The organism is Oceanobacillus saliphilus (genome assembly GCF_023522835.1).
Lineage (GTDB): Bacteria > Bacillota > Bacilli > Bacillales > Amphibacillaceae > Oceanobacillus > Oceanobacillus saliphilus.
On sequence record NZ_JALCZU010000005.1, the window covers coordinates 115,344 to 173,014 of the forward strand.

The following is a 57,671-nucleotide window of genomic DNA, read 5'->3' on the forward strand; positions in this document are numbered from 1 at the left end:
CAAATGAAGATTCAAAAGCGGTTCAATCGTTCTTACAATTGCAAAATCAGGTAGTTTTACCGTTTCGTTATTAATTTTAATGCATTGGCTGTTATCCACAATTCCAATTGTCATTTCTTCGCGAAGGATTAATTTCAGTGCAAGCGATTGTTTGGTTGCCTCTTCTAAAAACCATTCAATATAAGAAGCATTTTGTTTGGTGTCTTCTTTACTGTAAATTAGCCATCCACTAATCATGATAGAATCTCCAAAATATAGTCCATAATATACTCGGCTGCATTAATACCAGTGCAATCGAGGAGATTTCTGATATGGGCATTCGAATTCACTTCACAAATTAACCGCGTATTATCAGGACCGAGCAATAAGTCCACCCCTCCAAAATCAGCGTTGATCGCCTTGACTGCCGCAATAGCTAAATCCGTTTCAGCTTTTGATGGGGTATAGGTTTCCATTGACCCGCCTGCCGTGACATTTGCCCGAAAGTCATCACTGTTTGTCCTTACCATAGCTGCAACGACTTTATTACCGACTACTTGAAGGCGTAAATCCTTGCCATAGCTTGAAGGAACAAATTCTTGGAAAAGATAGGGTTTTTCTTGGATATCCTGCATTTTCTCCATAATTTCTTCTTTACTTTGTAATAAATATACCTGTTCACCAAATGATCCATAGGCCTCTTTCATAATTAATGGCAATCCAAATTCTTTCATCACGCTATCCAGTAAGTCAGAATCAATCGTTCTACTGAAAAATATTTTTGGTGAGATAATTGTTTTTGGAATCGGTAATTTTTCAGCTGCCAAATACTGATAGGTGGCAATTTTATCATCGCTGATCTCGATAGCATTTGCGGAGTTAAAAACACGGATTCCCAATAGTTCAAGCTGTCTCGCCAAATAGATATCTTTATCAGCAAAAACTGCATAGTCTGGCAGTTCTTGTTCATCAAATGGTATAAGTGAAAGCTGATTCTCTGTAAGTAGACTAAGTAATTCATTGTTTTTATAAATTGTTGTTTCAACGTTTCTAGCTGTTGCTGCCTGCTGAACCATTTCTGCATAATCGAGAAATTTAGTCCCTGGCAGATTTCCATTATATATAATCCAACCTTTTATACTCATAGGATATATCCTTTCTGCTATAATTATTTTACTTAACTTTTGGAGGTGATGAGCAATGTTTACAACATTTCAGGAGGTTGAAGCTTTTTTTGACTCCAGAAAATCACTCGGTATTAAACCTGGATTGGATAGGATACATAAATTACTGCATCTTATCGATAACCCGCAAAGAAAGATTCAAGCTGTCCATGTCGCTGGTACAAATGGAAAAGGGTCAACCGTTCAATATATTAAAAATGCACTCCAGGCCAATGGTTATAAGGTTGGTGTTTTTACCTCTCCAAGTCTTACCGGGCTAACAGGGCATCTTTATCTCGGTGACAAAGAAATCAGTAAGGAAGCATTTTTAATATTATGTAATGAAATTTATCCAGCAGTTAAACAAATGGATGAACAGAATGTTGCTCCAACAGAATTTGAAATCATTACTGCCATCGGCTTTCTCTTTTTCTCGCGCTCCGGCGATATTGCTCTTATTGAAACAGGTATGGGCGGTAGGGAGGATACTACCAATTGCTTCCAGCCACTATTGTCCATTATAACAAATGTAGCAAAAGACCATACAGGATTTCTAGGAAATACGATAGCAGAAATAGCTTACCAGAAAGCCGGAATTATTAAAAGCGGCGCCCCTGTCATTCTGGGTGAGGTCGAAATGGATGCATTATCCATTATTGACAAAGAGGCAGCCAGTAGAAAGACTGCAATCTATCGGTATGGGATTGATTTCTCCTATAGGAAAGATGAAAAAGGGAAAATGATCTGGAAAAGCAATCAAAATAGAGCGGAAACCGTACTTCACATGTATGGTGCACATCAAATGCAAAATGCTTCCATTGCCTTTATGGCACTTGAAAAGTTGTCAGATGCTGGGTACACCTTATCCAGCGATATAGTGGAAGAAGCGATTGGAAATACGACCTTTGCTGGAAGGTTCGAAATAGTCAACAAGGAGCCTGTCATTATTTTAGATGGTGCCCATAATCCTGCCGGCATAGATGCTTTCATAAAAACAGCTGACGAAATCTATCCTGATGAAGAAAGGCATATTATGTTCGCAGCGTTTAAAGACAAAGATCTGGACAAGATGCTAGAACAGATTGGGAACCGTTTTATGACAATTACACTGACCAGCTTTGATCATCCTCGCGCAGCTCAAGCTGCAGAATTGGAAAGGTTACATACTGCAGAAAATAGAAAGGTCACCATTGATTGGAAAGATGCTGTTGATGAGATGCTGCAAACAAAATCAGGTATCTATTTTATAACAGGGTCACTAAATTTCATTTCACTCGTTCGAGCTTATATTTTAACGAAGTAGATTCGTGGAACAAGCAGAATTATGTAGAAATATTTTTTTCCTTTCTGTCATGATTCGTCTTACTTTTTATACTCTCTGTGCTAGAGTTTAATCATAATAATATGGGCAGAGGAGGCAAAAATGTGGGAAAAAATAAGGCAGTACTTATAGAAAAAAAAGGAAAACAATTGAAATATAGTTTAAATGATAGACCAGATAATGTTAATTCTAATGACGAATTCGCAGCTGCCCTCGACGACTCGGATGACTCCGATGACAGCATTCCTGTACTTACTGGGGTTAAACAATACAAAAAAGGATTTTATAAAAAACAACTTCACAAATCTTATCAATTGAGGCCTATTTTGTTTTCTATAGGTGCTGCAATCGTCATAGGTTCTTTACTAGGATTTGCGATGCTTCGAATTTTTGTTGGGGTGGAATCGGAAATTACTGGACATGCAGTTAATAGTTCTCCAGTAACGTCCGCAGTAACAGATTATAATGAGAATGCTGCTGTAAACTCGTTATTTGATTTTGAACCACTACAGGCGCATATTTTACAGGCGGGTATCTTTTCCGAAAAGGCAAATGCAGAAGAGTGGTCTGCAGATTATGCCGCAAAAGGGATCGAAACTTTTACGTGGGAAAGGGATCAACAGTTTTTTCTCATAGCTGGTGCCGCAACAACAATAGAGCAGGCTAAGTTTACAGCGGATGAATTGAAAATCGATGGCTCCATTGACATTTTTGTAAAAGAATGGAGTACATTAGGAGGAGAAGCAGGATTAACATCTGATGAAACGGAATGGCTGATTCAATTTCAAGACTTGTGGCATGATTCATTAAAGGAACTGAGTGAAAGTAACACATTTTCCCTGGAGAAGTGGCATGAATTAATCGATGCGAAGCCAGATAAAACAGAAAGCTTATTACCAATGATTGCATCGATAGGTGAGACAACAGGCGTTGGTGACTCCATCAAGCTTCTGCAATGGATGTACCTATATGAGCAGATAATGGAATAATAAGTTCGACCTGGCTGTCACCGTACGACTTGGTGACAGCCAAGTTTTTCTAATGAAACAGGCTAATTCTCATATTACCTGTTTTTTTATTTTGCGGTCAAAAAGTTGGTCTAAATTACTATTTTCCTCTAAGGGATTTTTAAATAATTGCTGCGAATAACCCCTTCATAATACAATTTTAGTTATTTGTTGAGCTGTTGATTTATGCGTATGATAGTGATATTAAAATGGAAAGGAGAATGACAATTGACTGTACCAACGATTACGATTAAGGATGTACCGAAGGAGGACCGTCCTCGAGAAAGGTTGATGAAGCTCGGGCCCGGTCATTTATCCAATCAGGAAATACTGGCAATTCTCATTGGCAGCGGGACGAAGGAAGAATCGGTAATGTCGGTTGCAAACCGTATATTAATGCATTTCGAAGGTTTAAAACTATTGAGAGAAGCTACCATCGAGGAGCTAATCTCGATAAAGGGAATAGGAACTGCAAAGGGATTAGTGATTTTATCTGCAATTGAACTTGGAAAACGGATGAATGAATATAAACCTAATGACAAATATGTAATCAGGTCTCCTGATGATGGTGCCGATTATATTATGGAAGAAATGAGAAATTTAACCCAGGAACACTTTGTAGTCCTGTTTTTAAACACGAAAAACCAGATTATACATCGGCAAACGATATTTATTGGTAGTCTCAACGCCTCTATTGTACACCCCAGGGAAGTCTACCGCGAAGCAATAAAGCGATCAGCTGCATCAATAATTGTTGCGCATAATCATCCCTCAGGAGATCCAGCCCCATCCCAGGAAGACATCCATGTAACCAGAAGATTGGTTGAATCAGGAAAGTTGATTGGAATTGAACTTTTGGACCATATAATAATCGGAGACAGGAAATTTGTTTCATTAAAAGAAAAAGGATACTTATAATACTATCTATTTTAGAAAATTTTTCGTATAATTATATGGAATGTAATGTAGCGCCATTTTTCTATTTACACGTGAAAGTGGCGCTTATTCTCATTCAGGTGGAATGGTTTACTTATTTAGGCGAAGATGTAATAATTAAAGCTTGTTTACGGCTTATATAATTTTGCTATAGAGTGAAACTACATATTTAATGGATATTGGGTAGGAAAGGGAGATATTATTGGGGATTTTTAATTTTTCACAGGATTTAGGGATAGATTTAGGAACTGCTAATACACTTGTCTTTGTAAAAGGGAAGGGGATTGTCGTACGTGAACCTTCCGTTGTAGCGAAGAATATCACAACTGGAGAGGTTGAAGCAGTTGGTAGTGCTGCCAGGAACATGATTGGACGAACACCCGGAAACATTTCAGTGATACGTCCCATGAAGGATGGTGTTATTGCTGATTATGAAACGACAGCTGTTATGATGAAATATTATATGAAAAAGGCGATGAAAAACCGTTCTATTTTCGCTAAAAAACCGAACGTCATGATTTGTGTGCCATCCGGGATAACAATGGTAGAAGAACGTGCAGTGATTGATGCTTCCAAGCAGGCTGGAGCCAAGGAGGCATACCCTATCGCTGAACCTTTTGCAGCCGCAATCGGGGCAGGATTGCCAGTGTGGGAGCCGACAGGAAGCATGATCGTTGATATTGGTGGGGGAACTACTGAAGTTGCGGTAATCTCATTGGGCGGAATTGTCACAAGTGAGTCCATCCGAGTTGCAGGTGATAATATGGATGAAGCTATTATTAACTATATCCGGAAAAACTACAGCCTGTTGATTGGCGAGAGGTCTGCAGAGTCCATTAAAATGGATATTGGTTCAGCAAGGGAGCAGAATTCGGACGAAGAAATGGATATTCGAGGAAGGGATCTTCTGACTGGTTTACCCAAAACAATTACAATAACAGCGAATGAAATTTCAAGTTCCCTTGACGATACAGTCGACTCTATTGTGAATGCAGTTAAAACCACACTAGAAAAAACGCCACCTGAATTGGCCGCAGATATTATGGATCGCGGTATCGTACTATCTGGTGGTGGGGCTTTGCTCAGAAACTTGGAACAAGTAATCAGTGATGAAACAAAAATCCCTGTATTTGTAGCGGAAAATCCTTTGGAGAGTGTTGCAATAGGAACAGGCAAATCATTGGAATATATCCAGCATTTTCGTTCTAGTCCTAATGTTTCATCTCGTCCTTTAAATTAAGTAGGTGTTTGTATGCAGTTTTTTCGTAATAAAAGACTTTTTATTCTACTAATCGGGTTTATCGTATTAGTAGCTTTAATAGGATATTCACTTGGAGAAAGAAATAATCTAACTACCGCTGAAAAATTCATCAACGATGCGGTAGGATGGTCACAAAATATAATCCATACACCTGTTGCATTTGTCACCGGTATCGCGACGAATGTCAGGGATTTTAAAAACACATATGAAGAAAATCAGCTTTTGAAAGAGCAACTTTCCCAATATAAAAGTCTGATATATGAAGTGCAGGAAATTGAAGATGAAAATGAAGAGCTTAGGGAATTATTAGGAATTACAGAAACAGTAAGAGATTATGTCCCCATACAAGCAACAGTCATTTCACGATCCCCAGAGCGCTGGGTGGAGCAAGTAACCATTAACAAAGGTGAACAGGATGGTGTCCGGTCCAATATGGTTGTAATTACAGCGGAAGGCATGGTCGGGAAAGTTCAAAGCACAGCGGAATTTACTTCCAATGTACAGCTGTTAACCGGGTTTGATCAGTTCAACCGAATTTCCGCAACCATTTCACGGGATGAAGAAGATGATATATTCGGTATGATTGAAGGATTCGACCAGGAAACAAATTCACTTCTTTTCAGGATAATTGAAGAATCCGATAACGATTTAGAAGAAGGGGAATTGGTTGTTTCTTCTGAACTTGGTGGGAAATTTCCAGCTGGGTTAATTATAGGTACTGTCAAAGAAGTAGTGTCTGATCAGTATGGTTTGACTCGGATCGCAATGGTTGAGCCTGCTGCTGATATATATGATATTCGTCACGTAATTGTAGTTGATCGTTCTCTTGATGAACCGGAAGAAGAGGGCAATGATGAGGAGGAAGATGAGTGATGAAACGTCTTTTATTTCCTCTCATTCTTTTTCTCTTGACGATTTTGGAAGGAGTCGCACTGGACTTATTGCCAACTGATCTTGTGATGGGCAATCTGCTTATCGTCCCACACTGGGTCTTTGCCTTTCTAATATATATGGTCATTTTCTATGATAAAGACAGTACGTACCATTCCGTTGTATATGCATTGATTTTCGGCCTGCTCATTGATGCGGTATATACTGGAATACTTGGTGTTTACATGTTCTCCTACGCCTTGGTGATTTATATTATCCATGGGTTAAAAAAAATCCTTCACGGGAATTTTTATGTGCTGATATTATTGGGAATCGTCGGTATTTTTTTAGCAGATCTACTTATATACGCGATTTATACTTCAGTAGGGTTGGTTGATATGGCATTGGAAAATTATTTTCTGCTGCGGATGTTACCTACTATATTGTCTAATCTTGTATTTTTGATCGTGATATATCCTTTTACCGCTAAGCGGCTTTCCAGATGGGGAAGGGAGCAACTAACGGGCAACAGTGCGCTTTGAGCATAGGGCTCAAAGTGCTATTACATAAACGAGTTTGGTTAATTAATGAGGTGAACTTGCAGTGCTGGACAAGAAACAGACAATTACCATAAAAGGAACAAGAGAAGGTCTTAGTTTATTTATAGAAGAATCGGCTTCCTACAATGATGCAATTAAAGAACTCAATGAAAAGATTCTAGCGAGCAAACCGAAAAACGATGAACCTGTCGTATCTGTAAGAGTCAAATTGGGCAACAGGTATTTGAACGAGGAACAGGAAAAAGAGTTAAGAAGAATTATAAGTGTGGAGAATCGGTTCCGTATAGAATCTATTGAATCAGAACTTATTAGAATAGAAGATGCTCTAAAATGGCAAGAAGATAGTGAGATTAAAGCAATCAATAGAATTGTAAGATCTGGACAGGTCCTCGACATAAAAGGAGATCTGCTCTTAATCGGAGATGTCAATCCAGGTGGCAAAGTAGTATCAACCGGTAATATATATGTAATGGGAAACTTATATGGCATAGCTCATGCCGGTTCAGAAGGTGATCGCGATGCCTTCATCGCAGCTTCTTATATGAAACCAACGCAACTTCGGATTGCGGATTATATAAGTCGTGCCCCAGATTATGAATCTGAGGGTGTATATATGGAATGTGGAATCATAGATGGGGAACAGGATAAGATCATTATCGATTCGTTAAAGGTTCTTTCACATAAACGTAAGGAAATAAGCGGATTTGAAAGGAGAATGAATAATGGGTGAAGCTATTGTTATTACTTCCGGAAAAGGTGGAGTAGGTAAAACGACAACCTCTGCAAATATTGGGACTGCTCTGGCTCTGATGGAGAAAAAAGTATGTTTAATAGATACCGATATTGGTTTAAGAAACCTCGATGTTGTCATGGGTCTGGAGAACAGAATTATCTATGATATTGTAGATGTCATTCAGGGACGCTGTAAACTTAAACAAGCACTCATTAAAGACAAGCGATTCGATTATCTGTCCTTGCTTCCTGCAGCACAAACAAGTGATAAAACTGCTGTCACAACTAATGGAATGAAAGAAATAGTTGCTGAGTTAAAACAGGAGTATGACTATATCATCATCGATTGCCCTGCCGGCATTGAACAGGGATTCCAGAATGCGATCGCAGGGGCTGATAGGGCAATTGTCGTAACCACTCCTGAGAAATCAAGTGTCCGGGATGCTGATCGTATCGTAGGACTGCTTGAAAAAGAGGATATGAAAGAATCTCCGAGATTAATTATAAATCGTATCCGTAGTCATATGATGAAGAGCGGAGATATGATTGATGTCGATGACATTGTTCAATTACTTTCCATTGACCTAATAGGAATTGTAATTGATGATGATGAAGTAATTAAAGCTTCCAATAAAGGGGAGCCGATTGCGTTAAGCCCAAACTCAAAAGCGTCTATTGCATACCGTAATATAGCCAGAAGAATATTAGGGGAAACGGTTCCTTTACAATCCCTCGAAGATGATAAAGGTGTGCTGCAACGAGTGAAAAAATTCCTTGGAATGCGTGTTTAAGTTGAAGAATGTCATTTTCCTATCACATAGGCAAAACATCAAGTATTCTTCTTTTTAGATGTAATGAAAACAACCTCATTACATCTTTTTTTGTTCATACATTATTCCTATGGTACATATAATGTACAAATGAATCTGAAGGAATGTGAGGAAAATGGACAAAGATATCAAAAGAATTCGAAAGTCTATCGAACAACGTAAGAAAAGCCGGGGTCTAAATCCGGGAACTGGCAGCAAAAGACAACTTCTTTCACCTTTTCCCGAAATAGAGGAAAAGCATGGCTATTACCCGGTAATTACTGGTAGTACCGGAGAGGAAAGAGTCAAAGGGAATGCGATTGCCGGTATCGCTGTAAAGGGGATATTGTCTGTAATGCTTTTCTTTGGAACAGCAATTGTATGGCAATCTGATTCAGATATATTACAAAAGCCAAAGCAATGGACAAGCCAAGCGCTGACGAATGAATTTCCGTTTGCAAAGGTAAATGTTTGGTACAAAGAAGCCTTTGGTAGACCATTGTCACTTTCACCGACTCCAATTGCAGATGGGGACCAGTCTCAACCAATCGCACTACCAGTCACAGGCAGTATTACGGAATCTTTCCAGGTAAATGGAACAGGCATTATGATTAGCCCAGGCGAAACAGCAACTGTATCAGCTATCCATGAAGGGGTAGTTATTTTTGCAGGAAATGACAAGGAAACAAATAAAACGGTGACTGTACAACATGCGGATGGTTCTGTATCAAACTATGGGAACTTAAGTTCGATAGATGTCCACCTTTACCAGTTCATTGCAGGTAATCAGCGAGTAGGCAGCTTTGTCCCTGATGTGGAAAATAACACAGTCTATTTCTCGATTGAAAAGGACAATGATTTTATTGATCCCGTGCAGGTGATTCCGGTTGATGAATTTCAATAAATATTTGCCAAGTATCCATATCCATCCTGTCCTGTACATTTTCATAATTATTTCCTTTCTTACTGGTACATTTTTGGAATTATTTATTATCTTCTTTCTTGTTCTGTTTCATGAACTGGGCCACTTTACCGCTGCAAAAATATTCAAATGGAGAATAAGCAATATTGTTCTGTGGGTATTTGGTGGTGTGATGGAAACAGAGGAACATGGAAACAAACCAATGAAGGAAGAGGCATTGGTAACCATTGCGGGCCCATTTCAACACCTGGTTATATATTTTCTTTGTTTCATAGCCGAAACATTTCACTTGCTACCTGTTTCTGTTCTGGAGCTGGTACTTTACTATAATACGATTTTGCTCATTTTTAATTTACTTCCTATTTGGCCTCTGGACGGTGGAAAATTACTGCTTCTACTCACATCTGCATTTTTCCCTTATAGAAAATCCTATAATTTTACTATACTATTTTCCATGGTTATCACGGTATGTTTCCTGCTAGTTCAGTTGCTGTTTCTTCCTTTTACGTTAAGTTCTTTTTTTATATGGGCATTTCTTTTTATGGAAAACAGATCAGACTGGAAACAGCGTTTCTATGTATTTATGCGTTTTCTGCTAAAAAGATATGAAGGAGAGACTTCAATCAATGGCGTTATTCCGCTAAAAGTTAATGCAGACAGTTTATTTTTGGATGTATTTTCGCGATTCAGGAGGGAAAAAAAGCATCCAATCTATATCATTTATCCTGGAAATGAACGTAAATCTGTAGATGAAAATGATTGTCTTCAGAGCTATTTTTATGAAAAAGCATATAACCATACGGTAGGTGAAACATTCCTTTATAAATAGCTGTTTATATTAGGATAGGCTTGACACGAATCATTGGAACATGGTATTATTGTTACGTTATTCATCGTAGCACCCGTGCTACAACCGCACAGAACAGGTTTTAAACTTTTCGGAGTACCTGTATGGCGAGTCTGAGTCTATTAAGGAGGTGCAAGTATGTACGCAATTATTGAAACAGGCGGTAAACAAGTGAAAGTTGTTGAAGGTCAGGAAATCTTTGTAGAAAAAGTTTCAGGAGAAGCAAATGATTCTATTACGTTTGAAAAAGTTCTTTTTGTTGGCGGAGATGATGTTAAAGTTGGTGCTCCATACGTGGAAGGTGCTACTGTAACTGCTAAAGTTGCTAAACAAGGTCGTCAGAAAAAAATTACTGTTTTCAAATTTAAAGCAAAGAAAAACTACCATCGTACACAAGGTCATCGTCAGCCTTACACAAAATTAGTGATTGAAAAAATCAATGCATAAAGGTTCCCCATTATGATTCATGTAACTGTTCATCGATCAACGAATCAAATAAAATCATTTGAGTTATCCGGACATGCCGATAGTGGTCCATATGGCTATGATCTTGTCTGTGCCGGAGTGTCGGCTGTATCTATTGGTACGGTAAATGCAGTGATGGAATTATGCCATACGGAACTGGAAATAGATCAGGGTGCAGATGGTGGTTATTTACATGTAACCCTCCCAGAAAATCTTGATTCTGCTTTGATGGAAAAAGTTCAGCTGCTTTTCGAAGGTATGCTGATTTCACTAAAGTCAATCGAACTTGAATACAGTGAATTTATAAAGATTACTAACAGATAAGGAGGTGTAATCCATGATTCGTCTAGACTTGCAATTTTTCTCAACTAAAAAAGGTGCTGGTAGCACAAAAAACGGACGTGATTCCGAGTCCAAACGTCTTGGTGCAAAACGTGCTGATGGTCAGTTTGTAACTGGTGGATCAATTTTATACCGCCAACGCGGGACTAAAATCTATCCAGGTGAAAATGTAGGCCGTGGTGGAGATGACACACTTTTTTCTAAAGTCGATGGTATTGTTAAATTTGAACGCTATGGCAGAGACCGTAAAAAAGTAAGTGTTTATCCAGTAGCTCAAGAAGCATAATTAATCTTATAAAACTCCAGCCAATTCGTTGGCTGGGGTTTTTATTTTGCAGATAAGAAATATACCCGCCTGCATAGGTGCAGGCGGAGGGTTGATTTTTCTTATAGAAGCCATTCTGGACTTGTGCCATGTTGTACATCCGTCGCTAAGCGGGCACTTCCGCTTTTAGTTGTTTTCTGCTATACTTTCTTCATAATGGGGTGGAATCGTAATGAGTGTGGAGATTATTCGGGTTTTACAACAATATCGCCATGATTTAATGAATCGGCTGCAAATTGTGCAAGGCTATATGAGTATGGGGAAAACAGAAATAGCTGAAAAGAAGCTTAATGAAGTTCTGGCATATTACAATGAAGAGCGGAGATTGATGGGGTTGAATATGCCTGCATTTATGCTCTGGATTTTGGAGTTCGACAGTAGCTTCGATAACTTCCGTTTGAAATATACTATCCATGGAGAGTATAAAAATGTACATATATCAGAATCTATACTAATAGAACGGTGTCAGGATATAATGGCTGATTGTTCCAGAGAACTTGATTTGCAGGTTCTATATGAAGTAAAGCTTGTATTGAGTAAAGTGGCAAATATGTCCGAAATCAAGGTTGAGCTTTTCATTCACAGTGATAGCGACATCGATCTTCAGGTGAAGGAACATATGATAGATAGATACGTAAATAAGGAAATTGACATAGACAAAACAGCCAATGGAATACGATTCTGTTTTACTGTACCATGTCAATGAAGAGGTGAGGTAAATGTTTGTAGATCAGGTCAGTGTATATGTTAAAGCCGGTGACGGGGGAAACGGTCTTGTTGCCTATAGAAGAGAAAAATATGTGTCAATGGGTGGTCCTGCTGGTGGAGACGGCGGTAATGGCGCAGATGTTATTTTTAAAGTTGATGAAGGACTAAACACATTAATGGATTTCCGTTATAACCGTCATTTCAAAGGGAAACGCGGAGAAAATGGAATGAGTAAAACCCAGCATGGTAAAAATGCTCAACCATTGGTCGTGGCTGTTCCACCGGGTACGACAGTAATTGATGAAGACACGGAAGAAGTAATTGCCGACCTGACGGTACATGAGCAGGAAGCTGTCATTGCAAATGGAGGTAGAGGTGGACGAGGAAACACCCGTTTTGCCACTCCAAGAAACCCGGCACCGGACATGGCAGAAAATGGTGAACCAGGACAGGAACGGAATATAAAAGTAGAATTGAAGCTGATCGCCGATGTGGGTCTGGTAGGATTTCCGAGTGTGGGTAAATCAACATTCCTATCCGTAGTCAGTGCAGCAAAACCTAAAATTGCTGATTATCACTTTACAACATTATCTCCGAATCTAGGTGTGGTTGATACAAGTGACCAACGTAGTTTTGTGATGGCTGACCTTCCGGGCTTAATTGAAGGGGCCTCAGAAGGCGTTGGACTTGGGCATCAATTTCTTCGTCACGTAGAACGTACAAGGGTAATTGTACATGTTATTGATATGGCAAGCACAGAAGGACGTGACCCATATGATGATTATGTGAAAATTAACCAAGAGCTTGAGGAATATGACGAGAAATTAATGAAGCGGCCTCAAATTATTGCTGCAAATAAAATGGACATGCCCGGAGCAAAAGAAAACTTGGAGATTTTCAAGGAACAATTAGGTGAGGACATGCCAGTATATGAAATCTCAGCTCTTACAAAAGAGGGATTACGAGATATTTTATTTGCTATTGCAGATACATTGGAAGCAATTCCGAAAATCACGACAGAAATCGATGATATAGATGAAACTGTCATATACCGTCATCAAAAAGAAGAAGCGCCATTCCAAATCACGAGAGATCCTGATGGTGCCTATGTGCTTTATGGTAATAAAATAGAAAAGCTGTTCAAGATGACCGATTTCCAACATGATGAAGCAGCACAACGCTTTGCACGTCAAATGCGTGGGATGGGTGTAGATACTGCTCTTCGGGAACGTGGAGCAAAAGACGGGGATACAATCCGTTTGCTCGATTATGAATTTGAATTTGTAGAATAGAAAAGCATGAGCTTTGGGGGAGGAAGTTTTTTGACAACGATTGGCTATTTGGGTCCGAAGGGGACATTCACAAAACTCGCAGTAGATACTGCTTTTAATCAAGAAAAAAAGATAAGCTATAACACGATACCGGAATGCATTGATGCTATAGCGAACGAAGAAATTGAAATTGGAGTCGTTCCATTGGAAAATGCGATCGAGGGAACAGTGCAGCTGACGGTTGATTACTTGATTCACCAAGTTAGACTTCCCGTCGCTGCGGAAATTGTAGTTCCTATCCAGCAGCATCTGTTAGTAAGGGAAAATTTTGATGGGGATCTTATGGACATTGTCGAAGTACATTCACATAGTCATGCTATTGCCCAGTGTCACCAGTATATCCATCAGCACTTAATAAATGCGGGTATAAAATATACGACATCTACTGGCAAAGCGGCTGAAGTTGTAAGTGAAAGCAATGATTCGATAGCTGCAATTGGAAATAAACTTGCAGCAAAGGAATATGGTCTGAAAATCCTGAAAGAAAATGTTCATGATTATCCGAATAACCATACACGTTTCCTTGTGCTAACCAAGAAAGAAGATTTAGTTAAAATTGAACATGAAATTCAGTCAGAAAAAACAACATTGATGATAACATTACCTAGCGATCAGGCCGGCGCATTGCATCAGATTCTATCAGCATTTGCATGGAGGAAGATGAACTTGTCAAAAATCGAGTCACGTCCTACCAAAACTGGCCTGGGTAATTACTTTTTCATGATTGACGTGGAACAGGCTTATGATCATGTACTATTTCCAGGTGTAAAAGCCGAATTGGAAGCACTTGGTTGTAAAGTGACTATTCTTGGTACATATCCTGTATATCATCTGAACATCTAAACCAAACCGCCCGGCGCTCAAGTGGAGCACCCGGCGGTTTTCTTTATAAATTAACTCCATTTCAATCTGGGAAAGTTGAGTAAGAAAGTGTAAATTTTGTAGCAATTAACTCGTACACATAAACAGACACGTCCAGCTCAGCTACTTAGAAACTCCCGTCATAAGCAAGGTACATTCCAAGGGAGAAACCATGTGCTTTCTGGAGCCTTAAAATTTCATGGGCAACATTTATTCTTTATGTGCATATGCTGATATAGAGTAATTAGCCCAGATTTTAATGCAAAGAAAGGAGTACGGTTCATCTTGAAAATACACATTGTTCAAAAAGGGGATACATTGTGGGAAATCTCCAAGAAGTATGGAGTAGATTTTGAAGAGTTGAAAGGATTGAACTCGCAATTATCCAGTCCAGATATGATTATGCCTGGAATGAAAATAAAAATACCGGGTACGACAAAAGCAGTAAAAAAAGAAGCAATCGTAATCAAGGAAAAAGAAAAACCCGTAACGCAGCCATATAAGGATGTTCCACCAAAACCAATAGCTACAATAAAAGAAGACGATGTAAAACTACCAAAGCCTGTAAAACCAGAAATGCCTGTTCCCGCATTACCACAAATGCCGATTTTCGAACAGGACATAAAACAATACACAACCATTAATTTCCCGCCAATGCCACAAATGAAAGCACCATACGTAAAGCCGGAAAAGAAAGAAATCAAAAAAGAGGTAAAAAAGGAAGAAGTCAAAAAGCCAAAACCAGTAGCTCCACCAAAACCCATAGCACAGCCAAAACCAATAGCACTGCCAAAGCCTATAGCGAAGCCGAAACCAGTAGCTCCACCGAAACCGATTACACAGCCAAAACCAATAATGAAGCCAGTACAGCAGCCAATCAAACAACCAGTAAAACCTATTCATCAACCTCCAGTATATCAACCTGTACATCATCAACCAATGCATCTTCATTATCCACCTATGATTCCAGTTTGCTGCCACCACTTCCAGCCTCCATGCTGTCCGCCTATGCCATATCAACACACGCCTTTCCATTATGGTGAGCAGATGGCACCAGCTTTTACCATGCCTGCACAGGCGGCACCAATAGCAGACTGTGGATGTAACGGAAGTCAAATGATGCCGCATAGTCAAATGGATCCAAACATGTTTGCAGCACCAATTTCCTATCCAGCCCAGCAGCCAGCATTCGATGGGATGTATCCGCCACATTTTGATGGCATGCAAATGCAGGACACTGGAAGTCATTATCCTCAACCGCCATCTTTTCCAGGTTTCTCTGCACTGCGTAAAGATGAGAAAGATGACAACCAAAAAGAATAGAAAGGCCTCGAGGGGCTAGACGCTTATTCTGTCGCAGCTGTTTATGTGTAAAAATTAATTGTATACTTTCTTACTCCTCAAGACGAGACGAATGCTAGTTCGTCTCTTTTTGTTGCCTTAATATATATAGAGTTTTCGCCACAATTTGCCATAAAATGACGTATTTTTTGAAAAATAGTAAATCAATGTTAAAATATAGTAAATATATAAGGAGCAAGGAGAGGTTATAATGGAAAAAGAAGTGAATGCAATTGTTGAATGGCTAAAGAATCAGGTGAAACAAGCAGGTGTAGATGGTTTACTTGTCGGAGTAAGCGGAGGACTTGATTCTGCAGTAGTTGCCAATTTAATCAAACGGGCATGTCCAGATAACTCTCTTGGTGTCATGATGCCAATTCATACTTCTGATTCAAATTTAGATCATTCAAGAGATGTGATAGAAAAATCTGGGATTGATTCCATGATGGTCGACCTTACAGAAACGCATGATGTGATGTATTCTCAGATACAAAATGGCCTGAAAGAAAAAGATGTGTTCAATGAAGAGAATGACAGATTGGCAGGAGCAAACCTTAGAGCAAGACTCAGAATGGGAACGTTATATACGATAGCAACTAACTATAATTACCTTGTTGTAGGTACGGATAATGCCGCAGAATGGTATACCGGTTACTTTACGAAATATGGTGACGGTGGAGTTGATATCCTTCCATTGGTTGAGTTTACCAAATCTGAAGTGAGAGAACTTGCCGAGTATCTCCAAGTTCCTTACAAGGTTGTTACTAAAAAGCCTAGTGCCGATTTATGGGAAGACCAGTCCGATGAGGCTGAAATGGGAGTATCCTATGACACAATTGATGCTTATCTCAAAGGACATGAGATTGCTGCTAAAGATAAGGAAATCATTGAAAATTTGCATAAACGTACGGCACATAAGCGAGAAGCACATCCGAAATTCAAGAGAAGCTGATTTTTCCTGAAATTAACTGTGTAAATAAACCTCCCCTATACAAACTATGTATAAGGGAGGTTTACTTTATGCTAATAAAAAAATTATTTTTTATCGCACTGATTTTACTTATTGGTGCTTGTGATGGGGCTGAGAATGCTTCTGAGCAAAATAATGTTGGTAATGATGGTTCTATACAGCCAATCCGCTTTGATGAGAAAAATGTAGATATTTATGATTCTCCTGGGCCTTCAATTGGAGAAATGGGAGGATATGAACAAAGTGAACAAAGAGGCGTAAATACAGCTGATTTCAGCAAGTATAGTGATGTGTTTACCAATGAGGAATCAATTCGAATATCAGAAGAATTAGCAAAACAAAAAGATATTATTCAGGCTCAGGTAGCTTCAACAGAAGATCGAATTATCGTTGCTGTTATGCTCCGAGAGCACTTCGATCACCATGTAGCACATAAAATTGAAGATGAAGTAAGAAAAATAGTACCAGACAGCGATAAGCAGATTATTGTCTATACAGATGATATACAGTGGGACCGTATGAAAAACATTGATGCCAGATTAGGGGCTAGAGAAACTGGCTATGAGTTGGGAAATATTCTAGAAGAATTTTTTCAAATAAATGACTAAGAAAGTGCTGTTTAAAGGATTTCTCTTTTCCCTTACAGTATTTTTTGGTATAGTAAGAAAAGAATTTCTAGAGAGGAGAAAGTCCAATGGCTGGTCATTCTAAGTGGAAAAACATACAAAAACGCAAAAATGCCCAGGATGCCAAAAAAGGTAAAATTTTTATGAGGCATGCTAAAGATATTTATAATGCCGCTAAACAAGGCGGAGGGGATCTCGATACAAATGCTACCTTAAGACTGGCAGTAGAAAAAGCGAAAGCTGATAATATGCCAAATGATAATATCGATAGAAACATTAAAAAGGCAACGGGTACGCTCGATGGTGCAACTTATGAGGAAATCACCTACGAAGGATATGGACCGGGTGGGGTAGCAGTTATCGTTAATGTATTAACAGATAATAAAAATAGAACCGCTGCCGATATCAGACATGCTTTCAAAAAAAATGGCGGTAATCTCGGTGAAAATGGCAGTGTATCCTTTATGTTTGACAGAAAAGGTTATATCATAATTTCAAATGAAGCGGGTTCGATTGATGAAGATTCTATCACTTTGGATGCCCTAGAGGCAGGTGCTGAAGATGTAACCGTTCAGGAAGGCGCCTATGAAATTTACACAGAACCTGAGGACTATCAGGAGGTAGTAAATCATCTTACTTCAAATGGCTATGAAATTGCTGATGGAGAGGTGACGCTCATACCTCAGAATTATAATAAATTACCAAAAGAAGACGAAGATAAAATGATGAATCTGATTGATACATTGGAAGAAAGTGAAGATGTGCAGGATATTCATCATAATTTAGAAGAATCACATTAAACTGCCGTATAAACTTCTATTTCTATGCAGGAAATAGAAGTTTATTACTTAGTTCACATCTATGTTAAAATAAGTGAAGGAATGATTGCATGATAGCATATATTAAAGGTCATCTGGCAGCGATTCAGGATGAGTCAGTAATCGTGGATGTGCATGGTGTCGGTTATGAGATTGTCTGTGCAAATCCCTTTGTCTTTCAATCCTCATTAAATAAAGAGATACTGATTGATACATATCATTATGTACGTGAAGATATACAAGTATTATACGGTTTTAAAAATAAAGATGAAAAATATTTATTTACAAAATTAATTTCGGTATCAGGAATTGGGCCAAAGGGTGCATTGGCGATTCTCGCAGGGGTTGATATAGAAGGATTCGTCTCGGCGGTCGAACGGGAAGACGACAAGTTTCTCACGAGTTTTCCCGGAGTAGGTAAAAAAACGGCCAGGCAGATTATCCTTGATCTGAAGGGTAAGTTAACGAATGTATTCTCCGTAAGTGCAAATAAAGAACATCAGGCTACTAATGATGAAAATAATTCTGTTTCATACTATGAAGCAGAAGAGGCACTAAAAGCCCTGGGTTATACGGATAGAGAACTTAAGCTTGTTATTCCGGTACTTAAAAAGGAGAACATATCCAATACAGATGAAATTATACGGAAAGCATTAGGATTGCTTGTCAGAAACTAGGGAAGGGGAGGACATTAAATGGAAGAGCGTATGGTGACAGGTGAATTACAGGATGATGATTCATCAATTGAACTGAGTCTTCGTCCCGTAAGCCTTAATCAATACATTGGTCAGGATAAAGTGAAAGATAATCTCAGTATATTTATCCAAGCTGCAAAAATGCGCGAAGAACCATTGGATCATGTATTGTTATATGGACCTCCCGGATTGGGTAAAACAACTTTAGCTGCCATCATAGCAAATGAGATGGGTGTAAACTTTAGATCTACATCCGGTCCTGTCATCGAACGTGCCGGAGACCTTGCTGCTATCCTGTCATCCCTCGAACCAGGTGATGTACTTTTCATTGATGAGGTGCACCGTTTGCCAAGGTCTGTGGAAGAAGTCCTATATCCTGCAATGGAAGATTTTTTCCTCGATATTGTTATTGGAACGGGCCCAAGTGCCAGATCGGTCAGGATCGATTTACCACCGTTTACACTCGTTGGTGCGACAACAAGGGCAGGTTTGCTCACAGCGCCGCTTCGAGACCGATTTGGTGTACTGAGCAGACTGGAGTTTTATGAAGTTAAAGACCTATGTTCCATCGTAGAAAGAACAGCAGAGATATTTGATACCACCATTACAAAAGAGGCAGCTACAGAAGTTGCCCGCAGGTCTAGAGGGACTCCAAGAATCGCAAATAGATTACTGAAACGGATCCGCGATATATCCCAAGTAAGAGGAGAAACAGAAATTGGTCTGGAGACGACGGACATCGCTTTAGGAATGCTACAGGTTGATGATGCAGGTTTAGATCATATCGATCATAAAATTTTAAAAGGAATTATTGATGGATTCCAGGGTGGGCCGGTTGGTCTCGATACAATAGCTGCTACGATCGGAGAAGAATCGCAGACGATAGAGGATGTCTATGAACCATATCTTCTGCAAATCGGTTTTATTCAACGTACACCAAGAGGAAGGATAGTAACCCCGAAAGCATATCAGCATTTTGGCATAAAAAGGCATGATGAATGATGAATATGGGTAAGCTTTTTATCATACTCGGTATATTGTTTATCATTATTGGACTCATATGGACCTTTATCGGAAGGTTGCCAGGGGATATTACTTTCAAAAGAGGAAATTTCACTGTTTATTTTCCGATTATGACATCCATTGTTGTCAGCATCATCCTTTCATTATTATTTTTCATCTTTGGGAGATTTCGTTAAGATACAGTTAGGAGATTCAGTATGAATATGGATGACTTTGATTTTGAGTTGCCTGAAGAGCTGATTGCTCAAACACCGTTACAAGATCGGACGGCTTCCAGGCTGCTCGTGTTGAATAGGCAAACAAAAGAACTTAAGCATCAACAATTTTCAGATATAAAAAGCTACTTAAAAGAAGGAGATTGTCTCGTTCTTAACGATACAAGGGTACTTCCGGCAAGATTATATGGAGTAAAAGAGGATACAGGAGCAAAAATAGAAGTACTATTACTCCATCAGGATGAAGAGAATACGTGGGAAGTTCTTGCAAAACCAGCCAAAAAGGTGAAAGTGGGAACGGAATTACTATTCGGGGATGGTAAGTTAAAAGCCACTTGCAAAGGTTTTAAAGATCATGGAGGTCGGATACTTGAGTTTTCATATGAAGGTATTTTTTATGAAGTACTGGAGGAACTCGGTGAAATGCCATTACCACCTTATATTAAAGAGCAATTACCCGAAAAGGAACGTTATCAGACTGTTTTTGCTAGGGAACAGGGTTCAGCCGCTGCCCCAACAGCTGGCTTGCATTTTACAACCCAGCTTCTCGAGGAGATAAAAGAATTAGGTGTAAAGATCAGCTTCATCACGTTGCATGTTGGACTTGGAACATTCCGGCCAGTCAGTGTAGACGATATTGATGATCATCAAATGCATTCAGAATTTTATCATATGACACAGGAAACAGCTGATACACTAAATAAAGTTAAATCGGATGGCGGAAGAATTATCTCAGTCGGTACAACTTCCACAAGAACACTGGAAACGATTGCCAGGGACCATGGTAAATTTGTTGAATGCAAAGGATGGACTGATATCTTTATTTATCCACCGTATTCATTCAAAGCTATTGATGGTCTCATCACGAATTTCCACCTGCCTAAATCAACCTTGATTATGCTAGTCAGTGCTTTGGCTGATAGGGAAACGATTTTAAACGCCTACAATGAGGCAGTGAGAGAGAAATATCGCTTTTTCAGCTTTGGAGATGCGATGTTAATATTATAAAAGAGGATAGATTACGATGACACCAATAACATATGAATTAATAAAGACAGACAAACAGACAGGTGCCAGGCTCGGAAAGGTCCACACACCACATGGTTCTTTCGATACACCGACATTCATGCCTGTTGGTACATTAGCAACAGTGAAAACGATGAGTCCGGAAGAGCTGCACCAAATGGACGCCAAAATAATTCTCTCCAATACGTATCATTTATGGCTGCGCCCTGGTGAGGACATCATCCGCGAAGCTGGGGGACTCCACAAATTTATGAACTGGAATGGAGCTATCCTCACAGATTCTGGTGGTTTTCAGGTTTTCAGCTTAAGTGACATGAGGGAGATTAAAGAGGAAGGTGTTCATTTTCGCAATCATCTGAATGGTGATAAGTTATTTTTATCTCCAGAAAAGGCAATGCAAATACAAAATGCACTAGGTTCAGATATTATGATGGCATTTGATGAGTGCCCACCGTACCCTGCAACACATGAATATATGAAATCATCCGTAGAGAGGACTTCGCGCTGGGCTGAGAGATGTTTGGAAGCACACGAAAGAAAAGATGTACAAGGTCTTTTTGGAATTATTCAAGGTGGAGAATATGAGGATTTAAGAAAACAAAGTGCTCAAGATCTTGTTTCCCTCGACTTTCCTGGATATGCAATCGGTGGTCTTTCTGTGGGGGAACCAAAAGATATTATGAATCGTGTTCTTGAAACAACGACGCCTTTAATGCCTGCCAATAAACCACGCTATCTGATGGGAGTGGGTTCACCGGATTCACTGATCGATGGCGCTATCCGTGGAATTGATATGTTTGATTGTGTGCTGCCAACAAGGATTGCTCGTAATGGTACGTGTATGACTTCGAGTGGGCGACTCGTTGTAAGAAATGCCAAGTATGCGAGAGATTTCGGCCCAATTGATGAAAATTGTGACTGTCATGTCTGCAAAAATTATTCGCGGGCATATATCCGTCACTTAGTAAAATGCAATGAAACATTCGGTTTCAGACTTACTACTTATCATAACCTGCATTTTCTGGTAAAATTAATGGAACAAGTCCGAGCTGCTATAAAAGAAGATCGACTTGGTGACTTTAGAGAGTCATTCTTTGAGCAATATGGTTTGAATAAACCGAATCCAAAGAACTTCTAAATATATCTATAGAAAGAGGTGAAAAAAATATGGAAATGCTTATTTCTTTAGCTCCGATCATTTTGATGTTCGTAATTTTCTACTTCTTGCTTATTCGTCCGCAGCAAAAGCGTCAGAAGCAAGTAAGACAAATGCAGAACGACCTGCAAAAAGGTGATGACATCGTAACAATCGGTGGTTTACACGCTAAGGTCCATGCACTTGATGAAGCTACAATTGTACTCACAACAAGTGATGGCGCAAAACTTACGTATGACCGCTCTGCGATTCGTGAAGTAAAACAGTCTTAATAAGGTGTCCGGGTTATAAGCTGAGGAACATTATTATCTTTGGCTTATCCAGATACTCGCATTATGTATATGTCAATACATAGAAAAACACATCTTCCTATGCTGTTAAAGGGAACCAAAAAAAGAAGTTAATGCCTCTTAGCATTAACTTCTTTTTTATTTGGCAGAGCTTTACTAGGCAACGTCACCACATCATTATACAACTAAAGATAGCATGAGAGTTCTAAATAGATTATTAACTAATTCGCGGTGGCTATACCTAGTTCATTTCTATGCCAAAATAAACTTTGTTTTCAAACGTTTGAAACGTTCAGCGCTTTCGCAGAAATAGAGGCGAATACTCCTAATGTCTTTTTAAGGAATTAATCATTTGAAGCACCGACCAGGTTGACTCCGATAATACCTCCTAATAATGCCGCACCTAAATAGGCGAGATGATAAAGTGACTGTTCCAGTGAAAAACCTTGCTGGTATCCAAGATACTGTATCAAAAAAATAATGAGAGAAAAACCGAGTCCGATTGTACCTCCAATCATCCAACCTTTTGCCTTTCCTTTAATCCCAGCTATGATTCCACCGCTAAAGAGCGCCAACAATCCGATAATCAAAGTTGCCCATTCTAAGCCTGGCCGTTCGAATGCTGTGAAATTCAGAATGAGAGCCAATATAAAACTGGATAGTAGAATGATGCCGAAGACTGCAATCCAACCATACAACAATGCAATAAACTGATTTTTTTGCATCTGTTTCCCCCCTAATGTTTGTCCGTCTATCTTTATATTATTCGTATCAATTTAAATTAGAAGAAAATATTTTATTTTACGGAGCATATAATCTATGGAAGGATTAGCCTATGAATGAAAGAGGGGTAATATGGATGTAATTCTTGCAGCATTGATTTTTATGGTCAGTTATTTTTTTATCATGACAGAGAAAATAAACCGTGCCATAGCCTCACTTGCAGGAGGAGTACTTCTGTTATTGACAGGGATATATTCGACACAAGAAGTTTTCTTTCAGTATATAGACTGGAATACAATTGCATTATTATTTTCCATGATGGTGCTTATATCTATAACGGAAAAAACAGGTTTATTCACATTTATAGCAATCCGCTTTGCCCAGAAGGTACGTGGTAATCCAATGCATCTATTAATTGGTTCGGCATTGCTTACCGCTATCGGATCAGCTTTCCTCGATAATGTGACAACGGTACTGATTTTTGTACCAGTAATGCTGAAAATAACTAAAATGCTCAAACTCCCGGTATTTCCTTATTTATTAACGATCATTTTTAGCTCGAATATCGGTGGAGCGGCAACATTGATTGGAGATCCCCCTAACATCATGATTGGACAGGCTGTTGAACACTTTACATTTCTTTTGTTCATTCAGCATACTGCACCGGTAGCAATCGTCATGTTTGTAATCCTTATCGGTTTCATCGTGATTTTATTTAAAGGGACGTTATCTAAAATAAAGCCTAACCTGGAAAATATTTTAGCTATTGATGCAAAAGAGAATCTAACTATATCCCCATTGCTTTATAAATCTGTTGCAGTGCTTTTGCTGACGTTACTCGGATTTCTACTGCACTCGATATTGCATATTGAAATGACTGCTATTGCACTTACAGGTGCAATATTGCTATTATTATTGACGGAGAAAGAGCTAGAAACCGAAGAAATCCTTTCAAAAGTGGAATGGGTGACATTATTCTTTTTCATCGGTCTGTTTGCGATTGTAGGAGGTTTGCAACAGGTAGGGGTTATAGATGAGATGGCAAGAATGATTGTTGTATCAACGGAAGGCGATTATGTAAAAACAGCATTGCTAATATTGTGGGTCTCAGGCCTATTTTCAGGGTTTATTGATAATATTCCGTTTGTAGCTGCGATGATTCCCGTCATACATGAATTTGAAACATATGGTATGGTTTACCTAGATCCAATATGGTGGGCACTCGCGCTCGGAGCCTGTCTAGGAGGGAATGCCACTCTGGTAGGAGCTTCGGCAAACGTCGTTGTTGCTGGAATGGCAGAAGCAGATAATCAGAAAATCTCATTTATCCGATTTATGAAATATGGAATACCTATTGTTATTTTATCTTTGATTGTATCAACCATTTATATTTACCTTCGCTATCTCATCCCTTATATGGGACAAGTGTAGACCTGACATAGTAACAAAAGCGCTCACCACCAGATAAGCTTAATTAAAAAACTCCCAGTGGCGTTTCTTAGCCACAGGGAGTTTTTTAATTTCAGGTCTCAGAGGGTAAGCGCTCTCGTTGGACGTGGCTGTTTAAATGTAAGAATTACCGCAGTGAAACGTTGATACTTTACGAATCAGAACGAAAGAGAAGTGTCATTTTTTTACTTTCTTTGAAAGAAAGGAATTTGTTTAATTTCTTCTTTCGTAATAAACCTGAGTAAAAAGAGCATAAGCACGTAAACAGCGGTAAATACGATTAGAATCAGGAGAAATATTACTAAATTGTATTCCATGTTCTCCATCAGATTCTTAAGGGAGCTTCCGACGAGCCAGGAAAGTGCAAGCAAAAAAGCCATTTTGATTCCATCAACAAGTGGAATTGCATAACCTATTTCTTTATGAAGCACTGCCAAATGAAGCAGGGTTACCACTACTATGCCACAACTAATTGCGATAGCAGCCCCCATGATTCCAAAGTTTGGATTGGTAGCAAGTGTCAATAGGACAATAGATTTTAGAGCCATACCAATCAAACTGTTCCACATTGCTGGTCTGGCCAGGTCAAGTGCCTGTAGAGCCGCTTGCAATGGTGCCTGAATATAAAGCAGCAAGAAGAAAGGGGCCATCAATACAAGATAGTGGCTGGCATTGCCTGTTCCATACATATACGTGAGAAGCTGAACGGAAAATAAAGATAGTACCACCGTCGAGATAGCTCCTGATGCAAAAGAAATTCTTATTGATTGATGGATTCGATAATGGATCATCTGTCTGTTTCTATTGGCTTCAGCCTCTGCAATGGAAGGAACAAGTGCTACGGAAAGCGAATGGGTAATAAACGTAGGAAGAAATAATAACGGCATCACATATCCGGTTAACTCCCCATATTGTTTTGTTGCAATGGAGCTGGAAATTCCTGCAATAGCAAGACTTTGAAATACGAGTATTGGGTCAAGAAAATTGGAGATGGAACCAATCATCCTACTTCCAAGGCTTGGAAGTGCAATCGAGAACAGTTCTTTTGCAACAGTTTGTCCGGATTTGAAATAGGAAAAGAATTTGCTTCTGATCTTTACTGTTTTCTTTCTTTTAAATACGTAAATCATATACATCAGTGAAATAAACTCACCGAGTATAACGCTGATCATCGCACCAGCGGCCGCATATTCAACTCCATAAGGGAGCAGGAGATTTACAAAAAAAGCAACACATGCGATACGTACTATCTGTTCGATAACCTGGGCATAACTTTGCGGCTTCATATTCTGTTTGCCCTGAAAATAGCCTCGAATCACAGCGGCTACTGCTGTAATGGGAATGATAGGACTGATGGCGAGAAGCGGCAGCATGGACCTGCTATCTGTTAATAGGGTGGATGCCAGATATGGAGCACCAAGTGCCAATAGAATCGTGAATAAAATACTGGAAAACAAAGTGATAACCAATGACACGATAACAATTTTCTTAATTTTCCCCTGGTCATTGACTGCGTCTGCTTCAGCAACCCGTTTGGAGATTGCAACAGGTAGTCCGAGCTGTGTTAAAGTCATTACAAGAAAAAGAGTCGGCAGTGCCATCATATACAGGCCAACACCCTCTTCACCCATAAGTCTTGCCACTACAATCCGATTAATAAAACCCATGAACCGGGTAATCATTCCTGCGATAATTAAAATCATTGCACCCTGCAAAAATGTTTGTTTGGTCATTTTCGTCGACCTGCCTTCTCAAATAATTAATTTTCATATACAATGATATATATGCAAAAAGGTGTACAAAGCATGACAGACTAAAAGTATATAACGGGAATTGGTGGGATAAGATGGAAATCAAACAAACCGTGACGGAATGGAAACAAATGATCATTCCTGCTCTAAAAAGTAAAGCAGAAGAATTGGAAATGATGGGGTACTCCCAGGCGTCACCTGAAGATGTATGGAGCTGTCTGAAGCAGAAAGTATGGAAAGGAGAACCTGAAAAACGACTCCACGAGATCGTACAGGACGTACTTCATTTGGCTTCCGGTACCTATTTAAGCTATTTGACAATGAGTTCCTACCAAAATGATAATCTGATGGCTTCAATAGCTGCTCTGACAGGAAAAGAAGAATAGAAATTCTACATAGTTGTTTTGAAATAGTAAGGAGGAAGTATATTTAATGAAAAAAAGAGGCAGGATCGTTGCCTTTTTTCTTGTCGTTTTAGTTTTGGCAGGAACAATCGGATCAACGGTAACAGGAATTACAAAAGATATTAATCTTGGTTTGGATCTTCAAGGAGGATTCGAAGTACTGTATGAGGTTGAGCCTGTTGATGAAAATCAGGAAGTTTCAAGAGGATTGCTAGAAGGTACCGTTCAGACCTTAAATGATCGTGTCAACCGACTTGGAATCAGTGAAGCAGTCATTAATATTGAAGGTGAAGATAGAATTCGGGTTCAGCTTGCGGGCGTTGAAAATCAGTCTGAAGCAAGAGACTTGCTATCAACATCTGCGCAATTATCTTTTCGTGATGTAAATGATAACGAACTACTTGATGGTACTGACGTTAGGGAGGGCAGTGCTAGACAGGATTTCGATCCACAGACAAATGCCCCAATTGTAACGCTGCAGTTAAAAGATGCAGCTGAATTTGGTGAAGTAACCACTCAAATCAGTCAAATGACTCCTCCTGATAATAAACTTGTGATTTGGATGGACTTTCAGGAAGGCGATTCCTATGCCAAAGAAGCATTTGAAGCTGAACCTAAATTTGTATCGGCACCAAATGTAAGCGAACCTTTACACACAACGAATGTAATGATATCGGGTTATTTCACAGTCGAGTCCGCGAAACAATTGGCAGATATTATTAACTCAGGTTCCTTGCCTGTTCATATGACAGAAATTTTCTCTACCTCTGTAGGTGCACAATTTGGGGAACAGGCATTAAACGAAACCATGCTTGCGGGAATCGTTGGTATCGGTCTGATTCTGCTATTTTTAGTTGTTTTCTACCGATTTGTTGGTTTCATAGCGGCAATCAATCTAACCTTCTATGTCTACCTTGTACTATTGGTATTTGAGCTGCTGAATGGCGTTCTGACATTGCCAGGTATTGCGGCTTTAATCCTAGGAGTAGGTATGGCTGTCGATGCAAATGTTATTACCTTTGAACGGATTAAAGAAGAATTGCGGACAGGGAAATCCGTTAAAGCAGCGTTTAAGACAGGGAATAAGAACTCCCTTACAACAATCTTGGATGCTAATATTACGACATTGATTGCAGCGGCTGTTCTGTTCATTTTTGGGACAAGTTCTGTTAAAGGTTTTGCAACCATGCTCATCATCAGTATCGTGATCAGTTTCCTTACAGCTGTATTGGGAACAAGAATTCTGTTGGGATTGTGGGTGCAGAGTGGTTATCTTACAAAAAGAAAAACATGGTTTGGCGTGAAAAAGACAGAAATAAAGGATATCGCCCAACATGAAGAGGACCCGAAATTGTTCCATCGTCATGTGGATTTCGTACAGCATCGAAAGAAATATTTCATTGGAACATTAATCATTGTTATTATTGGGGCAATTTCGCTGACTGCTTTCCAAATTAATCCAGGTATTGATTTCACGAGTGGGTCGCGTGTTGAGGTCGTATCCGATACAACCCTCACAGTGGAGGAAGTGGAAGCTGGATTTGAAGATCTTGGGCTGGAAGCTAATTCAATTGTGCTATCTGGTAATAATAATGAACTTGCAGTAACAAGGTTTGAACATGTACTAACGGATACTAAAGTTGAAGAAGTACAAGTATATTTTAACGAGACGTATGGGCAGGATCCGAGTGTCAGTGTCGTATCACCAATTGTAGGTCAGGAACTGGTTAAAAATGCAATCTATGCAGTAGCAATTGCATCGATATTTATGATCATTTATGTAACCATCCGTTTTGAGTTTTTCTTTGCAATAACGGCATTGATAGCATTGCTCCATGATGTATTTATTGTGCTTGCAGTCTTCAGTGTGACACAGCTCGAATTTGACATTACGATTGTTGCTGCCATACTAACAATTGTTGGATACTCCATTAACAATACGATCGTTATATTTGACCGCATCAGGGAAAATATTAGAAAGAAAAAGCGGGTCAAATCATTCAAACAGCTTGCTGGTGTTGTAAATACGAGTATAATTGAATCTTTCACTAGAACCATCAATACTTCTTTTACAACTATCATAGCAGTGTTGGCATTTCTTGTATTGGGGGCATCTTCCATTACGGTGTTTGCGATAGCGCTATTAGTCGGTTTAATTGCCGGAACTTATTCTTCCCTATTACTGGCTTCACAGATATGGCTTGTATGGAGGGGAAGAACCATTAAAGATAAACCTTTGGATTTCACCAAGAAAAAGCGGGTAGAAGGTCCTCAGGTATAAAAACAACTACAAGCTTTGCTGGAGTTTCCGGCAGAGCTTGTTACATATACAGGAACACTGCAGAACGATAGATGATTAACTACTGTTTAATACGAAAGAAGGAGGTTGTTTTAAGATGAAAGGACAGACATATGTCATTCTGGCAATTATTCTAGTTATTATTGTCGCGGTATTCGCTGTGACGAATGTTGATCCTGTAGAAGTGAATTATCTTTTTTGGACACAGGAATCACCATTGATACTCGTCATTTTATTTTCTGTTCTGATGGGTGGCGTTATTACAGCTTCGGTTGGGGTCTTGCGTTTTTACCGATTACAAAAAGACATAAAATTGTTGAAAGTTGAGAAGGCCAAATTAACTCAAAAACTCGAGGAAAACGGTATTCCATTAGATAGAGAAAATACGAAGAAGGACCCAAAAGAAGATCCGGAGAATAATAATCGCAGTAACTAAATAATTCTGATTGCTACCCCTGCTACTCTTTTGTATAATAGATTAGTCAGGGGTGAAATTATGTTAGAGAGTAAGTCAAAATGGGTTTATACAAAAACAGAGGACGATAATACAAATATATTAGCAAATGATGATTCGCTTGATTTGTCACCTACTGTAAAAAAGCTTCTGCAGCTTAGGGGAATTACCAACGTCGAGGAAGCCAGGCAATTTTTATCACCTGATATTAAAAATTTACACAGTCCATTAAAGATTGATTCCATTGAAATAGCAGCAGAACGAGTACATAAAGCAATAGCCTCCAATGAGAAAATTCTGGTGTTTGGAGACTATGATGCAGATGGAGTAAGTTCAACTACTGTCCTTATGAAAGCATTGGAAGAAATTGGTGCAATATGTGATTATTATATTCCAAACCGTTTCAAAGAGGGATATGGTCCCAATGAGGCGGCTTTCAAGGCAGCTGCTGAAAATGGGTATACTCTGATTATAACAGTTGATACAGGGATTGCTTCTGTTCATGAGGCGGAAGTAGCCAGACATTTAGGTATTGACTTGATCGTAACCGACCACCATGAACCACAGGGAGAATTGCCGGATGCCTTTGCGATACTTCATCCGAAATGCTCACCTGAGTATCCTTTTCAGGAGCTCGCGGGTGTAGGAGTGGCTTTTAAATTTGCTGAGGTTTTGCTTGGTTATTTCCCAAAGCATTTATTGGAGTTTGCAGCAATAGGGACAATAGCTGACCTTGTTCCGTTAGTAGATGAAAATCGGATTTTGGCATTTTACGGACTGCATGCATTGACGATTTCAAATAACCCGGGAATCAAGGCGCTTAAACGAGTTTGCAATATCGAAGGAAATGTTTCCGAAGAAGATGTTGGATTCTTGATAGGGCCAAGAATAAATGCTGTTGGCAGACTACAGGATGCGGACTTGGCTGTACAATTGCTTTTGACTGAGGATCATGATACTGCACAGGAAATGGCGGATGAGATTGATTCCATTAATCAGCAACGAAAAAAAATTGTAAATGATATTGTGAGCGAGGCAGAATTAATCGTTGAGTCCTCGGAACCCCACGGTGTTATTATTGCAGCAAAAGAAGGATGGAATGAGGGCGTACTTGGTATTGTAGCTTCCAAACTAGTTCGGAAATACGATAGACCAGCAATTGTGTTGACAATTAAGCCGGAAAGCGGAACAGTTAAAGGTTCTGCAAGAAGTATTCCTGCATTTGACCTTTTCCAGAACTGCATGAAAATCAGGGAGTTATTTACTCATTTCGGAGGTCATTCACAAGCAGCAGGGATGACATTCCCAATCGAAAACCTTGCAGTTGTACAGGAACAGCTTGATTCTTTTATTCACGAGGAATTGTCTGAGGAAGATTTTAAACAGGAAATTTTCATAAGTGCAGCGTTAACGATGGAAGATATACAGGAGGATCTTGTAACGGAAATCGATAAGCTCGCCCCCTTTGGTATGAAAAATCCAAAACCGGTCTTTCAGCTGAAGGAAATTCCTTCTGACGCAAAACGAATTGGCAGTGCAAAAAATCATTTAAAGCTCCAGTTCAGAAAAAACGGCAATTTACTTGATGGAATAGGTTTTGGAATGGGTGAACTTTATGGTAACATTTCTCCAAACACTCCGCTGACAATTGCAGGAGAGCTTGGAATCAATGAATGGAATGGGAACAGAAAGGCACAAATTCTAATTCAGGATATGAAGATTGATGAGTGGCAGCTGTTTGATTTCAGAGGAAAGCGAAATACGGATATTAAACCTGCAGGCAATGGGAAGGAAATAATCGTAAGTAATTCGAATGAAACAATTCACTCTCACGTAGAACATATTACTTATCATACTTCTGTTGATTCTTTGGTAGAGAAACAAACGCTGTATATTTACGATCTTCCTGATCAGCTCGATGCATTGAAGAAAATTATTCAGCAAATAAAACCTTGGAATATTTATGTGTGCTTTCATATAGAAAACAGTGCATATATGTCGGCATTTCCTACAAGGGAAGATTTCGTATGGTTTTATGCACTGATCAGACAGCGTAAAGTAATGGATCTGAAACAGGAAATTACAACGATTATGAATCATAAAGGATGGAGTAAAGACAAAGTCATCTTTATTTCAAAAGTGTTTTTTGAACTCGGGTTTGTTAAAATAGATAATGGTATGATAGAAGTGAATTCGAAGCCGGATAAAAAAGACCTGCAAGATTCAAAATTATATCAACAGCGACTCCATAAAGCAGCTATTGAAAAACAACTATACTATTCAAATTACGATGAATTAAAAGCATGGTTCACAAGTTGTGTGGATTATTTGGGAAGTCCCAAGGAGGAAGTAGTAAATGGATTATAAGCAATATATTAAAATTGTAGAAGATTGGCCTAAAAAGGGAATTCAATTTAAAGATATCACGCCATTGATGGATAATGGGAAAGCATTCAAAGCAGCTGTTGATGAGATCGTGGCATTTGCACAGGAAAAGGAAATTGATATCGTAGTGGGTCCAGAGGCGAGAGGTTTTATTGTCGGTTGTCCGGTTTCCTATGCTCTTGAAGTTGGTTTTGCACCTGTACGTAAGGAAGGAAAGCTTCCACGAGAAGTCATTAAAGTGGATTATGGCCTCGAATATGGTACAAATGTATTAACAATTCATAAAGATGCAATCAAACCAGGACAGCGTGTATTAATTACGGATGATTTACTTGCCACTGGTGGAACAATCGAAGCAACAATTAATCTTGTTGAAGAACTTGGCGGTATTGTTGTTGGTTGTGCATTTCTGATTGAATTAAGCTATTTGGACGGAAAAGAAAAACTGGATGGCTATGATGTGTTAGCATTAATGACATATTAATAATTGAATAATAGGTCTGACGATATGGTAAATAACGTCAGACCTATTATTTTATAAAATTTTAAATAGACACTTGAACCTGAAAAGCATATAATTAATAATATTTAAGGATTCTGTAGAAATATATGCTACCACTGAAAAGTACGCTGATTCGTGAATATGTGGTAAATAATGCAGACAGCTAGTAAAGGTGATTACATGGCAAAAGATGAGAATTTAACGATAGCAGATATTGTAAATAAAGCAAAAATGTATTTGTCGGATGATGATATCGACTTGATTCAGCATGCTTTTGATTACGCAAATGAAGCACATCATGATCAATTCAGAAAATCTGGAGAACCATACATCATTCATCCTGTACAGGTTGCTGGTATACTCACTGATCTTGAGATGGACGCTGAGACGATTGCAGGCGGTTTTCTGCATGACGTAGTTGAGGATACGGATGTAACACTAGAGAAGCTGGAAGAAGAATTTAATCATGAGGTCGCCATGCTCGTGGACGGTGTTACTAAATTGGGGAAAATCAGGTACGAAACGAAAGAAGCCCAGCAAGCTGAAAATCACCGGAAGATGTTTGTGGCAATGGCAAAAGATATCCGGGTGATTCTGATCAAACTTGCGGACAGGCTGCATAATATGCGTACTTTAAAGCACCTTTCGGCTGAAAAGCAGCGTCGTATTTCCAATGAAACGTTGGAGATATTTGCTCCACTTGCACACCGCCTTGGAATTTCAAAGATAAAATGGGAATTGGAAGATACAGCATTAAGGTATCTCAATCCACAGCAATACTACCGAATCGTTCAGTTGATGAAGCAAAAGAGGGAAGAACGTGAATCCTATATCGAAGAGGTTATTGGTGGCCTTACTGAAGAACTGAAGGAAGTAAATATAGAAGCGGAAATGTCCGGGCGGCCGAAACATTTATATAGCATCTATCAGAAAATGGTTAAACAGAATAAACAGTTTAATGAAATATACGATTTACTTGCCGTCCGAATTATCGTAGAGAGCATCAAAGATTGTTATGCCGTCCTTGGAATTATTCATACGCATTGGAAACCAATGCCTGGGAGATTTAAGGATTACATTGCAATGCCAAAGCAAAATTTATATCAATCGCTTCATACTACTGTAATTGGCCCGAAAGGCGATCCACTGGAAGTCCAAATAAGAACAAAGGAAATGCATGAAATTGCGGAATTTGGAATTGCTGCTCATTGGGCCTATAAAGAGGGGAAACAGGTAAAAACTGGAAAGCAGTCATTTGAGGAAAAGTTGACATGGTTCCGGGAAATTCTCGATTGGCAAAATGATACACATGATGCGGAAGAGTTTATCGAATCCCTCAAAATAGATCTTTTTTCTGATATGGTTTATGTCTTTACCCCAAAGGGAGAAGTTGTCGAGCTTCCATCAGGTTCCATACCGCTTGATTTTGCCTATAAGATTCACACCGAAATCGGTAATAAGACAATAGGAGCAAAAATCAACGGCAAAATGGAGCCGTTGGACTATAAACTGCAAAATGGTGATATTGTTGAGGTAATGACTTCCAAACATTCCTATGGACCTTCACAGGATTGGCTGAAGATGACGCAGACTTCCCAGGCTAAAGGCAAGATTAAGCAATTTTTCAAAAAGCAGAGAAGGGAAGAAAATGTTCTCAAAGGCAAGGAAGCAGTGGATAAGGAAATCCGTGCTTTAAATATTGAACCAAAGGAAGTTTTAGTAGCAGATAACTTGCAGCGGGTGTTTGATAAATTTAATTTTACCAATGAAGAAGACATGTATGCTGCTGTCGGATATCAGGGTATTACAGCTGCTCTTATTGCAACAAGACTTACAGAGAAAATTCGCCAGACGAGACAAAAGGAACAGGACCTGGCTTCAACGATTGAAGAAGTAAAGACCGACAATGCACCTAAAAGATCACATAAAAAGGATTCCGGTGTTAAAGTCGAAGGTGTCGATAATCTCCTTGTAAGGCTTGCGAAATGTTGTAATCCTGTACCCGGTGATGAAATTTTAGGATATATTACAAAGGGACGAGGCGTTTCTGTTCATCGTTCGGATTGTCCGAATGTACAGACCGAGGAAGCTAGGGAGCGCTATCTTCATGTAGAGTGGGAAGATGGAAATACAGATAAAAAGCACTATCATGTAGATATCCAAATAACCGGCTATGATCGCCGCGGTCTTTTAAATGAAGTGCTACAAGCAGTTAATGAAATGAAAACGAATATTATACTCGTCAATGGAAAATCAGACAGGAATAAAATGGCGATTATTCAGATCACGATTCTGATTCATAATACGAATCATTTACGAAAGATTGTGGAACGGATTAAGCAAATCAGAGACGTCTATACGGTAACCCGTACAGTTCAATAAGCAAATGATACTTTCAAAAGGGGAATTGGATGATGAAGGCAGTCGTACAGCGGGCAAAAGATGCCAGTGTCCATGCAGATGGTCAAATCACAGGGAAAATAGCTAATGGCTTTGTAGTTCTTCTTGGGGTGACACATGAAGATACGATAGAAGATGTTAACTATCTTGTAAATAAAATCGTTCATTTACGTGTATTTGAAGATGAATTTAACAAGATGAATCTTTCCCTGAAAGATGTAAATGGAAGTATTTTATCGATTTCCCAGTTTACGCTTTATGGGGATACCCGAAAAGGCAGGCGCCCGAATTTCATGAAGGCTGCAAAGCCGGATGAGGCAAAATATATGTATGATCGTTTTAATAAGGCCCTAAGAGAGCAGGGAATAGATGTTGAAACCGGTAAATTTGGAGCAATGATGGATGTGACATTCACCAATGTAGGCCCGGTTACTTTGATAATCGACAGTAGGGAAAATCTAGATAAATAATAGGGACTGGCGGTGTACAAAGCTGTGCTGCTTGAGTCCTTACATAAGTTCCATGAAGACTGTTACCGAAGATACTTATCAGACGTTCACATATGTCGCGCTTTATATCAACTCCAAGAATGTTAGAGCAACAAGCATTATGAAAAATCCCAGAAATAAAAACCGGGCAGCTACCTGCCCGGTTAATTTTGTCCATTATTAAAACTAATTAGTTGAATTGAAATACTTACCAAGACCGTCAACAATCCCAGAAACAAGCTTCTTCTGGTACCCATTTGTATGAAGTAATGCTTCTTTTTCCGGGTTTGACATAAAACCAAGTTCAAGAAGGACGGATGGTTTCATATTCAATCTCAAAACCAAAAGGTCACCCTCGTGTGCTCCACGATCAGATCCACCGGTTGCTCCGATAATGCCATCATGAATATAGTTGGCCATTGACGCATTTTGTTTCGCATAATAAAACGTTTCAATACCTGACACATTAGGAAGTTCAGGCACACTATTATAGTGAAGGCTAATAAATGCATCGGTGTCAACAAAGTTGGAATAGGTTACTCTGCTCGTAAGAGAAATAAATTCATCCTGCTGCCTTGTAAGGAGAACATTGGCTCCAAGAAGCTTCAGCGCCTGTTCTAGTTCCTGAGCAGTCAAAGATGCAATATCCTTTTCAAACGATCCATTTGCACCAATTGCCCCAACATCCCTTCCACCATGACCAGCATCAATGACAACTGTCTTATTTTTAAAGCCTTTGTTTCTAAGCTTATCATCAGATTTTTCAACAAGCTCTTTCAGAACGAATCCTGTTTGGGTTTCATTGACTACTTCATACCATTCTCCCGTGGTCGATATAATATCAAATACTGCTCCTTTTTCAGCAAAATTTACAATATCATATTCTGTGGAAGGTCCTTCTCTTAACTGCGTATTCTGATACTTGATCGTTATGGAACTGATATCCGGATCTTCATCTAGAACAGTAGTATCATTTATAGCCGATTCATTGATTGTTATAAACTCCGCTGAAACCCAGCCTGTCCCATGTTGCAATTCGATTTCCACCCAGTCATTGACTTGCTGGACGACTGGGAAAGATTCTCCCGTATCTGCTCTTCCAATGCTCTCATATTCCGTTCCGGGGCCATTTCTTATATTAAGACTCGAACCTTCGACAATTCCTTCGTCGGCATGAGCATTACCGGTAATAAAGACAAAAGAAGCGATAAATGCAGTAAATGCCAATAAAATTGTTTTTCTGATTTGCACAATTTTCCTCCCCAAATAATTATATGTATGGATTCTATTTACTTAGTATAATAAAATATTCCCTTTTAGGCAAAACTGATAAATAGATATTGCCAAAAGAGGAGGAACTTTTGAAGTGAGAATGAGTGATAAACAATGGAATGTAGGTAATCAAAAGGAGATTTTTTCTGCTGACCTCCACCACTTTGTGGAGCCTGAAGGTAAAGGAACACATATGGAAATTGCATCTGAATTAGGTATTTCCATGGAGGAAGTTAAAATGTTGAAGAAAAAGCTGAGTCGTTCTTGACATTATAAGTTGTTCGGATTAATATAATAGACATTCAACTAATTTAAATTATAACTACCGATGAAGGAAAAAGTAATCAGGTACCACCTGTATAGAGAGAAAATGTCATTGGCTGAAAACATTTTCCCTGCTGGACTGATGAAAGACGTTCCCGAGGATTTATATCGAAATATAGTAGGTATAAACGTTTTGCAGGCGTTAACTGTGAAGAGCGGGTGCGGTACTTTAGCATCAACTAGGGTGGCAACGCGGGTGAACTCCCGTCCCTTATATTTATATAAGGGACGGGAGTTTTTTATTTGCAACAAATCAAATAAGCTATTGGGGGTACGAAAGATGAGTATGAAAGCGCCGAGAGGTACAGTGGATATACTGCCTAATGATGCAGCTAAATGGCAATACGCTGAAAGTAAAATAAAAGATATATGTAACAGATTCCATTTTAAAGAGATCCGTACACCATTATTTGAACATACGGAAGTATTTCAGCGGGGTGTCGGTGATTCTACGGACATTGTTCAAAAAGAAATGTATACCTTTGAAGATCGTGGTGGAAGAAGCCTGACTTTAAGACCTGAAGGTACAGCATCGGTAGCAAGGGCATATGTGGAAAATAAATTATTTGGCAATCCAAACCAGCCTGTAAAGCTTTATTATTTTGCACAAATGTTCCGTTATGAGCGTCCTCAAAAAGGAAGAATGCGTCAATTGAACCAATTTGGGGTTGAGGTAATGGGAAGTGCTGACCCAGCTGTAGATGCTGAAGTAATTGATCTTGCGATGACAGTGTATAAAGAACTTGGGTTAAAATCATTAAAGTTGGTAATAAATTCCCTAGGTGACAAAGAAAGTAGAAATAATCACAGAGAAGCACTTGTAAAGCATTTTGACCCACATCGTGAAGAATTATGCAACGATTGCCAAAATCGTCTATTACAAAATCCGCTTCGAGTATTGGACTGTAAGACAGATCGTGACCATCCTGCAATGAAAACAGCTCCGTCCATCCTCGATTATTTAAATGAGGAATCAAAAGCGTACTTTGATAAAGTACAGCAGTATCTATCTGTAATGGAGATAGATTATGTTGTTGATCCAAATCTCGTTAGAGGACTGGATTATTATAACCATACTGCTTTTGAAATCATGAGTGAAGCAGATGGTTTCGGTGCAATAACAACGCTTGCAGGTGGTGGTCGTTATAACGGGTTAATTCAGGAACTTGGTGGGCCTGATATCCCAGGAATCGGATTTGGTATGGGATTTGAACGACTGCTTATGGCACTTGAAGCAGAAAACATCGAAATTCCACTGAATGACAGTCTGGATTGCTTTGTTGTCGCGATGGGATCTGATGAAGTGGAGAAGGAAGCAGCAAGACTTGTTCATCAGCTCCGGGTAAATGGTGTCCAGGTCGATAAAGATTATCAAAATCGAAAAATGAAAGGCCAGTTTAAAGCTGCCGACCGTTACAAATCAAAATATGTGATTGTTCTTGGTGAGGAAGAACTTCTAAAACAGACTGTCAATGTAAAAGAAATGGCGACAGGTGAACAAGTAGAAGTACCGATAAATGATATTATTGAAATGATCAAAGGAAAGTATCTAGGAGGTAAAATTGATGAGTGAACGGATGATGGCCGGTAAGTTAACACAAGAAAGTATCGGACAAGCGGTCCTTTTGAAAGGATGGGTCCAAAAAAGAAGAGATTTGGGCGGCTTGATTTTTATTGATCTCCGTGATAAATCGGGTATGGTACAGGTGGTATTCAATCCAGACCAATCACAAGAAGCAATGGAAATTGCCGATAAAATCCGTTCCGAGTATGTAGTTGAATTAAACGGGAAAGTGGTAGCCCGTGATGAATCTACAGTAAATATGGCTATGAAAACAGGTAGGATAGAAGTCATTGCGACATCCATTAAAATTCTGAATAAAGCAAAGACGCCACCATTTACGATTCAGGATGAAACAGATGTGTCGGAAGATGTCAGATTAAAATATCGTTATCTTGATTTAAGAAGAAGTCCTTTGCAAGAGACTTTTAAACTTCGCCATCGAACAACTCAGGCCATTCGTAATTTCCTGAATGACAATGATTTTATGGAAATGGAAACTCCAATCCTGACGAAAAGCACTCCAGAAGGTGCACGTGACTATCTCGTTCCAAGTCGTGTGCATCCTGGTGAATTTTATGCACTTCCACAATCACCACAGTTGTTTAAACAGTTAATTATGATGAGTGGTTTTGAAAAGTATTATCAGATTGCAAGATGTTTTCGAGATGAAGATTTGCGTGCGGACCGTCAGCCTGAATTTACACAGGTTGATATTGAGACATCATTTATGACGAGTGATGAAATTATGGAAATGACGGAACATATGATGCAGCAAGTAGTAAAGGAAGTAAAGGACATTGATATCGAGCTGCCATTGAAGAGATTGCCATATGATGAGGCGATGGAACGTTTCGGATCAGATAAACCGGATACAAGATTTGGACTCGAGCTAATTAATGTCTCCGATATATTGGGGAATTCAACATTCAAAGTATTTCAGGGGGCAATCGAATCAGGTGGAAAGGTTGCTTTGTTAAATGTAAAAGGAGAAGCATCCAACTTTTCGCGCAAGGACATTGACAAGCTGACCGATGATGTAAAGGTATATGGTGCAAAGGGACTTGCGTGGCTTAAACTAGAGAAGGATGAGCTGAAAGGTCCTATCGCAAAGTTCCTTTCCGATGAAGAGAAGTTCAATCTGATGGAAAAAGCTGAAGTGGAGGAGGGCGATTTACTGCTGTTCGTAGCAGACAAAACTTCAGTAGTTCACGACAGTCTTGGTTCTTTACGATTGAAATTAGGAAAACAGCTGAAATTAATAGATGAGTCTAAATATAATTTCCTATGGGTAACAGACTGGCCATTGCTTGAGTATGACGAAGATCTTGGAAGATATTTTGCAGCTCACCATCCGTTCACATCACCTGTGGAAGAGGATATGGCGAAATTAGAAACAGATCCTGGGAGTGTCCGTGCAAATGCATATGATTTAGTTCTTAACGGCTACGAACTTGGAGGAGGTTCTATCCGGATATACCAAAAAGAACAGCAGGACCATATGTTTCATGTCTTAGGATTCAGTAAAGAAGAAGCAGAAGAACAATTTGGCTTCTTATTGGATGCATTGGAATACGGTGCACCGCCACATGGTGGAATTGCACTCGGTCTTGACCGGATCATCATGCTGCTGGCAGGAAGAACGAATCTAAGGGATACCATTCTGTTTCCGAAAACCGCCTCAGCTTCAGACTTATTGACAAATGCACCAAGTGAGGTCAGCAATGCACAACTGAGTGACCTTTCCATTCAGTTATCCCTGGCAAACAAAGATAAGTAATAAAGAAATAGAATGTCTTTGTAATAGAATTTTTAAAACAATTTGTATTGAAAATAGTACCATATTATGTTAATATTTATTTACAAATTAATAATTATCGCTCAAATCCTGATGTGTTCGTCTGTTCAAAGTATTTTGACCGAACAACTGTATATTTGGGAACTCGTGTATGTTTTTACAGTGCGTGCATGCCGCTGTTCTGATGGAATTGCGGAAGCGCAAGATCTGTAAAACAGGGTGCCCACCTGCCTAAAGCGGGATCAAAACTTAAAATGGGACGGCACAATCGGGATTGAGTGAATACATAAGAATAGACCCTGTATACAATTGTATACAGGGTCTATTCATTATTTAAAGGATAAGGATGTCTTACACATAACAGTCAGTCCAGTGAATATACTACACTTCGGCTTGTGTTCAATTCTAGTTCGAACCTTGGGCCAGGTGCTCAAGATTCCCATTCTTATCCATACGGAATGCGGGAGGTGCATGATTGCCTTTGTCATCAAGTACAGTCATTTTCCTTGCGCGATCCATGATTTGAATGAAGGTTTGATAGTCTTCCTGAATGGAGACCAGCTGTTCTTCTGTAGTTGACAGCTGCTTTTCTAGTTCCTGCACTTTCTTCTGCAGCATAGAATTCTCTTTTTCCATTGTCTCCAAAGTTAATTTTGATTGATTGGAAGCATAGTAGTCTTTTTTTAGTTCTCTTAAAAACTGAATAACCGTATCTAGATTTATAGCGGGCGGTTCCATAATGACAAGTGAACTGCTGTCATCAGCTTCTTCCGTTTTGTTTTCTTCATATAGAGATGATAGAGTCATACTAGGGACTCTAGTTTTCTTAAGCGTGGTACCCATTGCCCTTTTTTTCTCTTTCCTCTGCCTCTTTGCAAGATCGATCGCACTTTCGTATTTTGTTCGAACTTCTGCATTCCAGCGGAAACCGCAGGCAGCAGATGTTCTGTTCAACTTGTCACCAACTTCATCAAAGGCATTTAATTGTGTACTGCCTTCTCTAATATGGCGTAAAACTGTTTCAGCAAGCAATAAATCATCTTCATGGGACCAAGCATCCTGTCTGACTTTTACCACTATATTCAACTCCTTTTTCTAGTAGTACAACAATAGATTGTAGCTTTTATGCCTATTGTTGCCTTATAAAAAAGGATTTATACGTCAATTCTTTTTATCTCTCTGAATTTTATCATAAACTTGTTTTAGAGCCTGTTCGAATTTCCCACTGTTCTTTGGTAGGTAGTAGTTTTTATTTTTGATAGAATCAGGCAGGTACTGTTGGTCAACCCATGCACCATTATAATGATGCGGGTATTTGTAATCCACTCCACGACCAAGCTTAGCGGCACCTTGATAATGGGAATCCTTCAGGTGCGGTGGAATCTCTCCACTTTTGCCGCTTCTTATATCTGTCAAAGCGGCATCAAGTGCTTTGTAGGCAGTATTTGACTTCGGTGATAAGGCAAGTTCAACGATGGCTACAGATAATGGAATTCGTGCTTCTGGAAAACCGAGTCTTTCAGCTGCCTGAACTGCCGCTACTGCACGTGGTCCTGCCTGAGGGTTTGCAAGACCAATATCTTCATAGGCAATGACGATCATACGGCGTGCAATACTATCCAAATCCCCGGCTTCAATTAATCGTCCTAAATAATGAAGAGCTGCATCCACATCGCTGCCGCGTATTGATTTTTGGAATGCGGAAAGAACATCGTAATGGGCATCCCCGTCTTTATCATGTGAAAAGCTTTTTTTCTGCATACATTCTTCAGCTGTATCCAGATTAATGACAATCTGGTTATCTTCGTTTTCTGGGGTCGATGAAACAGCAAGTTCAAGCCCGTTTAAGGCAGAACGGAGGTCTCCATTTGCTGCATTGGCGAAATGGCTGATCGCTTCATCCGACATAACGATATTTTTCGCCCCAAAACCTTGTCTCTCATCATGTATAGCACGGACAATAGCTGTTTCAACATTTTCATTGGATAATGCATGTAACTCAAAAAGATGACATCTGCTTCTGATCGCAGGGTTGATAGAATGATATGGATTACTTGTTGTACAGCCAATCAATGTAATGAGGTTGCTCTCCAAATGTGGAAGAAGGAAGTCCTGTTTTGCCTTGTCCAGTCTGTGGACCTCGTCCAATATCAAAACAACCTGTCCCATCATTTTTGCTTCTTCAACAACAATTTCCATATCTTTCTTTTTATCTGCTACCGCGTTCAATAGTTTAACGGGCAGACCCACACTTTTGGCAACTGCATATGCCATTGATGTTTTGCCTGTTCCAGGTGGTCCAAATAGAATCATCGATGCCAGTCGTTCAGCTTGTACCATTCGATTGATTATTTTCCCATCGCCAATCAAGTGTTCCTGACCAATAATATCTTCAATATGTTCCGGTCTCATTCGCAATGCAAGAGGTTTTTGTTTCATTTTTATCGTCCTTTATATATAATAATATACTTAAAAGCTTAATCCTGATTCGGCTTAAATGCAAGGAGCATACGTTTCATGCTATAATAGCATGTATTAATAGAATTATGGACGATGGGAAGAATTAGAGGTGTAATTAGATGAAGATTTCAACCAAGGGAAGATATGGGTTAACAATTATGATTGATTTGGCAAAGAAGTACGGGGAAGGACCGACATCTTTGAAATCGATAGCCAATGAAAATAATTTGTCGGAACATTATTTGGAGCAGCTTGCATCACCACTTCGGAATGCAGGACTGATTAAAAGTATACGAGGAGCATATGGCGGTTATATTTTAGCGATGGAACCAAAGGAAATTACAGCAGGTGATGTTATCCGCGTTCTTGAAGGTCCGCTGACAATTGTTGAAGGAATCGAAAACGAACAGCCTGCACAACAATCGTTATGGCTACAAATTCGTGATGCGGTAAAAGGGGTGCTGGATAAGACGACATTGGATGAACTGGCTAACCATGATAATGATGAACCACAGGATGCATACATGTTTTATATCTAGAATCGCTTATAAGGGAAGGAAATGTACTATGGAACAAATTTATATGGATCATGCTGCTACCACTCCGATGGATGAGGAAGTAATGAAAGCTATGCTTCCTGTTTATAAGGATGTTTTTGGGAATCCATCCAGTGTACATTCATTCGGAAGGAAGGCACGTCAAATTCTGGATGGTGCAAGGCGTGTAATGGCAGCGAGCATACATGCGGATGAAAAGGAAATCACCTTTACCAGTGGAGGTACAGAAGCAGATAACCTTGCTTTCATGGGGACAGCTCTTGCAAACCGTGATAAAGGTAATCATATTATCACAACTGTACAGGAGCATCATGCAGTACTGCATACTGCTGAAGCATTGGAAAAACAGGGGTTTAATGTGACATACCTTCCAGTATATCAAGATGGAAAAATCTCTCTTGAAGATTTAGAAAAGGCATTGACGGACGAAACAATCCTAGTCTCTGTTATGTATGTCAATAATGAAACGGGCATCATCCAACCAATCATGGAAATCGGTAAGCTATTGAAAAACCATCAGGCATATTTTCATACGGATGCAGTCCAGGCATTCGGTCTGATTGACATTCACGTTAAAGAGTTGGGGATTGATATGCTAACCGTATCCTCCCATAAAATCAATGGGCCAAAGGGAATCGGATTTTTATACGTCAGTGAAAACACGAAAATCAGTGCCTTGCATTATGGTGGCGAGCAGGAAAGAAAGCGTCGTCCAGGCACAGAAAATATTGCAGGAGCTGCCGGTTTTAAAAAGGCTGTCGAACTGGCAATGGAGAATAAGGACTTGAGAAGTCAACAATATCAAGCATACAAACAACTTTTTATAGATGGACTGAAGGACAATGGCATACATTTTGAAGTGAATGGGGATATCCAATCCGCAATTCCATCCATCGTCAATCTAAGTTTTCCAGGAGCCAATGTGGAATCATTGCTAACGAACTTTGATCTAGAAGGGATCGCTGCCTCAAGTGGGAGTGCCTGTACAGCTGGTAGTGTAGAACCATCTCATGTTTTGACTGCCATGTTTGGTAAAGATAATCCATGTACGACAAATTCGATTCGTTTCAGTTTTGGTATCTTCAATACTGAAGAAAATGTAAAAGAAGCGTCCGAACGTGTTTCAAGAATTGTAAAACGATTAACAAAGATAAGGGAATGAATGATATGAACAGCAATAAAGATACTCGTGTAGTAGTTGGTATGAGTGGTGGTGTCGATTCTTCAGTTGCTGCTTTGCTTCTTAAAGAGCAGGGCTATGATGTGGTCGGCATCTTTATGAAAAACTGGGATGATACGGACGAGTTTGGAGTCTGTACCGCAACAGAGGATTTTGATGATGTAGTACGTGTTTGCAACCAGTTGGATATTCCCTACTATTCCGTTAATTTCGAAAAGCAATATTGGGATAAGGTTTTCACCTATTTTCTTGATGAATATAAAGCAGGTCGGACACCTAATCCCGATGTTATGTGTAACAAAGAGATAAAATTCAAAGCATTTCTTGATCATGCGATGTCCCTTGGTGCAGATTATCTTGCAACAGGTCATTATGCACAGGTGAGGGAAGCAGATGGACGTGTAGAGATGCTTCGTGGGGTAGATGATAATAAAGATCAAACCTACTTCCTGAATCAACTATCTTCAGATGTTTTGAAACAAGTTATGTTTCCATTGGGGCATATGCCGAAATCTGAAGTGAGGAAAATTGCCAAAGAACATGGTTTAGTAACGGCAGATAAGAAAGATTCTACAGGAATCTGTTTTATCGGAGAACGCAATTTCAAAGAGTTTCTAAGTGAATACCTACCCGCACAACCTGGTGATATGCAAACTTTAGATGGTTCTGTAAAAGGCCAGCATGATGGTCTCATGTACTATACGATTGGACAAAGACAGGGGCTGGGCATTGGCGGATCCGGAGACCCATGGTTTGTCGTCGGGAAAAATTTGAAAGATAATGTCCTTTATGTTGAGCAAGGGTTCAGCAATGACAAATTATACTCAGATTCTTTAATTGCAACCGAACTGAATTGGATTAATGAAGATGTTATTAAAGAAACATTTACATGTACAGCTAAATTTCGGTATCGTCAGAAGGATAGCGCTGTAACGGTGAAACTTCAAGATGACGGAAAAGTTTTCGTGGAATTTGCCGAAAGCGAGCGTGCCATAACACCTGGTCAGGCTGTTGTATTCTATGATGGGGAAGTCTGCTTAGGTGGAGGCACCATCGATGAAATTATAAAAAATGATCATGCACTTGATTATGTTGGGTAATTAAGGAGTCTGTTTATGGATAAAAATACAGAAGCAATAAATTACATGAAAGAGCAAAACTTTGAAGAAGCAGCAAGATTATTCAATGAAGTTATTGAGGAACAGCCAAATGATCCAATTGGCTATATCAATTTTGGCAATCTTTTAATGCAATTGAATGAAAATGAGCGTGCTACCCGTTTTTTTGAAAAAGCAGTTGAGCTGGATGATAGTGCAGCAACAGCCTATTATGGGTTGGGTAATTTATATTTTGAACAAAATGACTATACAAAAGCACAGGTTAATTTCCAAAAGGCTATACAACTTGGACTCGAGGAAAGTGATGTCTACTTTATGCTCGGTCTGACATTGCAGAATCAGGAGCAATTTAAATTTGCACTTCCATATTTATTGAGGGCAACCGAACTTAATCCAGAAGATGAAGAAATACTTTTTCAATATGGTCTTTCCCTGGCACAAAGCAACAGCTTACAGGATGCAGAGCACGTATTTAACCGTGTATTGGAAATGAATACGGAACATAGTGATGCCCATTATAATTTGGGTGTCCTGTCTTTATTCAATGAAAATACGGATGAGGCATTAAGCCATTTTGATGAGGCTCTAAGAATTCAGCCAGATCATATCCTAGCTGCAAATGGTAAGAAGAATGTAGAGCAAATCTTAAATGAAAATTAGGTACGGATTCGGGGTTGTTTGTAATGGAACGGGATCAACAACAATCAAAAAATGAACAAGGTTATATCAAAGGGAAAATAGTGACTACTATCTTCCATAATGAAGCAGAACATTTTTCAATCGTAAAGATTAGTGTGCAGGAGACAAATGAAAACTTTAAAGAAAAAGAGATTGTTGCCAAAGGATATTTTTCTAAGCTTCATGAGCAGACAACGTACTATTTTTACGGTGAATTTGAAAGACATGTCCGATTCGGTCTGCAGTATAAGGTATCTTCCTATAAAACGATTATTCCGGACACAAAAGATGGCCTTGTTGCTTATTTATCAAGTGAGCTTTTTTATGGTATAGGGGAAAAAACGGCAAAACGGATTGTTGACCACCTTGGAGAAACAGCTATCTCCCAAATTTTAACAGATTCGAGTATTTTGAACGATATTCCGGGATTAAAAAAGGAAACGGCAGAACGGTTGGCAACAAGCCTTAAAGAAAATCAGGGCTTCGAACACGTAGCTGTCAATTTGTCCACATATGGGATTGGCTTGAAAATGGCTCAGAAGGTATATCAAATCTATAAAGAGGATGCGATTGATATTCTGGCAAAAGATCCTTATCAATATGTTTTTGATATTGAAGGATTTGGATTTCGGACAGCCGATGAAATTGCAAGCCAAAATGGACTGCCATTGACACACCCGAACCGTATTGGTGCGGGGTGCATTTATGTCCTGCAAAGGAGCGTTCAGGAAGGTCATGTATTTTTACCGATAGATCTTTGTATGGACGAAGTGATGGGTCTGCTTGCCTTTCATCCGGATGAGACATCCATTATTACAGACAGGCTGGAAGAGTTGAATACTGAAAAAAAAGTGATCCTACTTGAAGGCAATGTTTATTTGCCTTCCCTTTACTATGCAGAAGATGGATTTGCTTCAAACTTGAAGCGGATTATTAGCAATCCAATCGAGCAAGAAACATCATTGGCCGAAATGCTCAAGATTATCGGTGAAATAGAGGAGGCAGAGATCCTAAGTTACGGCAAGGAACAATTTTCTGCTATTAATCAATCCTTACATTCCAAAATCATGATTTTAACTGGTGGTCCAGGAACAGGGAAAACGACGGTAATAAAAGGCATACTTAGAGCATATGCTGCCATACATCAAGTGTCTCTTGACCCCAAAGACTATGAAAACAAATCGGATTATCCCTTTATTTTGACAGCCCCTACAGGAAGAGCCGCCAAACGTTTAAATGAATCTACAGGACTACCTGCTTTAACCATACATAGGCTTCTTGGCTGGAATGGAAGTAACGGTTTTAACAAAGATGAGCAGGAACAGCTTTCAGGAAAATTTCTAATAGTGGATGAATTTTCAATGGTCGACATCTGGCTTGCAAACAGCTTGTTTAAAGCTATTCCAGATGACATGCAGGTTCTGCTGGTAGGTGATGAGGATCAGCTGCCATCGGTCGGTCCAGGACAAGTTCTATCAGACTTATTAAAAAGTGATTTATTACCACTTGTCAGTTTGAGTGAGGTTTACCGTCAGAAGGAAGGTTCGAAAATCATTCAGCTGGCACATGAAATTAAAAAGGATACATGTACTGCACAATCGCTTGAGAACGATAAGGATTTCAGTTTTATTTCATGTCAGGAGCATCACATCGTACAGGTTATCTGTTCCATATTTAAAAAGGCAGAGGACAAAGGCCTGGACGTTCGTGATATTCAAGTATTGGCCCCGATGTACCGAACTCAGGCAGGAATAACAATGATTAATAAAGAATTGCAGCAGCTTGTCAATCCAAAAGAGAAAAGAAAAAGGGAAGTTAAGTTCAATGATATTATCTATCGTGTGGGTGATAAGGTAATTCAATTGATCAACCAGCCGGAAGATGGCGTTTATAATGGGGATATAGGGGAAATCGCAGCGATCTTTAAAGAGGACGAAAATAAGGAAAACGTAGAACAAATCGTTATCACGTTTGAAGACAGGGAAGTTGTTTATGTAAGACAGGACTATGTGAATTTTATGCATGCTTATTGTATCTCCATTCACAAATCACAGGGAAGCGAATTTCCTATTGTTATCCTGCCTGTCGTTTCCGCTTACAATCGAATGCTGCGTAAAAACCTATTATATACTGCAATCACAAGAAGCAAAGAATCGTTAATCATCTGCGGGGAACAACAAGCATTTTTAAGGGGAATTCAAACGATGGATACGAATAAACGGTTCACCTCATTAATGGAGCAACTGACGGAAAGATTAAAGGGTGTATCGATAGCGGAAAGGAAAGAAACGGAAGAGGGCGAAATCTCACCCTATGATTTTATGTAAGTTTTGATGTATAAAAGGAACAAAATCGGGCAAGTATAGTAGCGTATTATCCGAAAAGGGGTTCTAACTATGCTACGATGTCCAAATTGTAATGGAAAAGATATAGGCAAAATAGGTACACAAGATTATTTTTGCTGGACTTGCTGCATTGAAATGACAGTATCCGGCAAAGAGTTGATGGTACACCAAATTGAATCTGACGGTAGTCTCAGCTCATTAGATGATCTGTTTACAAAAGAAGAGCGACAACTTCCATAAAGTACTCCCAGCTTAGATAAATAGAATCTGAATCTGCTGAGGAGTGTCTTTGATGTTTGAAGATAAAAAACGTTTTACGATATTGTATTGGCTGCTGATTGGTATTGTATTATTTATATTTTCCTATTTATTTGTGAAAACAATGCCGTTTTATGCTGCCATTTTATCTTTTCTGTGGACCCTTTTTATTCCGTTTATGATTGCTGCCTTTATAGCATATTTACTGCATCCATTAGTTGAAAAATTGCACGGTATGAATATTCATAGAGGATTGGCCATTCTTCTGATTTATCTTATTTTTTTCGGAGGAGCAGGCTTTTTGTTTTACCGTGGTTATCCAGTAATTGTCCATCAGCTGGGGGATTTAATCGAGAATCTTCCAGAGTTTATAGCAATGTATGAAAGTCTAATCTACCTTGTATACGATTATACTTCTTTTTTGCCTGAAGCTGTTCATGATAAAATTGATGAACTTATTTTGTCTTTGGAAAGATCCTTGGATGGTTTGCTGAATAGACTCTTAGCTGGAATTTCCAAAATAATAGATATGATTATTCTCATTTCGTTGATTCCGGTGCTTGTCTTTTATTTTATAAAGGACTACTCTAGTCTAAGATCCTTTTTTATGAAGTTTATTCCTTATAAGTACAGAGATGATGCGAAAAAATTACTGGTGGAAGTGGATAAAGGTTTGGGAGGTTACATTCGCGGCCAGCTGATTATCAGCTTATTTGTAAGTCTCACGGCACTGATTATTTTTAAGTTGCTTGATATCAAATATTCCCTTCTGTTAGCTATTGTTATGGGAATAACAAATATCATACCATATTTTGGTCCCATTATTGGTGCAATACCTGCAGTAACCGTAGCTTTTACAACAGCTGGGAATAAGGTTGTATTTGTCATTCTTGGACTTTTTCTTATACAAGTAATTGAAGCAAACCTTTTGTCACCATACATAATGGGCAGAAGTGTAAAAATCCATCCCGTCGCTATTATCTTTGTATTGTTGCTTGGGGCTCAGTTATTCGGAATTTGGGGGATGATTTTGGCGGTTCCCATTCTTGCCATAACCAAAGTGATAACGGCTCAGCTTCTCATACTGCGATCCCAGGATTGACAACGCTCAAAAAGTTTCATATAATATCGCTAACATAATAAATGAAAACATGGATGGTTATAAGTACATGAAAAACTGGTTTCAAGAGAGGAATTTCCGAGGCTGAGAGAAATTCCATACACAGATTCATGGAAAGCTAAACCGGAGTACGGTTAAACCCCGTCGGTCCCATACCGTTAACATGGTTAAGTGATGAATGATTTTCTCATTCATAATTAGGGTGGTACCGCGATAATATCTCGTCCCTGCAATGATGCAGAGAGGGGATTTTTTTGTTGTCAGATAAGGAATTAACATGGCGGTGTGGTGAAGTCTTCATTTCATTACTGCTTATAAATGCTTTTTCATAGAAAAGTATAAACCTTCCCATCTGCATACGTACAACTTTAATGCCACCGAAATGTTTCAATAAAGAATAGTTAATGGAGGAATAAAAAATGAAACAATTAAGTTCAGCAGAAATCAGACAAATGTTTATCGACTTTTTTAAGGATAAGGGACATCGTGTTGAGCCAAGTGCCTCTCTTGTTCCAAATGACGATCCGACCTTACTTTGGATTAATAGCGGAGTAGCCACCTTAAAAAAATATTTTGATGGTCGGGTTATACCTGAAAATCCCCGCATTGTTAACGCACAAAAATCAATTCGTACAAACGATATCGAAAATGTTGGATTTACAGCTCGACATCATACATTTTTTGAAATGCTCGGTAACTTTTCGATAGGGGATTATTTTAAAAAGGAAGCAATTGAATGGGCTTGGGAGTTTCTGACAAGTGACAAGTGGATTGGCTTTGAAAAGGAACTTCTCTCTGTCACAGTCCATCCGGAAGATGATGAAGCATATGATATCTGGCTAAATGATATTAAATTGCCAAAAGAGCGCATTATTCGTCTCGAAGAAAACTTCTGGGATATCGGAGAAGGACCAAGTGGACCAAATACAGAGATTTTTTATGACCGGGGAGAAACTTACGGCAATGACCAAAATGATCCCGAACTATACCCTGGTGGAGAAAACAGTCGTTACCTAGAAGTATGGAATCTTGTTTTTTCTCAGTTTAATCATAATCCTGACGATACGTATACACCACTTCCTAAGAAAAATATTGATACAGGGATGGGGCTTGAACGGCTGACTTCCATTATTCAGCAAGTTCCAACCAACTTTGAAACAGATTTATTTATGCCTATCATTCGCAAAACAGAAGCTATTGCAGGTACTGCCTATGGTAAAGATGAAGCAAGTGATACTGCATTTAAAGTTATTGCAGATCATATTCGAACAGTAAGCTTTGCGATTGGTGATGGTGCTGTTCCTTCGAATGAGGGGAGAGGCTATGTACTAAGAAGACTTGTAAGAAGAGCTGTTCGGTTTGCTAAGGAGATTGGGATTGAAAAACCATTTATGTATGAACTTGTCGGTACTGTTGGTGAGATTATGAAAGATTTTTATCCAGAGGTATTGGAACAACATGATTTTATCCAGAACATTATTAAGATAGAGGAAGAACGCTTCCACGAGACATTGAACGAAGGACTTGAGATTCTGTCAGCGATCATGGATAAGGAAAAGGCAGCTGGAAATTTAGTATTTCCAGGAGAAGAAGTTTTCCGCCTTTATGACACATTTGGTTTTCCGAAAGAACTGACAGCAGAATATGTGGAACAACAAGGCTTCACGGTTGATAACGAGGGATACAATCACGAAATGGATAAACAACGAAAGCGAGCAAGGAGCGCCAGGCAGAAGGTTGATTCCATGCAAGTTCAGGATACAATACTGAGTGAATTAGATGCTCACAGCAAATTTGTTGGATATGATCAGATGGAAGTTGAAACAACAGTAGAAACTATCATTGGCGGAAAAGAAGTTATCGGATCGGCCAGAAAAGATGATGAAGTTTTTCTGTTACTGAATGAAACTCCTTTTTATGCTGAAAGTGGCGGACAGGTTGCAGATAACGGATGGGTTTATACAGATACAGCTTCTGCTTATGTATTGGATGTCCAGAAATCACCTAAAGGGCAAAACATTCACCATGTTCGGATAAAGGATGGCGAAATTAAAACAGGTGATTCTGTAAAGGCAATCGTAGACTCCCGTTTTAGAAAATCGGTTATTAAAAATCATACTGCTACACATTTACTTCACCAGGCACTTAAAGATGTGCTTGGAAAACATGTAAATCAGGCAGGTTCACTCGTTACACCCGAACGATTAAGATTTGACTTTTCCCACTACAGCGGTGTTTCAAGTAAAGAACTAGAACAGGTCGAACAGATTGTCAACGAAAAGGTCTGGGAATCGATTGCAGTAGCCATTGATAATAAGAAGCTTGATGAAGCAAAAGAAATGGGTGCAATGGCATTGTTTGGAGAGAAATATGGTGATGTTGTTCGAGTTGTGCAGATTGGTGATTACAGCCTCGAATTATGCGGTGGCTGCCATGTGACGAATACTTCTGAGATAGGATTATTTAAAATTGTATCTGAAAGTGGTATAGGTGCCGGCACAAGAAGAATCGAGGCCGTTACAAGCAAACATGCCTACGACTTCCTGAACGACAAGCTTTCTTTATTAACTACTGCTGCAGGATTGTTGAAATCGAATGAAGAACAACTACCTGAACGAATAGAGAATCTGCAGAACGAGCTGAAAGTCGTACAAAAAGAAAATGAATCCCTTCATGCTAAATTGTCCAATCTAGAAGCTTCATCGATTCTTGATCAGATCGAAAATGTGGAAGATGTTCCATTGCTCGCTCAAAAAGTAGCTGTCAAAGATATGAATCAACTCAGAAATATGATGGATGGATTGAAACAAAAAATGAATTCTGGAGTAATCTTACTTGCAGCAGAAAACAATGGAAAAGTTCAATTGGCAGCAGGTGTTTCAAAAGATTTAATTGAGAAAGGCTTACATGCGGGAAACCTTATTAAGCAAGCTGCAACTATTTGCGGAGGTGGCGGAGGCGGACGGCCTGATATGGCTCAAGCTGGTGGGAAAGATCCTTCCAAAATTGAAGAAGCACTTGTATCCGCCAGAAAATATATCCAGATGAATATAAAATAGGCACAAGGTTTGTATCGCCAGCATTAAAAAAGTATAATAATACCAACAAACATGTTAGAATGGTTTTTAGAAGGCAAACTTGGAACGAGGTGTCACAATGAGTTCAATTGATAAGACAATGAAATTTAATTTTTCAGAAGAGCCATTTGATCAGGATATTAAAGATATTCTTTTAAAGGTGCATGAATCACTACAAGAAAAAGGATATAATCCAATCAATCAAATTGTGGGTTATTTACTATCCGGTGACCCTGCTTATATTCCGAGATATAACGATGCAAGAAATCTGATCCGCAAAGTTGAACGGGATGAAGTAATTGAAGAGCTTGTAAAATTTTATCTGGAACAGAACAGGGAGAATAAATGAAAATAGCAGGATTGGATGTTGGATCAAAAACCATCGGCGTTGCAGTAAGTGATGCATTTGGTTGGACTGCACAAGGTTTAACGACCATCAAATGGGATGAAAATGATATTTACTCTGCCGATGATGAATTAAAATCGATTATAGAAACGCATGAAATTGGAAAAGCTATTGTCGGACTTCCTAAGAATATGAATGGGACAATCGGTGAACGTGGGGAGGCTTCCCAAAGATATGCACAGCATATTGAGGCAGTCCATGGCATCCCCACAGAGCTATGGGATGAGCGCCTTTCCACCATCGCTGCCGAACGTGTATTACTTGAGGCAGATATGAGCAGAAAGAAAAGAAAAAAAGTAATTGATAAAATGGCGGCGGTAATGATACTTCAAGGATACTTAAACCAGAAATGAAGGAGTGATCAAATGGCTTTGGAAGAAAAAGAAAGAATTATTATACCTGATGAAAATGGTGATGAACATTTGTTCGAAGTCTTATTTACCTTTGATGTCGATGAGACAGAACAATCGTATATTGCGGTAGTACCAGCTGAACAGGCAGAAGAGGAAGAAGTCGAAGTTTACGCATTTCGTTTTGAAGAACAGGACAACGAAGATTTCACGCTTTTTCCTATTGAATCTGATGAAGAGTGGGAATTGGTGGAAGAAATGCTTAATACATTGGCAGAAGAGGATGACGAGGCATAATAATGATTTAGGTTAAAGGGGCTGATGTCAGTAACTTAGGCATCAGCTTTTGCCTGTATTCGACTATATTATGGATAAATTGAAGCTTTTTTAGTATAATATAGCGGATGAAGGGGGGATACTGGATGTCTAAGAAAAAAGAGACTGGCAGTTTCAAGAGCAGCCTACTTGCCAGAAGTGAGGAAGCCAGTACAGTAAGAAAGATAGTGTCTATCATCCTTGTAGCACTCCTACTCATATTGATTATTGGTGGAATATCTGGGTTTATGTATGTTAAAACAGCATTGCAACCAGTCGATCCAGAAAGCGATGAGTTGATTACAATAGAAATACCTATCGGCTCTTCCACAACAACAATTTCAACTATTTTGGAGGAAAATGGCATTATCAAAGACGGAAGAATCTTCCGTTTTTATACAAAAATCAATAATGAGTCAGCGTTTCAAGCTGGAGAGTATACATTTACACCTGCAGTTACTTTGGATGAAATAATCGAGTCTCTAAAAACAGGTAGAGTTATATTAGAACCTGTTCATACTATAACAATACCTGAAGGACTGACTGTCGATCAAATAGCAGGGATTTTCAGTGAAAGACTTGATTTTACAAAAGAAGCATTTCTGGAACAGGTCAATGATCAAGATTATATGGAAGAGCTGCTGGAAAAATATCCGGACCTTTTAACCGAAACGGTGCTGGATCCTGATATCAGGACCCCACTGGAAGGTTACCTGTATGCATCGACATATGATTTCTATGAGGAGCAGCCCAGTATTGGGACAATCATTGACAAAATGCTTGCACAAACCCAGAGAATTTACGCCAACTATGCGGAAGAACTGGAACAATTAGATTTTACAGTACATGAAGCTCTTACATTTGCCTCCCTTGTTGAAAGGGAAACTGCGAGTGAAGATCAGAGAATGCAAATATCCCGTGTTTTCTATAACCGTTTGGAAATAGGAATGCCGTTGCAAACAGATCCAACCGTACTGTATGCACTTGGGGAACACAATGAACGGGTAACGTATGCCGATTTGGAAGTTGAGTCACCTTATAATACGTATCATATTGAAGCCCTGCCTATTGGACCGATATCCAACTTTGCGGAAAATTCGCTAAAGGCTGTCGTTGAACCTGCAGAATCTGACTATTTGTATTTCCTTCATGATTCACAAGGTAATATTTATTATGCTGAAACCTATGATGAACATTTACAAAACAGGGATGAATACATGAATTAAAATGGAAATGTGAAGACGACTTCACATTTCCCGTTTTTTATTGTTAGTTAAGAAAGTATTCTAAAAGTACATTTAATTAAAGAGGTAACAAGATGAGCGAAAAACTGAACAATTATTTAATAGAGACACTGCCGCAGCAACATCAGTGGGTTACCGAATTGGAAGCAAAGGCTAAAGCAGACAATGTTCCAATTATGGATAGAGCTGGTATTCATTTTGTGATGCAGCTTGTCCGTATGTCCAAGCCTGCCAGAATTTTGGAAGTAGGAACTGCAATAGGCTATTCCGCATTAAGAATGCTAGATGCCAATCCGGATTCCTCTATTGTTACAATCGAAAAAGATAAAGAGCGTTATGAAGAGGCAATCACTACTATCGATAAATTGAATAGACAATCCAAAATAGAAGTAATACTTGGGGATGCATTGGATAAACTAATGGAGCTTTCATTGCAAAAAAATACATTCGATTTAATATTCATAGATGCTGCAAAAGGACAATACCAACGATTTTTTGAGCTTGCTGATCCAATGCTTAATAAAAACGGAATAATCATTTCTGATAATGTATTGTTTAGAGGGTACGTGGCAAATCCAGAGAATGTACCAAAAAGGTATGAAAAGATGGTGGAGAGATTAAGGAAATATAATGAAATGCTAATGAACCATCCAAATTATACGACATCCATTGTGCCCATTGGTGATGGAGTGGCAATAAGCTATAAACAGAGTTAGGAAAGGGGCTTCGAATTTGCTATGAACAAGAAACCGGTAGTTATTGGTGTGGCCGGGGGAAGCGGCAGTGGAAAAACTTCTGTAACGCGCTCCATTTGCAAACGATTTACAGATAAGACAATACTCGTCATCGAACAAGACTATTATTATAAAGATCAGAGTCATCTTCCACTAGAAGAGCGATTAAATACAAACTATGATCATCCATTAGCATTTGATAATGATTTATTAATAGAGCATCTGCATCAATTAATGGACAACAATCCCGTTGAAAAACCTGTATATGATTATAAAATTCACACAAGATCAGATGAAGTTATCCATGTAGAACCAAAAGAGGTTATTATCGTAGAAGGTATTTTAATTCTGGAAGATCCAAGACTAGTCGAATTAATGGATATCAAGGTATTTGTAGATACAGATGCAGACTTGAGAATCATCAGAAGATTGCTGAGGGATATTAAAGATAGGGGCCGCACGCTTGATTCAGTAATCGATCAATATATCAATAATGTAAGGCCATCCCATCTCCAATTTATCGAACCAACGAAGCGATATGCAGACATCATTATACCAGAAGGTGGACAAAATCATGTAGCAATTGATATTATGGCTACAAAGATTGAGACTATATTATCAAAAAGCAGAAATAAAATAAATTAGTTAAAAATATTGAAAAAATATTTCAAATCTGCCATAGTTATGAATAGTATATTCTTAATACCCAACGCATAAGCTTAAAAGCTTATTTTTATTTGCACAGTGAAAAGAAGGAGTGTTTTTAATGGCTGTAGAGAAAAGTTATTACATGACCCAAGAGGGGAAAGAGAAATTAGAGAAAGAATTGCATTTTTTAAAGACAGATAGAAGGCAGGAAGTAGTGGAACGGATTAAAGTTGCACGTGACTTCGGCGATCTATCCGAGAATTCCGAATATGATGCTGCAAAAGATGAACAAGCTTTCGTTGAACAACGAATCACTCAAGTGGAAAAAATGATCCGCAATGCTGTTATCATCGAAAATGATAATGATAATCCAAATGTGGTCTCACTAGGGAAGTCCGTAACATTTGCTGAATTACCAGATGGTGAAGAAGAAACCTATACAATTGTAGGCAGCGCAGAGGCTGACCCATTTGAAGGTAAAATATCCAATGATTCTCCGATGGCGAAAAGCTTATTGGGACATGAAATAGGTACAGAGGTCACAGTAGCAACACCTGGTGGAGATATTCAGGTTAGAATTGTAAAAGTTGACTAATCATTCGAATGGAAAAAGCGGGGAGCATTCTCCGCTTTTTTATTGCATTTCGAATATCTTTTCGTTCCATTGCGGAATGATAAAGTACTCATAAAATTGCGTTTAATTTTGAAAGTGTTGAGGAATGAATGGTGAACTTTTGAGCCAGGTGACGAAATATCAGGTCAGTGGGTTACA

Annotated in this window: 59 protein-coding genes, 1 other RNA gene and 3 other annotated features (1 of these 63 only partly in view); of the genes, 53 read left to right on the forward strand and 7 right to left on the reverse strand. The window is 39.1% G+C overall.

The window, feature by feature from the left end:
* Both MN204_RS10155 and MN204_RS10160 read right to left on the reverse strand, forming a co-directional pair.
* A protein-coding gene (locus MN204_RS10155; protein WP_249870965.1) for an ATP-grasp domain-containing protein crosses the window boundary here: on the reverse strand, positions 1-237 show its 5' end (the start). Its footprint begins 615 nt before the window's first position; 237 of the gene's 852 nt are visible here — the first part of the coding sequence; it begins with the start codon at positions 235-237; the stop codon falls past the left edge of the window.
* Positions 234-1,124, reverse strand: coding sequence for an ATP-grasp domain-containing protein (locus tag MN204_RS10160; protein WP_249870966.1), 891 nt, complete (start codon positions 1,122-1,124; stop codon positions 234-236). The genes MN204_RS10155 and MN204_RS10160 overlap by 4 nt, the downstream gene beginning before the upstream one ends.
* A 55-nt stretch (positions 1,125-1,179) precedes the next feature.
* Between MN204_RS10160 and MN204_RS10165 the strand changes: the two genes are divergently transcribed.
* The 26 genes from MN204_RS10165 (at position 1,180) to yajC (ending at position 22,581) form a co-directional block, all read left to right on the forward strand.
* Positions 1,180-2,445 carry a bifunctional folylpolyglutamate synthase/dihydrofolate synthase gene (locus MN204_RS10165; protein WP_249870967.1) on the forward strand — a complete coding sequence of 422 codons (1,266 nt, stop codon included), beginning with the start codon at positions 1,180-1,182 and terminating at the stop codon, positions 2,443-2,445.
* A 122-nt stretch (positions 2,446-2,567) separates the two neighbouring features.
* Positions 2,568-3,452: an SPOR domain-containing protein gene (locus MN204_RS10170; RefSeq protein ID WP_249870968.1), complete on the forward strand. Its 885-nt coding sequence runs from the start codon at positions 2,568-2,570 to the stop codon at positions 3,450-3,452.
* 246 nt (positions 3,453-3,698) lie between these two features.
* Positions 3,699-4,388, forward strand: coding sequence for a RadC family protein (gene radC / locus MN204_RS10175; RefSeq protein ID WP_306798663.1), 690 nt, complete (start codon positions 3,699-3,701; stop codon positions 4,386-4,388).
* 220 nt (positions 4,389-4,608) lie between these two features.
* Complete coding sequence (locus MN204_RS10180) at positions 4,609-5,646, forward strand: rod shape-determining protein (RefSeq protein ID WP_306798664.1); 1,038 nt, start codon at positions 4,609-4,611, stop codon at positions 5,644-5,646.
* A 12-nt stretch (positions 5,647-5,658) separates the two neighbouring features.
* Positions 5,659-6,540, forward strand: a complete 882-nt coding sequence (gene mreC, locus MN204_RS10185; protein WP_249870969.1) for a rod shape-determining protein MreC — start codon at positions 5,659-5,661, stop codon at positions 6,538-6,540.
* The gene (mreD, locus tag MN204_RS10190; protein WP_306798671.1) at positions 6,540-7,079 is read left to right on the forward strand and encodes a rod shape-determining protein MreD; all 540 of its coding nucleotides are present in this window, start codon (positions 6,540-6,542) and stop codon (positions 7,077-7,079) included. The genes mreC and mreD overlap by 1 nt, the downstream gene beginning before the upstream one ends.
* Before the next feature lie 61 nt (positions 7,080-7,140).
* On the forward strand, positions 7,141-7,827 hold the full coding sequence (gene minC / locus MN204_RS10195; RefSeq protein ID WP_249870971.1) for a septum site-determining protein MinC: 687 nt from the start codon (positions 7,141-7,143) through the stop codon (positions 7,825-7,827).
* On the forward strand, positions 7,820-8,620 hold the full coding sequence (gene minD, locus MN204_RS10200; protein ID WP_249870972.1) for a septum site-determining protein MinD: 801 nt from the start codon (positions 7,820-7,822) through the stop codon (positions 8,618-8,620). Before minC ends, minD begins: the two co-directional genes overlap by 8 nt.
* Before the next feature lie 154 nt (positions 8,621-8,774).
* The gene (locus tag MN204_RS10205; protein ID WP_249870973.1) at positions 8,775-9,542 is read left to right on the forward strand and encodes a M23 family metallopeptidase; all 768 of its coding nucleotides are present in this window, start codon (positions 8,775-8,777) and stop codon (positions 9,540-9,542) included.
* Entirely contained in the window at positions 9,529-10,389 is an 861-nt protein-coding gene (locus MN204_RS10210) for a site-2 protease family protein (protein WP_249870974.1), read from the forward strand. Before MN204_RS10205 ends, MN204_RS10210 begins: the two co-directional genes overlap by 14 nt.
* A gap of 72 nt (positions 10,390-10,461) precedes the next feature.
* Positions 10,462-10,532 (forward strand) — a sequence feature (ribosomal protein L21 leader region).
* 13 nt (positions 10,533-10,545) lie between these two features.
* Positions 10,546-10,854, forward strand: coding sequence for a 50S ribosomal protein L21 (gene rplU / locus MN204_RS10215; protein ID WP_249870975.1), 309 nt, complete (start codon positions 10,546-10,548; stop codon positions 10,852-10,854).
* A gap of 12 nt (positions 10,855-10,866) precedes the next feature.
* Entirely contained in the window at positions 10,867-11,196 is a 330-nt protein-coding gene (locus MN204_RS10220; protein WP_249870976.1) for a ribosomal-processing cysteine protease Prp, read from the forward strand.
* Between the two features lie 13 nt (positions 11,197-11,209).
* The gene (gene rpmA, locus MN204_RS10225) at positions 11,210-11,500 is read left to right on the forward strand and encodes a 50S ribosomal protein L27 (RefSeq protein ID WP_249870977.1); all 291 of its coding nucleotides are present in this window, start codon (positions 11,210-11,212) and stop codon (positions 11,498-11,500) included.
* 211 nt (positions 11,501-11,711) lie between these two features.
* Positions 11,712-12,245 (forward strand): Spo0B domain-containing protein, encoded by a 534-nt coding sequence (locus MN204_RS10230; RefSeq protein WP_249870978.1) that lies wholly within the window; start codon positions 11,712-11,714, stop codon positions 12,243-12,245.
* Between the two features lie 13 nt (positions 12,246-12,258).
* A complete protein-coding gene (gene obgE / locus MN204_RS10235; RefSeq protein WP_249870979.1) occupies positions 12,259-13,539 on the forward strand; it encodes a GTPase ObgE in 1,281 nt (426 codons plus the stop codon).
* Between the two features lie 30 nt (positions 13,540-13,569).
* Positions 13,570-14,421 carry a prephenate dehydratase gene (pheA, locus tag MN204_RS10240; RefSeq protein ID WP_249870980.1) on the forward strand — a complete coding sequence of 284 codons (852 nt, stop codon included), beginning with the start codon at positions 13,570-13,572 and terminating at the stop codon, positions 14,419-14,421.
* A 303-nt stretch (positions 14,422-14,724) separates the two neighbouring features.
* Entirely contained in the window at positions 14,725-15,762 is a 1,038-nt protein-coding gene (gene safA / locus MN204_RS10245; protein WP_249870981.1) for a SafA/ExsA family spore coat assembly protein, read from the forward strand.
* Between the two features lie 229 nt (positions 15,763-15,991).
* Positions 15,992-16,732: an NAD(+) synthase gene (gene nadE / locus MN204_RS10250; protein ID WP_249870982.1), complete on the forward strand. Its 741-nt coding sequence runs from the start codon at positions 15,992-15,994 to the stop codon at positions 16,730-16,732.
* Between the two features lie 68 nt (positions 16,733-16,800).
* On the forward strand, positions 16,801-17,358 hold the full coding sequence (locus tag MN204_RS10255) for a YhcN/YlaJ family sporulation lipoprotein (RefSeq protein ID WP_249870983.1): 558 nt from the start codon (positions 16,801-16,803) through the stop codon (positions 17,356-17,358).
* An 86-nt stretch (positions 17,359-17,444) separates the two neighbouring features.
* Positions 17,445-18,176: a YebC/PmpR family DNA-binding transcriptional regulator gene (locus MN204_RS10260; RefSeq protein ID WP_249870984.1), complete on the forward strand. Its 732-nt coding sequence runs from the start codon at positions 17,445-17,447 to the stop codon at positions 18,174-18,176.
* 89 nt (positions 18,177-18,265) lie between these two features.
* Entirely contained in the window at positions 18,266-18,871 is a 606-nt protein-coding gene (gene ruvA / locus MN204_RS10265) for a Holliday junction branch migration protein RuvA (RefSeq protein WP_249870985.1), read from the forward strand.
* Positions 18,872-18,889: 18 nt separating this feature from the next.
* Complete coding sequence (ruvB, locus tag MN204_RS10270; RefSeq protein WP_249870986.1) at positions 18,890-19,891, forward strand: Holliday junction branch migration DNA helicase RuvB; 1,002 nt, start codon at positions 18,890-18,892, stop codon at positions 19,889-19,891.
* A complete protein-coding gene (locus tag MN204_RS10275) occupies positions 19,888-20,088 on the forward strand; it encodes a DUF2905 domain-containing protein (RefSeq protein WP_438804700.1) in 201 nt (66 codons plus the stop codon). The genes ruvB and MN204_RS10275 overlap by 4 nt, the downstream gene beginning before the upstream one ends.
* 21 nt (positions 20,089-20,109) lie before the next feature.
* Positions 20,110-21,135 (forward strand): tRNA preQ1(34) S-adenosylmethionine ribosyltransferase-isomerase QueA, encoded by a 1,026-nt coding sequence (gene queA / locus MN204_RS10280; protein ID WP_249870987.1) that lies wholly within the window; start codon positions 20,110-20,112, stop codon positions 21,133-21,135.
* 16 nt (positions 21,136-21,151) lie between these two features.
* Positions 21,152-22,291 carry a tRNA guanosine(34) transglycosylase Tgt gene (gene tgt / locus MN204_RS10285; protein WP_249870988.1) on the forward strand — a complete coding sequence of 380 codons (1,140 nt, stop codon included), beginning with the start codon at positions 21,152-21,154 and terminating at the stop codon, positions 22,289-22,291.
* Between the two features lie 29 nt (positions 22,292-22,320).
* Positions 22,321-22,581: a preprotein translocase subunit YajC gene (yajC, locus tag MN204_RS10290; protein ID WP_249870989.1), complete on the forward strand. Its 261-nt coding sequence runs from the start codon at positions 22,321-22,323 to the stop codon at positions 22,579-22,581.
* Between the two features lie 362 nt (positions 22,582-22,943).
* Here the strand turns inward: yajC and MN204_RS10295 are convergent, their stop codons facing one another.
* Positions 22,944-23,324 carry a TIGR04086 family membrane protein gene (locus MN204_RS10295; protein WP_249870990.1) on the reverse strand — a complete coding sequence of 127 codons (381 nt, stop codon included), beginning with the start codon at positions 23,322-23,324 and terminating at the stop codon, positions 22,944-22,946.
* 130 nt (positions 23,325-23,454) lie between these two features.
* Here MN204_RS10295 and MN204_RS10300 point away from each other — a divergent pair, with 130 nt between their 5' ends.
* Positions 23,455-24,753 (forward strand): ArsB/NhaD family transporter, encoded by a 1,299-nt coding sequence (locus MN204_RS10300; protein ID WP_249870991.1) that lies wholly within the window; start codon positions 23,455-23,457, stop codon positions 24,751-24,753.
* Positions 24,754-24,956: 203 nt separating this feature from the next.
* Here the strand turns inward: MN204_RS10300 and spoVB are convergent, their stop codons facing one another.
* Entirely contained in the window at positions 24,957-26,504 is a 1,548-nt protein-coding gene (gene spoVB, locus MN204_RS10305) for a stage V sporulation protein B (RefSeq protein WP_249870992.1), read from the reverse strand.
* Positions 26,505-26,617: 113 nt separating this feature from the next.
* On the opposite strand from spoVB, the gene MN204_RS10310 reads away from it, so the two are divergent.
* The 7 genes from MN204_RS10310 (at position 26,618) to dtd (ending at position 35,436) form a co-directional block, all read left to right on the forward strand.
* The gene (locus MN204_RS10310) at positions 26,618-26,908 is read left to right on the forward strand and encodes a post-transcriptional regulator (protein WP_249870993.1); all 291 of its coding nucleotides are present in this window, start codon (positions 26,618-26,620) and stop codon (positions 26,906-26,908) included.
* A gap of 46 nt (positions 26,909-26,954) precedes the next feature.
* Positions 26,955-29,207, forward strand: coding sequence for a protein translocase subunit SecDF (gene secDF, locus MN204_RS10315; RefSeq protein ID WP_249870994.1), 2,253 nt, complete (start codon positions 26,955-26,957; stop codon positions 29,205-29,207).
* A gap of 115 nt (positions 29,208-29,322) precedes the next feature.
* Positions 29,323-29,661: a LapA family protein gene (locus tag MN204_RS10320; protein WP_249870995.1), complete on the forward strand. Its 339-nt coding sequence runs from the start codon at positions 29,323-29,325 to the stop codon at positions 29,659-29,661.
* A gap of 60 nt (positions 29,662-29,721) precedes the next feature.
* Positions 29,722-32,046, forward strand: a complete 2,325-nt coding sequence (gene recJ / locus MN204_RS10325) for a single-stranded-DNA-specific exonuclease RecJ (RefSeq protein ID WP_249870996.1) — start codon at positions 29,722-29,724, stop codon at positions 32,044-32,046.
* Complete coding sequence (locus MN204_RS10330; protein ID WP_249870997.1) at positions 32,036-32,548, forward strand: adenine phosphoribosyltransferase; 513 nt, start codon at positions 32,036-32,038, stop codon at positions 32,546-32,548. The genes recJ and MN204_RS10330 overlap by 11 nt, the downstream gene beginning before the upstream one ends.
* Before the next feature lie 198 nt (positions 32,549-32,746).
* Positions 32,747-34,948 (forward strand): RelA/SpoT family protein, encoded by a 2,202-nt coding sequence (locus tag MN204_RS10335; RefSeq protein WP_249871120.1) that lies wholly within the window; start codon positions 32,747-32,749, stop codon positions 34,946-34,948.
* Between the two features lie 32 nt (positions 34,949-34,980).
* Entirely contained in the window at positions 34,981-35,436 is a 456-nt protein-coding gene (gene dtd, locus MN204_RS10340) for a D-aminoacyl-tRNA deacylase (protein WP_249870998.1), read from the forward strand.
* Between the two features lie 204 nt (positions 35,437-35,640).
* Here the strand turns inward: dtd and MN204_RS10345 are convergent, their stop codons facing one another.
* Positions 35,641-36,705 (reverse strand): N-acetylmuramoyl-L-alanine amidase family protein, encoded by a 1,065-nt coding sequence (locus MN204_RS10345; RefSeq protein WP_249870999.1) that lies wholly within the window; start codon positions 36,703-36,705, stop codon positions 35,641-35,643.
* Between the two features lie 115 nt (positions 36,706-36,820).
* Here MN204_RS10345 and MN204_RS10350 point away from each other — a divergent pair, with 115 nt between their 5' ends.
* The 4 genes from MN204_RS10350 to ssrS all read left to right on the forward strand — a co-directional run bounded on the left by MN204_RS10350 (position 36,821) and on the right by ssrS (position 40,688).
* On the forward strand, positions 36,821-36,994 hold the full coding sequence (locus tag MN204_RS10350; protein ID WP_249871123.1) for a hypothetical protein: 174 nt from the start codon (positions 36,821-36,823) through the stop codon (positions 36,992-36,994).
* Positions 36,995-37,045: 51 nt separating this feature from the next.
* Positions 37,046-37,265: a binding site (T-box leader), on the forward strand.
* 65 nt (positions 37,266-37,330) lie between these two features.
* Positions 37,331-38,623 (forward strand): histidine--tRNA ligase, encoded by a 1,293-nt coding sequence (gene hisS / locus MN204_RS10355; protein WP_249871000.1) that lies wholly within the window; start codon positions 37,331-37,333, stop codon positions 38,621-38,623.
* On the forward strand, positions 38,616-40,391 hold the full coding sequence (gene aspS, locus MN204_RS10360; protein ID WP_249871001.1) for an aspartate--tRNA ligase: 1,776 nt from the start codon (positions 38,616-38,618) through the stop codon (positions 40,389-40,391). The genes hisS and aspS overlap by 8 nt, the downstream gene beginning before the upstream one ends.
* A gap of 102 nt (positions 40,392-40,493) precedes the next feature.
* Positions 40,494-40,688, forward strand: a non-coding RNA gene (gene ssrS, locus MN204_RS10365) — 6S RNA.
* Between the two features lie 126 nt (positions 40,689-40,814).
* Here the strand turns inward: ssrS and MN204_RS10370 are convergent.
* Positions 40,815-41,486 (reverse strand): RsfA family transcriptional regulator, encoded by a 672-nt coding sequence (locus MN204_RS10370; protein WP_249871002.1) that lies wholly within the window; start codon positions 41,484-41,486, stop codon positions 40,815-40,817.
* An 84-nt stretch (positions 41,487-41,570) separates the two neighbouring features.
* The gene (locus tag MN204_RS10375; RefSeq protein WP_249871003.1) at positions 41,571-42,848 is read right to left on the reverse strand and encodes a replication-associated recombination protein A; all 1,278 of its coding nucleotides are present in this window, start codon (positions 42,846-42,848) and stop codon (positions 41,571-41,573) included.
* Between the two features lie 140 nt (positions 42,849-42,988).
* Between MN204_RS10375 and cymR the strand changes: the two genes are divergently transcribed.
* From cymR to greA, 15 genes are all read left to right on the forward strand, one after another.
* Positions 42,989-43,408 (forward strand): cysteine metabolism transcriptional regulator CymR, encoded by a 420-nt coding sequence (cymR, locus tag MN204_RS10380; RefSeq protein ID WP_249871004.1) that lies wholly within the window; start codon positions 42,989-42,991, stop codon positions 43,406-43,408.
* 28 nt (positions 43,409-43,436) lie between these two features.
* Positions 43,437-44,588 (forward strand): cysteine desulfurase family protein, encoded by a 1,152-nt coding sequence (locus tag MN204_RS10385; protein WP_249871005.1) that lies wholly within the window; start codon positions 43,437-43,439, stop codon positions 44,586-44,588.
* Positions 44,589-44,593: 5 nt separating this feature from the next.
* Positions 44,594-45,706 carry a tRNA 2-thiouridine(34) synthase MnmA gene (gene mnmA, locus MN204_RS10390; RefSeq protein ID WP_249871006.1) on the forward strand — a complete coding sequence of 371 codons (1,113 nt, stop codon included), beginning with the start codon at positions 44,594-44,596 and terminating at the stop codon, positions 45,704-45,706.
* Positions 45,707-45,721: 15 nt separating this feature from the next.
* Positions 45,722-46,384: a tetratricopeptide repeat protein gene (locus tag MN204_RS10395; RefSeq protein WP_249871007.1), complete on the forward strand. Its 663-nt coding sequence runs from the start codon at positions 45,722-45,724 to the stop codon at positions 46,382-46,384.
* A gap of 23 nt (positions 46,385-46,407) precedes the next feature.
* The gene (recD2, locus tag MN204_RS10400) at positions 46,408-48,729 is read left to right on the forward strand and encodes an SF1B family DNA helicase RecD2 (RefSeq protein ID WP_249871008.1); all 2,322 of its coding nucleotides are present in this window, start codon (positions 46,408-46,410) and stop codon (positions 48,727-48,729) included.
* Positions 48,730-48,798: 69 nt separating this feature from the next.
* Entirely contained in the window at positions 48,799-48,987 is a 189-nt protein-coding gene (locus MN204_RS10405) for a YrzR-like zinc ribbon domain (protein ID WP_249871009.1), read from the forward strand.
* 52 nt (positions 48,988-49,039) lie between these two features.
* On the forward strand, positions 49,040-50,107 hold the full coding sequence (locus tag MN204_RS10410) for an AI-2E family transporter (protein ID WP_249871010.1): 1,068 nt from the start codon (positions 49,040-49,042) through the stop codon (positions 50,105-50,107).
* Positions 50,108-50,148: 41 nt separating this feature from the next.
* Positions 50,149-50,357 (forward strand) — a binding site (T-box leader).
* Positions 50,358-50,544: 187 nt separating this feature from the next.
* Complete coding sequence (gene alaS, locus MN204_RS10415; protein ID WP_249871011.1) at positions 50,545-53,184, forward strand: alanine--tRNA ligase; 2,640 nt, start codon at positions 50,545-50,547, stop codon at positions 53,182-53,184.
* 97 nt (positions 53,185-53,281) lie between these two features.
* Entirely contained in the window at positions 53,282-53,551 is a 270-nt protein-coding gene (locus tag MN204_RS10420; protein WP_249871012.1) for an IreB family regulatory phosphoprotein, read from the forward strand.
* A complete protein-coding gene (gene ruvX / locus MN204_RS10425) occupies positions 53,548-53,961 on the forward strand; it encodes a Holliday junction resolvase RuvX (RefSeq protein WP_249871013.1) in 414 nt (137 codons plus the stop codon). The genes MN204_RS10420 and ruvX overlap by 4 nt, the downstream gene beginning before the upstream one ends.
* A 12-nt stretch (positions 53,962-53,973) precedes the next feature.
* The gene (locus MN204_RS10430; RefSeq protein WP_249871014.1) at positions 53,974-54,255 is read left to right on the forward strand and encodes a DUF1292 domain-containing protein; all 282 of its coding nucleotides are present in this window, start codon (positions 53,974-53,976) and stop codon (positions 54,253-54,255) included.
* A 125-nt stretch (positions 54,256-54,380) separates the two neighbouring features.
* The gene (mltG, locus tag MN204_RS10435) at positions 54,381-55,499 is read left to right on the forward strand and encodes an endolytic transglycosylase MltG (protein WP_249871015.1); all 1,119 of its coding nucleotides are present in this window, start codon (positions 54,381-54,383) and stop codon (positions 55,497-55,499) included.
* A 92-nt stretch (positions 55,500-55,591) separates the two neighbouring features.
* Positions 55,592-56,233: an O-methyltransferase gene (locus MN204_RS10440; RefSeq protein WP_249871016.1), complete on the forward strand. Its 642-nt coding sequence runs from the start codon at positions 55,592-55,594 to the stop codon at positions 56,231-56,233.
* A 21-nt stretch (positions 56,234-56,254) separates the two neighbouring features.
* The gene (gene udk / locus MN204_RS10445) at positions 56,255-56,896 is read left to right on the forward strand and encodes a uridine kinase (RefSeq protein WP_249871017.1); all 642 of its coding nucleotides are present in this window, start codon (positions 56,255-56,257) and stop codon (positions 56,894-56,896) included.
* 121 nt (positions 56,897-57,017) lie between these two features.
* Entirely contained in the window at positions 57,018-57,494 is a 477-nt protein-coding gene (gene greA / locus MN204_RS10450) for a transcription elongation factor GreA (protein WP_249871018.1), read from the forward strand.
* Positions 57,495-57,671: the final 177 nt, after the last annotated feature.

What these genes read in the sequence shown, in the direction of transcription:
- rplU (WP_249870975.1), top strand. Translation starts at nt 10,546, where the DNA reads ATGTACGCAATTATTGAAACAGGCGGTAAACAAGTGAAAGTTGTTGAA.
- MN204_RS10275 (WP_438804700.1), top strand. Translation starts at nt 19,888, where the DNA reads ATGATGAATATGGGTAAGCTTTTTATCATACTCGGTATATTGTTTATC.
- greA (WP_249871018.1), top strand. Translation starts at nt 57,018, where the DNA reads ATGGCTGTAGAGAAAAGTTATTACATGACCCAAGAGGGGAAAGAGAAA.
- MN204_RS10440 (WP_249871016.1), top strand. Translation starts at nt 55,592, where the DNA reads ATGAGCGAAAAACTGAACAATTATTTAATAGAGACACTGCCGCAGCAA.
- MN204_RS10420 (WP_249871012.1), top strand. Translation starts at nt 53,282, where the DNA reads ATGAGTTCAATTGATAAGACAATGAAATTTAATTTTTCAGAAGAGCCA.
- MN204_RS10375 (WP_249871003.1), bottom strand. Translation starts at nt 42,848, where the DNA reads ATGAAACAAAAACCTCTTGCATTGCGAATGAGACCGGAACATATTGAA.
- MN204_RS10430 (WP_249871014.1), top strand. Translation starts at nt 53,974, where the DNA reads ATGGCTTTGGAAGAAAAAGAAAGAATTATTATACCTGATGAAAATGGT.
- MN204_RS10230 (WP_249870978.1), top strand. Translation starts at nt 11,712, where the DNA reads ATGAGTGTGGAGATTATTCGGGTTTTACAACAATATCGCCATGATTTA.
- queA (WP_249870987.1), top strand. Translation starts at nt 20,110, where the DNA reads ATGAATATGGATGACTTTGATTTTGAGTTGCCTGAAGAGCTGATTGCT.
- udk (WP_249871017.1), top strand. Translation starts at nt 56,255, where the DNA reads ATGAACAAGAAACCGGTAGTTATTGGTGTGGCCGGGGGAAGCGGCAGT.
- yajC (WP_249870989.1), top strand. Translation starts at nt 22,321, where the DNA reads ATGGAAATGCTTATTTCTTTAGCTCCGATCATTTTGATGTTCGTAATT.
- mreC (WP_249870969.1), top strand. Translation starts at nt 5,659, where the DNA reads ATGCAGTTTTTTCGTAATAAAAGACTTTTTATTCTACTAATCGGGTTT.
- ruvX (WP_249871013.1), top strand. Translation starts at nt 53,548, where the DNA reads ATGAAAATAGCAGGATTGGATGTTGGATCAAAAACCATCGGCGTTGCA.
- MN204_RS10220 (WP_249870976.1), top strand. Translation starts at nt 10,867, where the DNA reads ATGATTCATGTAACTGTTCATCGATCAACGAATCAAATAAAATCATTT.
- MN204_RS10395 (WP_249871007.1), top strand. Translation starts at nt 45,722, where the DNA reads ATGGATAAAAATACAGAAGCAATAAATTACATGAAAGAGCAAAACTTT.
- tgt (WP_249870988.1), top strand. Translation starts at nt 21,152, where the DNA reads ATGACACCAATAACATATGAATTAATAAAGACAGACAAACAGACAGGT.
- MN204_RS10310 (WP_249870993.1), top strand. Translation starts at nt 26,618, where the DNA reads ATGGAAATCAAACAAACCGTGACGGAATGGAAACAAATGATCATTCCT.
- rpmA (WP_249870977.1), top strand. Translation starts at nt 11,210, where the DNA reads ATGATTCGTCTAGACTTGCAATTTTTCTCAACTAAAAAAGGTGCTGGT.
- obgE (WP_249870979.1), top strand. Translation starts at nt 12,259, where the DNA reads ATGTTTGTAGATCAGGTCAGTGTATATGTTAAAGCCGGTGACGGGGGA.
- mltG (WP_249871015.1), top strand. Translation starts at nt 54,381, where the DNA reads ATGTCTAAGAAAAAAGAGACTGGCAGTTTCAAGAGCAGCCTACTTGCC.
- ruvA (WP_249870985.1), top strand. Translation starts at nt 18,266, where the DNA reads ATGATAGCATATATTAAAGGTCATCTGGCAGCGATTCAGGATGAGTCA.
- minD (WP_249870972.1), top strand. Translation starts at nt 7,820, where the DNA reads ATGGGTGAAGCTATTGTTATTACTTCCGGAAAAGGTGGAGTAGGTAAA.
- MN204_RS10295 (WP_249870990.1), bottom strand. Translation starts at nt 23,324, where the DNA reads ATGCAAAAAAATCAGTTTATTGCATTGTTGTATGGTTGGATTGCAGTC.
- MN204_RS10320 (WP_249870995.1), top strand. Translation starts at nt 29,323, where the DNA reads ATGAAAGGACAGACATATGTCATTCTGGCAATTATTCTAGTTATTATT.
- cymR (WP_249871004.1), top strand. Translation starts at nt 42,989, where the DNA reads ATGAAGATTTCAACCAAGGGAAGATATGGGTTAACAATTATGATTGAT.
- MN204_RS10255 (WP_249870983.1), top strand. Translation starts at nt 16,801, where the DNA reads ATGCTAATAAAAAAATTATTTTTTATCGCACTGATTTTACTTATTGGT.
- hisS (WP_249871000.1), top strand. Translation starts at nt 37,331, where the DNA reads ATGAGTATGAAAGCGCCGAGAGGTACAGTGGATATACTGCCTAATGAT.
- aspS (WP_249871001.1), top strand. Translation starts at nt 38,616, where the DNA reads ATGAGTGAACGGATGATGGCCGGTAAGTTAACACAAGAAAGTATCGGA.
- mnmA (WP_249871006.1), top strand. Translation starts at nt 44,594, where the DNA reads ATGAACAGCAATAAAGATACTCGTGTAGTAGTTGGTATGAGTGGTGGT.
- spoVB (WP_249870992.1), bottom strand. Translation starts at nt 26,504, where the DNA reads ATGACCAAACAAACATTTTTGCAGGGTGCAATGATTTTAATTATCGCA.
- ruvB (WP_249870986.1), top strand. Translation starts at nt 18,890, where the DNA reads ATGGAAGAGCGTATGGTGACAGGTGAATTACAGGATGATGATTCATCA.
- MN204_RS10300 (WP_249870991.1), top strand. Translation starts at nt 23,455, where the DNA reads ATGGATGTAATTCTTGCAGCATTGATTTTTATGGTCAGTTATTTTTTT.
- MN204_RS10210 (WP_249870974.1), top strand. Translation starts at nt 9,529, where the DNA reads ATGAATTTCAATAAATATTTGCCAAGTATCCATATCCATCCTGTCCTG.
- MN204_RS10330 (WP_249870997.1), top strand. Translation starts at nt 32,036, where the DNA reads ATGGATTATAAGCAATATATTAAAATTGTAGAAGATTGGCCTAAAAAG.
- MN204_RS10405 (WP_249871009.1), top strand. Translation starts at nt 48,799, where the DNA reads ATGCTACGATGTCCAAATTGTAATGGAAAAGATATAGGCAAAATAGGT.
- MN204_RS10385 (WP_249871005.1), top strand. Translation starts at nt 43,437, where the DNA reads ATGGAACAAATTTATATGGATCATGCTGCTACCACTCCGATGGATGAG.
- nadE (WP_249870982.1), top strand. Translation starts at nt 15,992, where the DNA reads ATGGAAAAAGAAGTGAATGCAATTGTTGAATGGCTAAAGAATCAGGTG.
- MN204_RS10260 (WP_249870984.1), top strand. Translation starts at nt 17,445, where the DNA reads ATGGCTGGTCATTCTAAGTGGAAAAACATACAAAAACGCAAAAATGCC.
- dtd (WP_249870998.1), top strand. Translation starts at nt 34,981, where the DNA reads ATGAAGGCAGTCGTACAGCGGGCAAAAGATGCCAGTGTCCATGCAGAT.
- alaS (WP_249871011.1), top strand. Translation starts at nt 50,545, where the DNA reads ATGAAACAATTAAGTTCAGCAGAAATCAGACAAATGTTTATCGACTTT.
- recD2 (WP_249871008.1), top strand. Translation starts at nt 46,408, where the DNA reads ATGGAACGGGATCAACAACAATCAAAAAATGAACAAGGTTATATCAAA.
- MN204_RS10335 (WP_249871120.1), top strand. Translation starts at nt 32,747, where the DNA reads ATGGCAAAAGATGAGAATTTAACGATAGCAGATATTGTAAATAAAGCA.
- MN204_RS10205 (WP_249870973.1), top strand. Translation starts at nt 8,775, where the DNA reads ATGGACAAAGATATCAAAAGAATTCGAAAGTCTATCGAACAACGTAAG.
- mreD (WP_306798671.1), top strand. Translation starts at nt 6,540, where the DNA reads ATGAAACGTCTTTTATTTCCTCTCATTCTTTTTCTCTTGACGATTTTG.
- MN204_RS10410 (WP_249871010.1), top strand. Translation starts at nt 49,040, where the DNA reads ATGTTTGAAGATAAAAAACGTTTTACGATATTGTATTGGCTGCTGATT.
- MN204_RS10160 (WP_249870966.1), bottom strand. Translation starts at nt 1,124, where the DNA reads ATGAGTATAAAAGGTTGGATTATATATAATGGAAATCTGCCAGGGACT.
- recJ (WP_249870996.1), top strand. Translation starts at nt 29,722, where the DNA reads ATGTTAGAGAGTAAGTCAAAATGGGTTTATACAAAAACAGAGGACGAT.
- secDF (WP_249870994.1), top strand. Translation starts at nt 26,955, where the DNA reads ATGAAAAAAAGAGGCAGGATCGTTGCCTTTTTTCTTGTCGTTTTAGTT.
- MN204_RS10165 (WP_249870967.1), top strand. Translation starts at nt 1,180, where the DNA reads ATGTTTACAACATTTCAGGAGGTTGAAGCTTTTTTTGACTCCAGAAAA.